Source organism: Actinokineospora pegani (genome assembly GCF_009745975.1).
Lineage (GTDB): Bacteria > Actinomycetota > Actinomycetes > Mycobacteriales > Pseudonocardiaceae > Actinokineospora > Actinokineospora pegani.
The window spans coordinates 55571-111396 of sequence record NZ_WHOL01000122.1; the positions used below are offsets into that span (position 1 = coordinate 55571).

General features: G+C 71.1%; 55 protein-coding genes, 3 tRNA genes and 1 CRISPR repeat array (2 of these 59 running past the window's edge). Of the genes, 32 read left to right on the forward strand and 26 right to left on the reverse strand.

Going from position 1 to position 55826, the window contains the following annotated elements; genetic code table 11:
* Positions 1-295, reverse strand: the 5' portion of a protein-coding gene (locus GCL84_RS27390) for a metallopeptidase family protein (protein ID WP_156758457.1). The gene continues 56 nt to the left of window position 1, outside the view; the window shows 295 of its 351 coding nt (coding positions 1-295); the start codon lies at positions 293-295; its stop codon lies beyond the left edge, outside the window.
* 1 nt (position 296) lies between these two features.
* Entirely contained in the window at positions 297-1196 is a 900-nt protein-coding gene (locus GCL84_RS27395) for a septum formation family protein (protein WP_235926779.1), read from the reverse strand.
* A gap of 194 nt (positions 1197-1390) precedes the next feature.
* Between GCL84_RS27395 and GCL84_RS27400 the strand changes: the two genes are divergently transcribed.
* The 4 genes from GCL84_RS27400 to serS all read left to right on the forward strand — a co-directional run bounded on the left by GCL84_RS27400 (position 1391) and on the right by serS (position 5186).
* Positions 1391-2014 (forward strand): hypothetical protein, encoded by a 624-nt coding sequence (locus GCL84_RS27400; protein ID WP_235926781.1) that lies wholly within the window; start codon positions 1391-1393, stop codon positions 2012-2014.
* 1 nt (position 2015) lies between these two features.
* Positions 2016-3182 (forward strand): glutathionylspermidine synthase family protein, encoded by a 1167-nt coding sequence (locus GCL84_RS27405; RefSeq protein ID WP_156758459.1) that lies wholly within the window; start codon positions 2016-2018, stop codon positions 3180-3182.
* 55 nt (positions 3183-3237) lie between these two features.
* Positions 3238-3738 (forward strand): DUF350 domain-containing protein, encoded by a 501-nt coding sequence (locus GCL84_RS27410; RefSeq protein WP_407924440.1) that lies wholly within the window; start codon positions 3238-3240, stop codon positions 3736-3738.
* A gap of 185 nt (positions 3739-3923) precedes the next feature.
* Positions 3924-5186 (forward strand): serine--tRNA ligase, encoded by a 1263-nt coding sequence (serS, locus tag GCL84_RS27415; protein WP_156758461.1) that lies wholly within the window; start codon positions 3924-3926, stop codon positions 5184-5186.
* Positions 5187-5419: 233 nt separating this feature from the next.
* On the opposite strand, the gene lhgO is transcribed toward serS, so the two are convergent.
* A complete protein-coding gene (lhgO, locus tag GCL84_RS27420) occupies positions 5420-6598 on the reverse strand; it encodes an L-2-hydroxyglutarate oxidase (protein WP_156758462.1) in 1179 nt (392 codons plus the stop codon).
* Positions 6599-6640: 42 nt separating this feature from the next.
* Here lhgO and GCL84_RS27425 point away from each other — a divergent pair, with 42 nt between their 5' ends.
* From GCL84_RS27425 to GCL84_RS27450, 6 genes are all read left to right on the forward strand, one after another.
* The gene (locus GCL84_RS27425; protein ID WP_156758463.1) at positions 6641-7957 is read left to right on the forward strand and encodes a lipopolysaccharide biosynthesis protein; all 1317 of its coding nucleotides are present in this window, start codon (positions 6641-6643) and stop codon (positions 7955-7957) included.
* A 109-nt stretch (positions 7958-8066) separates the two neighbouring features.
* Positions 8067-8714: a class I SAM-dependent methyltransferase gene (locus GCL84_RS27430; RefSeq protein WP_197523541.1), complete on the forward strand. Its 648-nt coding sequence runs from the start codon at positions 8067-8069 to the stop codon at positions 8712-8714.
* Between the two features lie 142 nt (positions 8715-8856).
* Entirely contained in the window at positions 8857-10053 is a 1197-nt protein-coding gene (locus tag GCL84_RS27435; RefSeq protein WP_156758465.1) for a glycosyltransferase family 2 protein, read from the forward strand.
* Positions 10054-10057: 4 nt separating this feature from the next.
* A complete protein-coding gene (locus GCL84_RS27440; RefSeq protein ID WP_156758466.1) occupies positions 10058-11089 on the forward strand; it encodes a glycosyltransferase family 2 protein in 1032 nt (343 codons plus the stop codon).
* A gap of 136 nt (positions 11090-11225) precedes the next feature.
* The gene (locus GCL84_RS27445) at positions 11226-13283 is read left to right on the forward strand and encodes a DUF6541 family protein (RefSeq protein WP_156758467.1); all 2058 of its coding nucleotides are present in this window, start codon (positions 11226-11228) and stop codon (positions 13281-13283) included.
* A gap of 95 nt (positions 13284-13378) precedes the next feature.
* The gene (locus GCL84_RS27450; RefSeq protein ID WP_156758468.1) at positions 13379-15277 is read left to right on the forward strand and encodes a glycosyltransferase; all 1899 of its coding nucleotides are present in this window, start codon (positions 13379-13381) and stop codon (positions 15275-15277) included.
* Positions 15278-15534: 257 nt separating this feature from the next.
* On the opposite strand, the gene GCL84_RS27455 is transcribed toward GCL84_RS27450, so the two are convergent.
* The gene (locus GCL84_RS27455; RefSeq protein WP_156758469.1) at positions 15535-15738 is read right to left on the reverse strand and encodes a cold-shock protein; all 204 of its coding nucleotides are present in this window, start codon (positions 15736-15738) and stop codon (positions 15535-15537) included.
* Between the two features lie 253 nt (positions 15739-15991).
* Here GCL84_RS27455 and GCL84_RS27460 point away from each other — a divergent pair, with 253 nt between their 5' ends.
* The 3 genes from GCL84_RS27460 to GCL84_RS27470 all read left to right on the forward strand — a co-directional run bounded on the left by GCL84_RS27460 (position 15992) and on the right by GCL84_RS27470 (position 17430).
* Positions 15992-16345 (forward strand): hypothetical protein, encoded by a 354-nt coding sequence (locus GCL84_RS27460; protein ID WP_156758470.1) that lies wholly within the window; start codon positions 15992-15994, stop codon positions 16343-16345.
* Entirely contained in the window at positions 16345-17076 is a 732-nt protein-coding gene (locus GCL84_RS27465; RefSeq protein WP_156758471.1) for a lysophospholipid acyltransferase family protein, read from the forward strand. The genes GCL84_RS27460 and GCL84_RS27465 overlap by 1 nt, the downstream gene beginning before the upstream one ends.
* Positions 17077-17169: 93 nt before the next feature.
* Positions 17170-17430 (forward strand): hypothetical protein, encoded by a 261-nt coding sequence (locus GCL84_RS27470; RefSeq protein WP_156758472.1) that lies wholly within the window; start codon positions 17170-17172, stop codon positions 17428-17430.
* On the opposite strand, the gene GCL84_RS27475 is transcribed toward GCL84_RS27470, so the two are convergent.
* Complete coding sequence (locus GCL84_RS27475) at positions 17427-17840, reverse strand: GtrA family protein (RefSeq protein ID WP_156758473.1); 414 nt, start codon at positions 17838-17840, stop codon at positions 17427-17429. The two genes, GCL84_RS27470 and GCL84_RS27475, sit on opposite strands and share 4 nt — an antisense overlap.
* Before the next feature lie 58 nt (positions 17841-17898).
* Here GCL84_RS27475 and GCL84_RS27480 point away from each other — a divergent pair, with 58 nt between their 5' ends.
* Both GCL84_RS27480 and GCL84_RS27485 read left to right on the forward strand, forming a co-directional pair.
* Positions 17899-19263, forward strand: a complete 1365-nt coding sequence (locus tag GCL84_RS27480; RefSeq protein WP_235926782.1) for an FAD-binding oxidoreductase — start codon at positions 17899-17901, stop codon at positions 19261-19263.
* Positions 19260-20015: a decaprenylphospho-beta-D-erythro-pentofuranosid-2-ulose 2-reductase gene (locus tag GCL84_RS27485; protein ID WP_156758475.1), complete on the forward strand. Its 756-nt coding sequence runs from the start codon at positions 19260-19262 to the stop codon at positions 20013-20015. Before GCL84_RS27480 ends, GCL84_RS27485 begins: the two co-directional genes overlap by 4 nt.
* Here GCL84_RS27485 and GCL84_RS27490 read toward each other — a convergent pair.
* The 4 genes from GCL84_RS27490 to GCL84_RS27505 are packed head-to-tail and all read right to left on the reverse strand — an operon-like array spanning position 20012 to position 23788.
* Positions 20012-20959 (reverse strand): decaprenyl-phosphate phosphoribosyltransferase, encoded by a 948-nt coding sequence (locus GCL84_RS27490; protein ID WP_156758476.1) that lies wholly within the window; start codon positions 20957-20959, stop codon positions 20012-20014. The two genes, GCL84_RS27485 and GCL84_RS27490, sit on opposite strands and share 4 nt — an antisense overlap.
* Complete coding sequence (locus tag GCL84_RS27495) at positions 20956-21477, reverse strand: phosphatase PAP2 family protein (RefSeq protein WP_156758477.1); 522 nt, start codon at positions 21475-21477, stop codon at positions 20956-20958. Before GCL84_RS27495 ends, GCL84_RS27490 begins: the two co-directional genes overlap by 4 nt.
* 50 nt (positions 21478-21527) lie before the next feature.
* Positions 21528-22748: a UDP-galactopyranose mutase gene (glf, locus tag GCL84_RS27500; RefSeq protein WP_156758510.1), complete on the reverse strand. Its 1221-nt coding sequence runs from the start codon at positions 22746-22748 to the stop codon at positions 21528-21530.
* 59 nt (positions 22749-22807) lie between these two features.
* Positions 22808-23788: an LLM class flavin-dependent oxidoreductase gene (locus GCL84_RS27505; protein WP_156758478.1), complete on the reverse strand. Its 981-nt coding sequence runs from the start codon at positions 23786-23788 to the stop codon at positions 22808-22810.
* An 89-nt stretch (positions 23789-23877) separates the two neighbouring features.
* Between GCL84_RS27505 and GCL84_RS27510 the strand changes: the two genes are divergently transcribed.
* On the forward strand, positions 23878-24675 hold the full coding sequence (locus GCL84_RS27510) for an HAD family hydrolase (RefSeq protein WP_156758479.1): 798 nt from the start codon (positions 23878-23880) through the stop codon (positions 24673-24675).
* A 99-nt stretch (positions 24676-24774) separates the two neighbouring features.
* A CRISPR array of direct repeats spans positions 24775-26271; the repeat unit is 29 nt; unit sequence GTCTTCCCCGCTCACGCGGGGCTGTTCCC.
* A 94-nt stretch (positions 26272-26365) separates the two neighbouring features.
* Here the strand turns inward: GCL84_RS27510 and glfT1 are convergent.
* The 3 genes from glfT1 to wzm are packed head-to-tail and all read right to left on the reverse strand — an operon-like array spanning position 26366 to position 28988.
* The gene (gene glfT1, locus GCL84_RS27515; RefSeq protein WP_156758480.1) at positions 26366-27265 is read right to left on the reverse strand and encodes a galactofuranosyltransferase GlfT1; all 900 of its coding nucleotides are present in this window, start codon (positions 27263-27265) and stop codon (positions 26366-26368) included.
* Positions 27262-28053, reverse strand: a complete 792-nt coding sequence (gene wzt / locus GCL84_RS27520) for a galactan export ABC transporter ATP-binding subunit Wzt/RfbE (protein ID WP_156758481.1) — start codon at positions 28051-28053, stop codon at positions 27262-27264. The genes glfT1 and wzt overlap by 4 nt, the downstream gene beginning before the upstream one ends.
* A gap of 17 nt (positions 28054-28070) precedes the next feature.
* The gene (gene wzm / locus GCL84_RS27525) at positions 28071-28988 is read right to left on the reverse strand and encodes a galactan export ABC transporter permease subunit Wzm/RfbD (protein ID WP_235926783.1); all 918 of its coding nucleotides are present in this window, start codon (positions 28986-28988) and stop codon (positions 28071-28073) included.
* Positions 28989-29068: 80 nt separating this feature from the next.
* Here wzm and GCL84_RS27530 point away from each other — a divergent pair, with 80 nt between their 5' ends.
* The 4 genes from GCL84_RS27530 (at position 29069) to GCL84_RS27545 (ending at position 32512) form a co-directional block, all read left to right on the forward strand.
* The gene (locus tag GCL84_RS27530) at positions 29069-30268 is read left to right on the forward strand and encodes an acylneuraminate cytidylyltransferase (RefSeq protein WP_197523542.1); all 1200 of its coding nucleotides are present in this window, start codon (positions 29069-29071) and stop codon (positions 30266-30268) included.
* A 10-nt stretch (positions 30269-30278) separates the two neighbouring features.
* Positions 30279-31160, forward strand: a complete 882-nt coding sequence (locus GCL84_RS27535) for an N-acetylneuraminate synthase family protein (protein WP_156758482.1) — start codon at positions 30279-30281, stop codon at positions 31158-31160.
* Positions 31161-31337: 177 nt separating this feature from the next.
* On the forward strand, positions 31338-32015 hold the full coding sequence (locus GCL84_RS27540; RefSeq protein ID WP_235926785.1) for a hypothetical protein: 678 nt from the start codon (positions 31338-31340) through the stop codon (positions 32013-32015).
* Positions 32012-32512 (forward strand): hypothetical protein, encoded by a 501-nt coding sequence (locus GCL84_RS27545; RefSeq protein WP_156758483.1) that lies wholly within the window; start codon positions 32012-32014, stop codon positions 32510-32512. The genes GCL84_RS27540 and GCL84_RS27545 overlap by 4 nt, the downstream gene beginning before the upstream one ends.
* Positions 32513-33286: 774 nt before the next feature.
* Here GCL84_RS27545 and GCL84_RS27550 read toward each other — a convergent pair.
* On the reverse strand, positions 33287-34819 hold the full coding sequence (locus tag GCL84_RS27550) for a M28 family metallopeptidase (protein WP_156758484.1): 1533 nt from the start codon (positions 34817-34819) through the stop codon (positions 33287-33289).
* A 323-nt stretch (positions 34820-35142) separates the two neighbouring features.
* Here GCL84_RS27550 and GCL84_RS27555 point away from each other — a divergent pair, with 323 nt between their 5' ends.
* Positions 35143-36105, forward strand: coding sequence for an NAD(P)H-quinone oxidoreductase (locus GCL84_RS27555; RefSeq protein ID WP_156758485.1), 963 nt, complete (start codon positions 35143-35145; stop codon positions 36103-36105).
* Here GCL84_RS27555 and GCL84_RS27560 read toward each other — a convergent pair.
* A complete protein-coding gene (locus GCL84_RS27560; protein WP_156758486.1) occupies positions 36089-37297 on the reverse strand; it encodes a cysteine desulfurase-like protein in 1209 nt (402 codons plus the stop codon). The genes GCL84_RS27555 and GCL84_RS27560 overlap by 17 nt on opposite strands.
* 47 nt (positions 37298-37344) lie before the next feature.
* Between GCL84_RS27560 and GCL84_RS27565 the strand changes: the two genes are divergently transcribed.
* On the forward strand, positions 37345-37905 hold the full coding sequence (locus tag GCL84_RS27565) for a bacterial proteasome activator family protein (RefSeq protein WP_407924441.1): 561 nt from the start codon (positions 37345-37347) through the stop codon (positions 37903-37905).
* Between the two features lie 189 nt (positions 37906-38094).
* Here the strand turns inward: GCL84_RS27565 and GCL84_RS27570 are convergent.
* Both GCL84_RS27570 and GCL84_RS27575 read right to left on the reverse strand, forming a co-directional pair.
* A tRNA-Ser gene (locus GCL84_RS27570) sits at positions 38095-38182 on the reverse strand.
* A gap of 27 nt (positions 38183-38209) precedes the next feature.
* Positions 38210-38680 carry a MarR family winged helix-turn-helix transcriptional regulator gene (locus GCL84_RS27575; protein WP_235926787.1) on the reverse strand — a complete coding sequence of 157 codons (471 nt, stop codon included), beginning with the start codon at positions 38678-38680 and terminating at the stop codon, positions 38210-38212.
* Positions 38681-38792: 112 nt separating this feature from the next.
* Here GCL84_RS27575 and GCL84_RS27580 point away from each other — a divergent pair, with 112 nt between their 5' ends.
* A complete protein-coding gene (locus GCL84_RS27580; protein WP_156758488.1) occupies positions 38793-40502 on the forward strand; it encodes a bifunctional metallophosphatase/5'-nucleotidase in 1710 nt (569 codons plus the stop codon).
* Between the two features lie 606 nt (positions 40503-41108).
* Complete coding sequence (ypfJ, locus tag GCL84_RS27585) at positions 41109-42032, forward strand: KPN_02809 family neutral zinc metallopeptidase (RefSeq protein ID WP_156758489.1); 924 nt, start codon at positions 41109-41111, stop codon at positions 42030-42032.
* An 8-nt stretch (positions 42033-42040) separates the two neighbouring features.
* Here the strand turns inward: ypfJ and GCL84_RS27590 are convergent, their stop codons facing one another.
* The 5 genes from GCL84_RS27590 to GCL84_RS27610 all read right to left on the reverse strand — a co-directional run bounded on the left by GCL84_RS27590 (position 42041) and on the right by GCL84_RS27610 (position 46527).
* The gene (locus GCL84_RS27590) at positions 42041-43102 is read right to left on the reverse strand and encodes a helix-turn-helix domain-containing protein (RefSeq protein ID WP_156758490.1); all 1062 of its coding nucleotides are present in this window, start codon (positions 43100-43102) and stop codon (positions 42041-42043) included.
* The gene (locus tag GCL84_RS27595; protein ID WP_156758491.1) at positions 43099-43833 is read right to left on the reverse strand and encodes a hypothetical protein; all 735 of its coding nucleotides are present in this window, start codon (positions 43831-43833) and stop codon (positions 43099-43101) included. Before GCL84_RS27595 ends, GCL84_RS27590 begins: the two co-directional genes overlap by 4 nt.
* A gap of 105 nt (positions 43834-43938) precedes the next feature.
* Positions 43939-44439 carry a hypothetical protein gene (locus tag GCL84_RS27600; RefSeq protein WP_156758492.1) on the reverse strand — a complete coding sequence of 167 codons (501 nt, stop codon included), beginning with the start codon at positions 44437-44439 and terminating at the stop codon, positions 43939-43941.
* Positions 44440-44508: 69 nt separating this feature from the next.
* On the reverse strand, positions 44509-45273 hold the full coding sequence (locus tag GCL84_RS27605; RefSeq protein WP_156758493.1) for a putative hydro-lyase: 765 nt from the start codon (positions 45271-45273) through the stop codon (positions 44509-44511).
* A gap of 12 nt (positions 45274-45285) precedes the next feature.
* Complete coding sequence (locus tag GCL84_RS27610) at positions 45286-46527, reverse strand: MFS transporter (RefSeq protein WP_156758494.1); 1242 nt, start codon at positions 46525-46527, stop codon at positions 45286-45288.
* Positions 46528-46630: 103 nt separating this feature from the next.
* On the opposite strand from GCL84_RS27610, the gene GCL84_RS27615 reads away from it, so the two are divergent.
* Entirely contained in the window at positions 46631-47359 is a 729-nt protein-coding gene (locus GCL84_RS27615; RefSeq protein ID WP_235926789.1) for a GntR family transcriptional regulator, read from the forward strand.
* A gap of 31 nt (positions 47360-47390) precedes the next feature.
* Positions 47391-48143, forward strand: coding sequence for a sulfite exporter TauE/SafE family protein (locus GCL84_RS27620; protein WP_156758516.1), 753 nt, complete (start codon positions 47391-47393; stop codon positions 48141-48143).
* On the opposite strand, the gene hisC is transcribed toward GCL84_RS27620, so the two are convergent.
* On the reverse strand, positions 48140-49204 hold the full coding sequence (gene hisC / locus GCL84_RS27625; RefSeq protein WP_156758495.1) for a histidinol-phosphate transaminase: 1065 nt from the start codon (positions 49202-49204) through the stop codon (positions 48140-48142). The genes GCL84_RS27620 and hisC overlap by 4 nt on opposite strands.
* A gap of 174 nt (positions 49205-49378) precedes the next feature.
* Here hisC and GCL84_RS27630 point away from each other — a divergent pair, with 174 nt between their 5' ends.
* The 5 genes from GCL84_RS27630 to GCL84_RS27650 all read left to right on the forward strand — a co-directional run bounded on the left by GCL84_RS27630 (position 49379) and on the right by GCL84_RS27650 (position 51662).
* Positions 49379-50041 carry a dienelactone hydrolase family protein gene (locus GCL84_RS27630; protein ID WP_156758496.1) on the forward strand — a complete coding sequence of 221 codons (663 nt, stop codon included), beginning with the start codon at positions 49379-49381 and terminating at the stop codon, positions 50039-50041.
* Complete coding sequence (locus GCL84_RS27635; protein WP_156758497.1) at positions 50041-50808, forward strand: ESX secretion-associated protein EspG; 768 nt, start codon at positions 50041-50043, stop codon at positions 50806-50808. The genes GCL84_RS27630 and GCL84_RS27635 overlap by 1 nt, the downstream gene beginning before the upstream one ends.
* 111 nt (positions 50809-50919) lie before the next feature.
* Positions 50920-51009 (forward strand) — tRNA-Ser (locus tag GCL84_RS27640).
* A gap of 43 nt (positions 51010-51052) precedes the next feature.
* Positions 51053-51128: transfer RNA gene (locus GCL84_RS27645), tRNA-Arg, on the forward strand.
* 159 nt (positions 51129-51287) lie between these two features.
* A complete protein-coding gene (locus GCL84_RS27650) occupies positions 51288-51662 on the forward strand; it encodes a DUF488 domain-containing protein (RefSeq protein WP_268891428.1) in 375 nt (124 codons plus the stop codon).
* Here GCL84_RS27650 and GCL84_RS27655 read toward each other — a convergent pair.
* Positions 51659-52498, reverse strand: a complete 840-nt coding sequence (locus tag GCL84_RS27655) for a hypothetical protein (RefSeq protein ID WP_197523544.1) — start codon at positions 52496-52498, stop codon at positions 51659-51661. The two genes, GCL84_RS27650 and GCL84_RS27655, sit on opposite strands and share 4 nt — an antisense overlap.
* A 211-nt stretch (positions 52499-52709) precedes the next feature.
* On the opposite strand from GCL84_RS27655, the gene GCL84_RS27660 reads away from it, so the two are divergent.
* A complete protein-coding gene (locus GCL84_RS27660) occupies positions 52710-53711 on the forward strand; it encodes an erythromycin esterase family protein (RefSeq protein WP_156758498.1) in 1002 nt (333 codons plus the stop codon).
* Between the two features lie 179 nt (positions 53712-53890).
* Here GCL84_RS27660 and GCL84_RS27665 read toward each other — a convergent pair whose 3' ends face one another.
* The 3 genes from GCL84_RS27665 to GCL84_RS27675 all read right to left on the reverse strand — a co-directional run.
* Entirely contained in the window at positions 53891-54376 is a 486-nt protein-coding gene (locus GCL84_RS27665) for a hypothetical protein (protein ID WP_156758499.1), read from the reverse strand.
* A gap of 58 nt (positions 54377-54434) precedes the next feature.
* Positions 54435-54611: a hypothetical protein gene (locus GCL84_RS27670; protein WP_156758500.1), complete on the reverse strand. Its 177-nt coding sequence runs from the start codon at positions 54609-54611 to the stop codon at positions 54435-54437.
* Positions 54612-54756: 145 nt separating this feature from the next.
* Positions 54757-55826, reverse strand: the 3' portion of a protein-coding gene (locus tag GCL84_RS27675) for an MFS transporter (protein WP_156758501.1). It continues 139 nt past the right edge of the window; 1070 of the gene's 1209 nt are visible here — the last part of the coding sequence; its start codon lies beyond the right edge, outside the window; it ends in the stop codon at positions 54757-54759.

Sequence of the window (55826 nt, forward strand, 5' to 3'; positions counted from 1 at the left end):
TCTCGTGGACGACCGTGATCGCCACCTCCTCCACCACGTCATCCTCTGTCTCGCAGATATCAAGAATTGCCGAACGGTAAATGAAGATCCGGTCGGGCAGGAAGCCGCCGTAGTCCGACATGCGCTCGGTGAGGGCTATCCCGTGGTAGAGGCCCAGCAGGCTGGGGTCGTGCTCGTCTCGGTCCTCGACCAGGACCACGACGTTGTCCATGGCGGTGGCGAAGGTGCTGGGGATGAGGTCCAGGGCGTCGGCGACGAGTTCTTCGAAGCGCTGCCTGGTCATCTCGATCGGCACGTCAGCCGCCGGGGGTGGAGGCGGGGGGCTGGGTCGGGGTGGTGGTGGCGGGGGTGGCTCGGACGCTGTTGGTGATGGGGGCTAGGCCGCCGCCGCCGGGGAGTTTGGCGCCGACCTTGCAGTCGACCTGGCGGCTGCCCGCGGCCCAGCTCTCCTCCTTGAGGGTGTCGGAGTAGAGGGTGAGCTTCTTGGCCGCCAGGTCGGTCCCGCCGGTGTAGGTGGTGGCGACCGCGGTGCACAGCTCGAGGGCCTTCTCGGTCTGCTGGTCGACGTTGGGGTACTCGGCGGGGAACGCCTCGGCCAGGTCGACGTTGCCGACGATCTCGAAGGCGTGCGGCTGCGTGCAGTCGATCGGGTCGCCGATCTTCTGGCCGTCCAGGGCGAGGCAGGTGCCGGGCTCGTGGATGTTCGATTGGTCCTGTTTGGCCGCTGGGCCCGTCGTCGGCTGCAGCGCGCCCGAGGCGGCCACTGATTGCAGGCCGCACCGCAGCTTTCGGTCACCGTCCGCCCACTGCGCGTCATTGGGCTTGAGCGCGTTGACGCTGTAGCGGCCGAACGGGTCCAGGGTCCCGCCCAGGTAGGTCGTGGCGCCGGGTGTGCACTTGGCCACCGCGATCTCCTGCCACGCGGTCACGTCCGGGGGCGGGGCGTTCTCCGGGTAGTCGGCGGAGATGTCGACCGTGCTGGTGACCTCGAACAGGTGCTCTTCGACGCAGTCCACGACCCGGATGTCCTGGCCGTCCGGGGGAGTCCAGTCCAGGCAGCTCCCGGTCGGGGCCTCGAACGCGGCCTCGCGCTGCTCCTCGGGGGTGGGGGCCATCCCGCCACCGGTCGCGACCGGCCAGGAGAACAGCATGCTGGAGATCAAGAGCAGCATGGAACCGGCGAGGGCGCCTGCCATGAGCAGTCGTGTTCTCGCCGTGCTGTCATCTGGGCGAAACCAATCGCCGGTCGCGAGCATCAGAACCCATGATGCCGTGTTCGAGCGCAGGATGCGGCCGGGACCCCGTCGAGAGGGGAAAACAGGTTGCGATCGGGACAATCATCCCACGTCGGAGCCCGTGACTGGGTACTGTTCGCGCCGGGAGGGGTTACATGACTGACAACGACAAGCCGAACGGCCCCGACCTGCCGCCGGGTGGAGACCCGGACCCGCAGGCGAACCAGGGTGCCACCGGTCGGGACGACGCGGGCAGCAGGCGAGGCAGCGTCAACTTCCAGGACCCGTCCTCGACGACGCCGCGCGAGCCGACGCTCGCCGAGCAGCGCGCGCGCCGCGAGGCCCTGCGCCGCGAGCGCGAGCGCGAGGTCGCCGAGTACGAAGAGGCCGAGCGCAAGCGCAACAAGCGCAAGCGCATCCTCATCGGCGCCGGGGTGACCGTCGGTGTCGTCGCCGTGGTCGCGGTGATCTACGCGTCCGCCACGCCGGACGAAGAGGTCACGGCGCAGTGTGTCGACTCCAACGGCGTCATCGTCGACGACGACTACTGCGACGCCAACTCCAGCTCCCACAACGGGTACTCCAGCGGCGGCTTCATCTACATCGGAGGCAGCTCGTACCGCTACAACTACGGCGGCTCCGGCACCGTGGGCCAGCGGGTCACCGGCGGCAGCTACGCCGCCCCGTCGTCGGGCACGTCCGTGAAGACGCAGTCGGGCAAGACCGTGCAGCGCGGCGGCCTCGGTGTCGGTGGCAGCGGGAAGAGCTCGGGTAGCTGACGTGCGTCGAGAACAGTCCAACCCCCGCCCGGACTGGCGCGAGAAGATCGAGTCGCAGGGCCTGGTCTTCGGCTCCCCCGCCCGCTACGGCGGCGGCGGGCTCCGCCCGTACTGGGACGAGTCGGTCCACTATGTGTTCGACATGGACGAGATCTTGTCCATTGAGGCCGATGTCGAGCTGCTGCACTCGATGTGCCTCGAGGCCGTCGACAACATCGTGCTGACCGAGCGCTACCGCGACTTCGGCATCCCGGAGTGGACCTGGCCCAAGATCGCCGAGTCCTGGAAGCGCAGTGACCCGCACGTCTACGGCCGCTACGACCTGCGCTACGACGGCTCAGGCCCGGCCAAGATGCTCGAGTACAACGCCGACACCCCGACCTCGCTGCTCGAGGCCGCGATCGTGCAGTGGTACTGGAAGACCGACGTGTTCCCCGACGACGACCAGTGGAACTCCATCCACGAGAAGCTCGTCGAGCGCTGGCGCGAGGTCGCCGACAAGCTCCCGTCGGACCAGCTCTACTTCACCTGGTCGCAGTCCGATTCCAGCGGCGAGGACCACATCACCACCGCCTACCTGCAGGAGACCGCGGCCGAGGCGGGCCTGGACACCATCGGCCTGGCCATCGAGGAGATCGGCTGGGACCCGGTGCTCAACCGGTTCGTCGACCTGCGCGAGGCGCCGATGAACGCGGTGATGAAGCTCTACCCGTGGGAGTGGATCGTCGACGAGGAGTTCGGCAAGCGCGTCCTGGACTCCCAGCCCAGCACGCTCTGGATCGAACCCGCCTGGAAGATGCTGCTGTCCAACAAGGCGATCCTGGCGGTGCTGTGGGAGATGTACCCCGGCCACCCCAACCTGCTGCCCGCCTTCATCGACCAGCCGGGCCTGCTCACCGAGTACGTGCGCAAGCCCCGCCTGGGCCGCGAGGGGGCCAACATCCAGATCGTGGCCCCCGGCTACGAGACCGAGACCACCGGCGTCTACGGGCAGGAGGGCTTCGTCTACCAGGCCTTCGACCCGCTGCCGGAGTTCGACGGCTACCGACCCGCCCTCGGTGCCTGGATCGTCGGCGACCACGCCGCGGGCCTGGGCATCCGCGAGACCGCGGGATTGGTCACCGACGATGGCGCGGCGTTCGTGCCGCACCGCATACCAGGGGCATGATGCCGACCAGGCGCCTGCCGGATTTGTCGCATTGGGAATTCCTGTTGGAGGACGAGTGACCACCATCCACCTCGCCGCGGTGACGAACGCCGCCCTGCCAGAAGGCTTCGGCGGGAGCCTCCTCAGAGGCCTCGGCGCGATCGTCCTCTTCGCGATCGTCGGCCTCGTCTTGATGCTGCTCGGCTTCTACGCCATCGACTGGACCACGCCGGGCAAGCTCAGCTCCCTGGTCCGCGAAGGCAAGCCGAACGCCGTCATCGTCACGGCCTCCGGAATGCTGTCGATGGCGTTCATCATCGTGATCGCCATTGTGTTCTCCTCGCGCGACCTGACCGCGGGCCTGATCACCTCGGTCGTCTACGGCCTGGTGGGCATCGTCGCCCAGGTCCTCGCCGTGCGGACCCTGGAGTGGGTGACCAAGCTCGACGTCGGCGCCACCATGGAGACGGACAAGTTCGCCCCGGCCAGCGTCGTCGTGGCCGCGGTGCACCTGGCCCTCGGCATGATCGTCGCCGTGGCGATCTCCGACTTCGGAGCCCTGTTCGCCGCTGTCTGACCCCAGTCACTCGAGAGGCCCCCTGACCCGCGGTCAGGGGGCCTCTCGCGTCCTGCGGGCTCCTGCCGGAACTAGCGGCCCGGCCCAGAACGTTCACCCCGTCTCGACCCGCCGATACACGGCAAACGTTCTGAGCCGAGCCACTAGCGGGCGGCCGGGCGGCGGGCTGGACTACCCTCCTAGGCGTGATTGACCTCAAGGTTCTGCGCGAAGACCCGGAGATCGCGCGCGCCTCGCAGCGGGCGCGCGGGGAGGACGCGGCGGCGGTGGACTCGCTGCTGGCCGTCGACGAGCGGCGGCGGTCCGCGATCTCCCGCGCGGACAACCTGCGGGCCGAGCAGAAGCTGTTCGGCAAGCAGGTCGGCCGCGCCAAGGGCGACGAGCGGGCGGCGCTGCTGGCCAAGGGCAAGGAGATGTCCGCGGAGGTCAAGGCCGCCGAGGCCGAGCAGGGCGAGGCGGAGAAGGAGTTCGACGCCGCCCACCGGCTGCTGCCCAACCTCGTGCACCCGGCCGCGCCCGTCGGCGGCGAAGACGACTACGCGGTGCTGGAGGTCGTCGGGGAGCCGCGCGAGTTCGACTTCGAGCCGCTGGACCACCTCGACCTCGGGCACCGGCTCGGCGCCATCGACATGGAGCGCGGCGCGAAGGTCTCCGGGTCGCGGTTCTACTTCCTGACCGGGATCGGCGCGCAGCTCCAGCTGGCCCTGCTGAACATGGCCGCCGCCCAGGCGACGCGGGCCGGGTTCCAGCTCGTCATCCCGCCCGTGCTGGTCCGCCCGGAGATCATGGCGGGCACCGGCTTCCTGGGCGCGCACGCCGCCGAGGTGTACAAGTTGGACGCCGACGACCTGTTCCTGGTCGGCACCTCCGAGGTGGCGCTGGCCGGCTACCACGCCGACGAGATCATCGACCTGGGCGCGGGCCCGAAGCGCTACGCGGGCTGGTCGACCTGCTTCCGGCGCGAGGCGGGGTCCTACGGCAAGGACACCAGGGGCATCATCCGGGTGCACCAGTTCGACAAGATCGAGATGTTCTCCTACTGCAAGCCGGAGGACGCCGAGGCCGAGCACCAGCGCCTGCTGGACTGGGAGAAGGAGATGCTCGGCAAGATCGAGGTCCCCTACCGGGTCATCGACACCGCCACCGGCGACCTGGGCTCCAGCGCCGCCCGCAAGTTCGACTGCGAGGCCTGGGTGCCCACCCAGAAGGCCTACCGCGAGCTGACCTCGACCTCCAACTGCACCACCTTCCAGGCCCGCCGCCTCTCCGTCCGCTACCGCGACGAGAACGGCAAGCCCCAGGTCGCGGCCACCCTCAACGGCACGCTGGCCACCACCCGCTGGATGGTCGCCATCCTCGAGAACCACCAGAACGCCGACGGCTCGGTCACCGTCCCCGAGGCCCTGCGCCCCTTCCTCGGCCTCGACGTCCTGACCCCCGTCACCTGACACCCGCGGTGGGCAGGCCCNCCTGGGCCTGCCCACCCCTGGGGCCGCCCGCGCACCCTGTGGACAACCCCGCCTGACGAGCCATTTCCGTCAGACCCCCTGGGTAACGTTGAAATCGGGGGTCCCCAGGGTCGGATAACGATGAGATCGGCAAACCCCGGGTCTCGGTCACCTCGGCGCAGGCATCACCGTTCCCGAGACCCCGGGCGCCACCCGCGGAGTGACACCAGACCTCAGAGCCGGGCGGCGATGTGCTTGCCGATCTCCAGCGCGCAGGTCGCCGCGGGCGAGGGGGCGTTGAGCACGTGCACCTGGTTCGGCGCGGTCTCGATCAGGAAGTCCTGCACCAGGGAGCCGTCCGGCAGCAAGGCCTGCGCCCGCACGCCTGAGCCCGCGCGGACGATGTCGTCCTCACCCACCGCGGGCACCAGCTTGGCCAGCGACGCCGCGAACCGCCTGCGCGACAACGACCTCAGCACCTCGTCCACCCCGGTCGGGTAGGCGTACCTCCGGGCCAGCGCCCACGTGCCGGGGAAGGTCGCCGTCTCGGTGAGGTCGCGCAGGGAGGCGTCGCGCCAGCGGTAGCCCTCGCGCTTGAGCGCCAGCACGGCGTTCGGGCCCGCGTGCACGCTGCCGTCCAGCATCCGGGTCAGGTGCACGCCCAGGAAGGGCAGCGTCGCGTCCGGCACCGGGTAGATCAATCCGCGCACCAGGCCCGCGCGCTCGGGGCGGAGCTCGTAGTACTCGCCGCGGAAGGGCACGATCCGCGCCCGGGGGACCACGCCAGCCAGCCGGGCGACCCGGTCGCTGTGCAGGCCGGCGCAGTTGACCAGCGCCGTCGCGCGCAGCACCCCCGACCCGGTCGCCACCTCGACCCCGCCGCCGCGCCCCGGCCGGATGCCCAGCACCGGGGTCGACAGCCGCAGGTCGGCGCCCGCCTCGGTCAGCTCGGCCACCATCGCCGCGCACACCGCCGGGAAGTCGATGATGCCCGTGCTCGACACCCGCAGCGCCGCCACGCACGCCACCTCGGGTTCGTGCTCGCGCGCCTCGGCCTGGCCGATCAGCCGGGCGGGCACGCCGTTGGCCTCCGCCCGGCGCGCCAACTCGTGCAGCGCGGGCAGCTCCGACTCGGCCGTGGCGACGACGAGCTTGCCGCACTGGTCGAAGGGGACGCCGTGCTCACGCGCGTACGCGGCGATCGAGCGGTTGCCCGCGACCGACATGCGCGCCTTGACCGAACCCGGCGCGTAGTACAGCCCGGCGTGCACGACGTTCGAATTGTGTCCGGTTTGGTGCGCGGCCCAGCGCGCTTCCTTCTCCAGCACGGTCACCCGGTGACCTGCCTGGACGGCTTCCCGCGCGGTGGCGAGGCCCAGGATCCCCCCGCCGACGACCAGCACATCTCCCACCCCGGCAGCATAGGCGGGGCCGCGTTCTCCTACGGTTGTCCGGTGAGTGGTGGAGTGCGCGAGCGGTTCGGGTCCGCCTTCGGGATGACGGCGGGCATGGTCGTGGTCGGCCTCGCCGGGTACGGCTTCATCTCGCTGTCGGGTTACACGCTCGCCCCGGACGACGTCGTGGCGTTGACCAGCTTCTACCTGCTGCTCAGCATCGTGGGCCCCGGTGTGTTCGCGGGCCTCGAGCAGGAGACCAGCCGCGCCACCAGCTCCTGGCTCGTCGCGGGCAGGCCGTTCGGCGTCGTCGCCAAGCGCGCCTTGCTGCTGACCGGGGCGCTGACGGCGATCGTGCTGGTGGTGCTGCTCGCCGCGTCGCCGCTGATCACCGATCGGGCGCTGGGCGGGCAGTGGGGCCTGTTCGCCGCGCTGGCCGTCGGCGTGGTCAGCTCAGCCCTGGCCTACCTGGTGCGCGGCCTGCTCGGCGGGCGCCAGCGGTTCTCCGGGTACGCGGCGAGCCTGGGCGGTGAGGGGCTGTCGCGGATCGCGCTGTGCGGGGTCGCCGTGCTGCTCGGCTTCCGCTACTCGGTGGTCTACGGCCTCGTCTTCGCCCTCGGGCTGACCCTCTCCGCGCTGGTCGGGCTGCTCTGGCTGCGCGCGCGGCACGACAAGGACGACAAGCCCCTCGACGCGGTCCCCGACGACCGGGCCGACACGGTCAAGGACATGGCCCGCGGCCTCGGCCTGCTGGTCGGGGCCACCCTGGGCTTCCAGGCCGTCGCCAACATCGCCCCGGTGGTGGTCAACAGCAGGCTGACCGACGACACGAACACCGCGTTCGCGTTCGCCTCCGCGTTCCTGATGGTCCGGGTACCGGTGCTGCTGTTCGCGGCCGTGCAGGCGATGCTCATGCCCGCGCTCACCCAGGCCGTGGCCAGGGGCGACCTCGGCATGGTCCGGTCGACGCTGGCGCGCATCGGCGTCGCACTCGCCGCCATCGGCGTGCCGTCCTTCGTCGGGGCGCTGCTGCTGGGCCCGTGGGTGGTGGAGTTCCTGTTCAACACGAAGGTGCGGCTGCCCGGCATCGTCATCGCGCTGCTCGCCGTCAGCACGGTGCTGCTGATGATCACCCAGGTGCTGCTGCCCGCGCTGGTCGCCATCGGCAGGCACCGGGTGGTCACGATCGGGTGGACCGTGGGCGGGATCGTGCTGCTGGCGTTCGTGCTGCTGCACCCCGACCCGGTGTGGGGCGCTGTCTGGGGGCAGATGGCCTCGTGCAGCCTCGTGGTGGCCGTGATGGGCCTGCGCCTGGCTGCCGGCCTGCGCAGGAGCGGTTCCGCGCCTGCGCCGCCCGCCCCGGTCACCGCGGCCTGATCGACGCCTCGGCGCCGCGCCGACCCCGGTGATCGTCGAGGAAGCCCGGTGTGGTCGGCTACTTGTGTACCGTGTTGTACCCCACATCCGAGGTGACCAAGGAGATCTGGTGGGCATTGGTCCGATTATCCGGCACAGATTGGGCAAGTACGAGATCCCGGCTGCGGAGGCCTACCGCAACCGCTTCATCAACCTCGACGACCTGGCCACCACGCTGGCCAGCCTCCGTCCCGCCAAGCGCATCCTCGAGATCGGCGCGGGCGACGGCTCGTTCGGCCAGCGGCTGTGCGCGGCCTACCCCGACGCCGAGTACGTCGGCATCGACATCTCCGACCAGGTGGGCAGGCTCTTCCGCGGCGACCGCGGCCGCGCCACGTTCCGGCCGATCCGCTCCGACGAGCTGCGCGCCGAGAACCCCCAGCCGTTCGACCTGGTGTGCCTCGTCGACGTCGTGCACCACCTCCCGGAAGAGCTGCGGCTGCCGATCCTCGACGACGCCCGCGCCCTGACCGCGGACGACGGGATGATCGCGGTCAAGGACTGGGAGCGCGGCGCGGGCATCGCCCACGCCATGGCCTTCGCCGCCGACCGCTACGTCACCGGCGACAAGACCGTGCGCTTCCCCAGCCGCGAGGAGCTGCGCGGATACATCGACTCCGCGCTGCCGAACCACGAGGTCATCCTGGAGACCAGGATTCCGCCCCGCCGCAACAACGTGCTGTACGTGCTGAGCCAGTTGGGCCGGAACGGGTCCTGACCCTCCACGGGTGCCGGGTGGCCGCCGCGCTGACCCCGGGGGCCACTACCATGTCCCGGGTCAGCGCGGGCGCGTCCAGTCCGCGCGTGTCGGACGACCGACCAAAGAGCGCCCGTCGCATTCTTCAAAGGAGCCGCAGCGCATGACCACGTCCAAGCCGGTTGCCGAGGTGGCGGCGACCCCGACCTCGGTGGTCGAGCTGTCCATAGTCCTGCCGTGCCTGAACGAGGCAGAGACGCTCGAGGTGTGTGTCCGCAAGGCGAAGAAGTCCCTGGAGGACCTGGGCGTCAACGGCGAGGTCGTCGTCGCCGACAACGGCTCCACCGACGGGTCCCAGGACATCGCCCGGCGCAACGGCGCCCGGGTCGTCGACGTGCCCCGCCGCGGCTACGGCGCCGCGCTCACCGCGGGCATCGAGGCCGCCGAGGGCGTCTACGTGCTCATGGCCGACGCCGACGACAGCTACGCGCTGGAGGACATCGGCGGCTTCCTCGAGGAATTGCGCAACGGCGCGGACCTCGTCATGGGCAACCGCTTCAAGGGCGGCATCGCCGACGGCGCCATGCCCCCGCTGCACCGCTACCTCGGCAACCCGGTCCTGAGCTGGCTGGGCAAGCTGTTCTTCCGCATCCCGGTCGGCGACTTCCACTGCGGAATGCGCGCTTTCCGCCGCGACCGGATGGTCGAGCTGGGCCTGCGCACCTCCGGCATGGAGTTCGCCAGCGAGATGGTCGTGCGCTCGGCGCTGACGCACTTCGACATCCGCGAGGTCCCGACCACCCTGCGCAAGGACGGCCGCAGCCGTCCCCCGCACCTCAACACCTGGCGCGACGGGTGGCGCCACCTGCGCTTCCTGCTCGCGTTCAGCCCGCGGTGGCTGCTGTACTACCCCTCCATGGCGCTGATGGGCCTGGGGCTGCTGGGTCTGCTGTGGCTGTCGTTCGGCCCGCAGCAGGTCGGCTCCATCGGGTTCGGCCTGCACTCCATGCTCGCCTGCGCGACCGGCTTCGTCGTCGGCATGCAGGGTGTCGGCCTGGCGGTCGTGGCCCGCTCGTACGCCGCGCACCTCGGGCTGCTGCCCCCGCCATCGGGTCGCACGATCCTGCGGATCGCCCGCGCGTCGCTGGAGCGGGGTCTGTGGCTGGGCCTGCTCATGATCCTGCTGGGCATCATCAGCTTCATCGTCGCGCTGAGCATGTGGGGCGCGACCGGCTTCGGCGCGCTCGACGTCGTTCAGACCATGCGGGTCCCGATCCTCGGTATGGTCTTGATCGTCGGCGGCTTCCAGCTCATCAGCGTGAGCTTCACGCTGAGCCTGACCAAGATCGGGGAGGACTGATCCAGTGACCGCGGCGGCACTGCCCAGGGTGAGCGCGATCGTGCTCGCCTGGAAGTCCGAGCCTTGGCTGCGCCGCTGCGTGCACGCCCTCCTCGCCTCCGAGAAGGCCGACGTCGACGTGGTGCTGGTCGACAACGGCTGCACCGATGACGACGTGCGGTTCCTGGGTGAACTCGACGGCGTGACCGTGGTCAGCCCCGGTCGCAACCTCGGCTACTCCGGCGGCAACAACGCCGGGGCCGAGGTGGCGACCGGGGAGTACCTGGCCCTGATCAACGGTGACGCCGTGGTGGAGCCCGGCACCGTGGCCCGCCTCGTCGAGGAGCTCACCACCCGTCCCGAGGTGGGCATCGCCTGCGCCGCGGTCCGCCTCGCGGAGACCCCCGAGCTGCTCAACTCCAGCGGCAACATGATCCACGTCCTGGGCATCAGCTGGGTCGGCGGACTCGGCGAGCCGGAGACCCGCACCGCCCCCACCGAGGTGGCGGGCGCCATGGGCGCGGGCTTAGTCCTGCGCAAGGAGCACTGGGACCGCCTCGGCGGCTTCTTCGACAGCTACTTCGCCTACCACGAGGACGCCGACCTCTCCATCCGCACGTGGCGGCTGGGCCTCAAGGTCGTCAACGTCCCGGACGCGGTGGTGCTGCACCGCTATGAGTTCTCCCGCAACACCAACAAGTTCTACCTGGTCGAGCGCAACCGGCTCATCTTCGTGAGCACCCTGTGGAGCACCAGGGCGCTGCTGCTGCTGTCCCCGGCGCTGCTCGGCCTGGAACTGGCCATGGTGGCGCTGGCCATCAAGGAGGGCTGGATCCGCGACAAGGTGCGCGGCTGGCAGTGGCTCTGGGCCCACCGCGCCGACCTGCGCGCCCGCCGCAAGCTGGTGCGCGCCGAGCAATCCGTGTCGGACAAGCAGTGGATGCGGGTGCTCACCCACCAGCTCAACACCCCGCTCATCCAGGTCCCCCCGATCGTGCTCCGCCCCCTCAACGCCGTGATGGGCCTGTACTGGCGGGTCGTCCGCGCGCTCGTCTGACCGCGGTCCACTTCGGCGCCGATCAGCGGTCTCGGCGCTGTCGTGGCCGCCACACCGGGCGCGCTGGTGGTCTGGCAAGATGCGGCACCATGTCGACCGCCCCGTCGTGCCAGTCCGAGTCCCCGGGTAGCGCGGAATGACCCTCGCGGCGATCCCCGGAGTGCTGCTCGCGCTGGTGGTGGTCCTGCTCCCCGGCGCCGCGCTGCTGCTGGCGCTGGGGGTGCGCAAACCGCTCTGGTTCATCGCCATCGGCCCCGCCGCCTCCATCGGGGTGGCATCGCTGACCGCCATCGCGTGCGGGCTGATCGGCGTCCGCTTCGGACCGCTGAGCCTGGGGATCGTCGTCTTCCTGCTGCTGGGGCTCGGGGTCTTCTGGTGGCTGCGCGACCGGCCCGCGCGCCCGTTCTGGCGGGTCCCCCGCTCGCAGGCCGTGGGGATCGCCGTCGGCGGGCTGCTCGCCATCGCCGCCGTCGGCTACGTCCTGCACACCTGGCTGCTGGGCCTCGGCGCGCTGAGCACGCTCCCGCAGGAGCACGACACCATCCAGCACTCCGAGCTGATCGCCTACATCCAGCGGTCCGGGCGCGGTGCCCCGTGGGAGCTGCTGCCGGTCGACGTGCTCACCGGCGAGCCCACCTCGTACTACCCGTCCGGGCTGCACCTGCTGGGCGCGGTGATCGGCTCGATCGCGGGCAACCCGATCATCGGGCTCAACGCGGTCTCGGTCGCCGTGCTCGGCGTCGGGCTGGTCATGAGCCTGGGCGCGCTGGCCCACGTCGCCGCGCGCCAGGCCGGGCTGGGCCGCGGCGCGGCGGTGGCCGCGGGCGGGGTCGCCGCCGTCGTGGCCGCCGGGGTCAACCCGCTGGTCATCCCGCTCATGGAGCAGGGCGGCATCCTCGCCAACGCGGCCGCGATCGCGCTGACCCCCGGCGTGGTCGCCGCGCTGCTGACCCTGCGCGGGCGCGACTGGAAGGCGGCCGCGGCCGCCGGTGTCGCCAGCGGCGGCCTGGTCGCCGCGCACCCGACCGGCGCGGTCGGCGTCGCCGTCGTCCTCCTGGCCTGGTGGGTCGGCACCGCGTTCACCCGCGGCGGCCTGCGGGCCCTCGGCCGCCAGGTCTCCGCGCTGCTCGTCGCGGGCGTCGTCGCGGCCGTCGTGGCCGTGGCGTACCTGCTCGCGGCCGCGTCCGGCGGCGAGCTGACGGGCACGGTCACCGGCTGGCCGCCGGACTTCCCCAAGCTGGCGTGGTCGGAGGCGTTCGGGCGCACCTTCGGGCTGCCCTACCTCACCTTCCGCGCCGAGTACGAGGGGCTGGCCCAGATCGCCGCGCTCCTGCTCGCCATGGCGGGCGTCCTGGCGGTGTTCTGGGTGCGCAAGGGCTTCGGCCCGGTCGCCGCCTACGCCGTGTGGTCGCTGATCGTCCTGGGCGCGTGGACCTCGCCCGCCGCCGGGTTCGAGTCCACCATCACCGGCTTCTTCTACAACGCCATGCTGCGGCTGCGGGCCAACCAGTCGCTGATGATCCCGGTGCTCGCCGGGCTCGGCGTCGTGCTCGTCGCCAGGGGCGCCGCCGCGTGGCTCGCCCGGCGCCGCCCGCTGCGCGACAAGCCGCGCGCCCAGCGCCCGCTCCTGCTCAACTCGGTGACCGCTGGCGTGGTCGCGCTGATCATGCTGGGGTACCTGGTCGGGCCCGCGCAGGGCTACGGCCGGGCCAACGCCGACTCGCTGACGATCAGGTACGCCCAGCCGAACCTGTTCCGCATCACCGAGGAGGACCAGGCCGCCTTCGACTTCCTCGACGGCAAGGTCGGCCCGGGGGAGCGGGTGATGAACTCGGCCAACGACGGGTCGTCGTTCATGTACGTCGAGAAGGGCATCCCGGTGGTCAACATGAGCACCGTCGGCGTCGCGGGCGCGCCGTGGACCTACGGCCTGCTGGACCGGTTCAACACCTACCCGACCGACCCCCAGGTCCGGAAGTGGATCATGGACCTGAACATCACCTGGGTCTACGTCGACTACAGCGCGCCCAGGATCGGCTCCGTCGTCACCCCGGAGAGCTGGGCGGACAAGGGCGGCTTGACCGTCCCGCCCGGCCTCGAGGACCTGGACGGCCTGCCCGGCCTCACCGAGGAGTTCCAGCGCGGGCCGGTGCACGTCTACCGGGTGGACCAGGAGCTGATCCGGGGCATGTGAACGGCGTTTGCCCAGATCCAGCCACACGAGGTGGACATGAGCTGCCGGCGTAAGCTGCGCAGAGCCACCAGCGAGCGTCTCGGAGACCCCCACACATGCCTTCCACCCCCCGACCCGACGCAGGAGCACGACCCGCGGGCACGGTGCTGCAACGCGTGATCATGCCGCGGGACGCGGACCCGATCGACGTGCGCGCGCTGTACCTGGACGAGCCGGAGAAGGTCCACAGCGAGGTGACCTCCCGGTTCGAGGTGACCGTGCCGACCTCGGCCGCGGTGTCGTTCGCGACCTACTTCAACGCCTTCCCGGCCAGCTACTGGAAGCGCTGGACCAAGGTGCGCGACGTCGTGCTGCGGCTGCGGGTGCGCGGCAACGGGCGCATCGACGTCTACCGCTCGAAGGCCAACGGCGACCAGGTCCACTGGCACGGCGAGGTGGTGCAGACCGAGGGCGAGTGGCGCACCTTCGAGTTCGACGTCAGCACCGCGCCGTTCGAGGACGGCGGCTGGATCTGGTTCGACGTGACCACCCACTCCTCGGTGCTCGACATCGCCGACGCGGCCTGGGTGACGCCGCTGGACCTGCCCGCGGCGAAGCTCGCGATCGGCTCGACCACCTTCAACCGGGTCGACGACTGCGTGGCCTCGCTGCTGGCGCTGGGCGAGGACCCGGCGGTGCTCGAGGTGGTCAGCAAGGTCTACGTCGCCGACCAGGGCACGAAGAAGATCTCCGGGCACCCGCGCTTCGCCGAGGCGGCCAAGCTGCTCGGCGACCGGCTCGAGGTCATCGAGCAGGACAACATGGGCGGCTCCGGCGGGTTCAGCCGGGCGATGTACGAGACGATGGAGCACTCCGACGTCGACCAGCTCATGCTCATGGACGACGACATCATGCTCGAGCCGGACAGCATCCTGCGGGCCAGCGCGTTCAGCCGCGCCGCCGTGCAGCCGCTGATCCTGGGCTCGCAGATGCTCAACCTCCAGGCCAGGGCCCGGCTGCACAGCATGGGCGAGGTCGTCGACATGGGCTCCTACGTGTGGCGCCCCGCCCCCGGCGCGGTCACCGACCACGACTTCAGCAAGAAGACGCTGCGCAAGACGGTCAAGCTGCACCGCAGGATCGACTCCACCTACAACGGCTGGTGGATGTGCCTGTTCCCGCGCGAGGTCATCGAGAAGACCGGGCTGCCGCTGCCGCTGTTCATCAAGTGGGACGACACCGAGTACTCGATCCGCGCGCTGGCCAACGGCATCCCCACGGTCACCCTGCCCGGCTCCGGCGTGTGGCACATGCCGTGGACGGACAAGAACGACCACTCCGACTGGACGGCCTACTTCCACCTGCGCAACCGGCTCGTGGTCGCGGCGCTGCACAGCCCGCACGACATGCGCAAGACGCTGTTCAAGCAGGGCCTGCGCGCCACCATCCGCAGGCTGCTGTCGATGGAGTACTCCACGGTCGCCATCGAGCTCAAGGCCATCGAGGACTTCCTCGCGGGCCCCGACCGGCTGGCCGACTCGCTGCGCACCGCCCTGCCCGAGGTGCAGAAGATCCGCTCCGGCTACGCCGACGCCCAGATCCTGCAGTCGGCGAGCGAGTTCCCGCCGCCCACCCTGGACACCGTCCGCGCCGAGGGCATGCTCAAGCCGCCGGTGAACCCGGTCTCCATCGCCGCCCAGGCGTCCAAGGCGCTGCTGCACAACCTGCGCGCCCCGGACCCCACGGCCGTGGACCGCCCGCAGGTGAACGTGCCCGCGGGCAGCGCGCTGTGGTTCCTGCTGGGCAACCTGGACAGCGCCACGGTGTCGAACTCCGACGGCAACGGCGTGGCCTTCCGCAGGCGCGACGCGCACGTGTTCCGCGAGCTGTCGAAGCAGGCCGCGGCCAGCTACCGCCAGCTCATCGCCGAGTGGCCGCGGATGCAGAAGGTGTACCGCGACGCGCTGCCGGAGCTGTCCTCCGCGGAGTCGTGGCGCAAGATCTTCGAGGCCTGAGCCGCCCGCCCCGCTCCCGGCCGCCGGGGGCGGGGCGACCCGCTGGCGCCGCGCGGTGTTCTCGGGCTTCGACAGGCCCGGTGTGCGGCGCTTCGTTCGTACGACGGGCAAGCGCGCTCGCAGCGCGGCGGGTTGCTTGTCCCGCAAGCAGAGGCTGGCTGGGCAACGTGAAGAGGGCCCGCCCCCAGGTCGCCCGGGGACAGGCCCTCTCACAAGGTCTAGCCGGTGAGCCGGTCCCAGCTCAGCACGGTGCTAGATCAGACAGCGCGCACGCCGGTGGCCTGCGGGCCCTTCTGGCCCTGGCCGATCTCGAACTCGACGCGCTGGTTCTCCTCAAGGGTGCGGAAGCCGTTACCCGTGATCTCCGAGTAGTGGACGAAGACATCGCTGCCGCCGCCGTCGGGCTGGATGAAGCCGAAGCCCTTCTCGGAGTTGAACCACTTGACTGTGCCCTGTGCCACGTAAATCTCCTCAACAGGTACCGCTGAGGACCCCGGCGGTCGCCTAGGCCCTGGTCGGTTTCAGACGGCGACTTCTCCGGCTTGACCTGGAGGAAAACCGCGCGCCCGCACGATCTCTTGCGAGCGTGATCTAACACGTACTCAAGAAAAGTCACGACCGGTGACAGTCAACCACACACGCCCGCGGGCCCGCACGTGTGAGGTCACACCCCGTCCGGGGGTTGCGGGCGGTCCGGGCCTCGTGGACCCTGGCATGGTGAGCGAGCTCGCCAGTGACAAGACGATCGCACTCGACCTCGACGAAGCCGGAGTCTCCGTCGACCTCCCCCGGCCCCCCCACGCGGGTGATCAGGTCCAGGGCGTGCCATACCGCCCGGTCGAGTTCCGCGACGACGACCTCCCCACCGCCCTCGAACGCGCCGCGACCTGGCTGCGCAGCACCCAGGACTGGCTGGGTGAGCCGGTGGACGTGATCGCCATCCATCTGGACTACGACGACGGCGAAGGCAACCCGTACTACGACGTCAAGCTGCTGTGCAACGAGGAGGACCTCGCCGGGGCCCCGATCGCGATGCGCGAGCAGTCCACGAAGCCAGTGGACGACTAGTGGCCGAGGTCGTCTACCCGCCGGTCATCGGTCTGTGCAAAACACTCTTCCGGGTGATGGACTACCGGCTGGACGTGCAGGGGACCGAGCACATCCCGCGCACCGGCGGCGCCGTCCTGGCGTCCAACCACATCAGCTACCTCGACTTCATCTTCGCCGGTCTGGGCGCCGTCGAGTCCAAGCGCCTGGTCCGCTTCATGGCCAAGGAGTCGATCTTCCGCAACGCCGTCGCCGGCCCGCTGATGCGGGGCATGCACCACATCTCGGTCGACCGGTCGGCGGGCCAGGCCTCGTACCAGGTGGCGCTGGAGAAGCTGCGCGCGGGCGAGGTCGTCGGGGTGTTCCCCGAGGCCACGATCAGCCGCTCCTTCACCGTCAAGGAGCTCAAGACCGGCTCCGCCCGGCTGGCCGCCGAGGCGGGTGTCCCGCTCATCCCGATGGCCCTGTGGGGCACCCAGCGGCTGTGGACCAAGGGCAAGCCGCGCGACCTCGGCCAGCGGCACGTCCCGCTCTCCATCCTGGTGGGCGCCCCGATGACCGTGACCGCGGACGACGACCTCGACGTGGTCACCGCGGAACTGCGCGTCCGGATGGCCGACCTGCTCGAGCAGGTGCAGAAGGCCTACCCCGACCACACCCCCGGCGCCTGGTGGCAGCCCGCCCACCTCGGCGGCACCGCGCCCACGCTGCGGGAAGCGGCCGAGCTGGACGCCAACAAGCCCGAGAGCTGAGGTCCCAACAGGACCGCCGGGTGTCCGCCCTGAGCTGATCCGCCCGTGGCGTAACCGGTTGTCCCGGGAACGTCGCGGGTGGTCGGCTGGGGCATGGCAGAAACCCGGAAAGCCCTCATCCTGCACCTGACCGCGGGCGGCGAACCCCTCGTGTTCGCCGTCAAGGACACCGACGGCCTCGCCACCGCGCTGCCCGGCCTGCTCGGCACGGGCAGCGTGGAGACCCTTGTCCTGCAGGACGGCACCAGCGCGGTGGTCAACTTCAGCCACGTCGTCACCGCCCACGTCGACGTGCTGCCCGCGCACGTGACGGTCTACGGCACCCCGCGGCGCGGCCCCGGCTTCGGCGGCTAGCGGCCTGCGCGGAACACGACGGTCCGCAGCAGCACGAAGTTGATCGTCGTCGCCAGACCCTGGGCGATCACCCAAGCGGTCGCCACCCGCCAGGGGGACTCGGGCAGCAGGTGCAGCATCAACGCGTTCGCGCCCACGTTGACGAAGAACGTAACCGTGTACAGCACGGCGAAGCCGCCCGCCTGCGCCGCGCCCCGGTCCGCGGCGTCGGCGAAGGTGAAGCGCTTGTTGAGGAAGTAGGCCGTCGTCGTGCCCGCGATGAAGCTGAGGGCCTTGGCGGCGTGCTCCCACAGGCCCGCCTGCAGCAGCAGCCAGTAGAGCCCGAAGTCGACCAGGGCGCAGAAGCCGCCGACGAGCGCGAAGCGGACGAGCTGGCGCACCACGTCGGGTGCGGGGCGGACGTCGGTCACCGCGGGACCTCCGGTATCGGTAGCGGCGCCAGTGTAGGGCGCGGCTACCCTGGGCCCGGTGGAGGACTTCGAGAAGCGGGCGCTGAGCGGGTGGGGGCGGACCGCTCCGACGGTGTCCCGGGTCGCCGCGCCGAAGACGGCCGAGGACGTGGTCGACGCGCTGCGGCGGGTCGACGAGCGCGGCGTGATCGCGCGCGGGCTCGGTCGCTCCTACGGCGACCCGGCGCAGAACGCGGGCGGGCTCGTCATCGACATGACCGGCGTCGACCGCATCCACTCCGTCGACGCCGACAGCGGCCTCGCCGTCGTCGACGCCGGGGTGAGCCTCGACCGGCTGATGCGCGCCGCGCTGCCGTTCGGGCTGTGGGTGCCCGTGCTGCCCGGCACCCGGCAGGTCACCGTGGGTGGCGCCATCGGGTCCGACATCCACGGCAAGAACCACCACTCGGCGGGCAGCTTCGGCAACCACGTGCGGTCGATGGAGCTGCTGCTGGCCGACGGCAGCGTGCGCACCCTGACCCCGGACGGCCCCGAGTCCGACCTGTTCTGGGCCACCGTCGGCGGCATGGGTCTCACCGGGATCGTGCTGCGCGCGACGTTGGCGCTCAAGCACACCGAGTCCGCCTACTTCGTCGTCGACACCGACCGCACGGCCGACTTCGACGAGACCCTCGCGCTGTTCTCCAACGGCTCGGACGCGGGCTACGACTACTCGATGGCCTGGTTCGACTCGATCAACACCGACGGCAGGCTGGGCCGCGCGGTGTTCTCCCGCGGCTCGCTGGCCCGCTACGACGAGCTGCCGAAGAAGTACCGCAAGGCCCCGCTCAAGTTCGACGCGCCGCAGTTGCTCACCCTGCCCGACGTGTTCCCCAACGGGCTGGCCAACAAGCTGACCTTCCGGATGCTCGGTGAGGCGTGGTTCCGCAAGGCCCCCAAGCAGGCGCGCGGGCAGGTGCAGAACCTCACCGGCTTCTACCACCCGCTGGACATGTTCGGGGAGTGGAACCGGGCCTACGGGACCAACGGCTTCCTGCAATACCAGTTCCTCATCCCGTTCGACCGCCAAGACGAGCTGCGCTCCATGGTCCGGCAGATGGCCGCGGCCGGGCACGTGTCGTTCCTCAACGTCTTCAAGCGCATGGGCGAGGGCAACCGCGCGCCGCTGTCGTTCCCGCGGCCCGGCTGGACGATCACCGTCGACTTCCCGATCGTGCCGGGCCTCGACGCGTTCTGCGCCGACCTCGACCGCCAGGTGCTCGACGCGGGCGGCCGCCTCTACCTGGCCAAGGACTCCCGCACCGCGCCGGAGGTGTTCCGGCGGATGTACCCGGGGCTCGACGAGTGGCGCAAGGTGCGCCACTCGGTCGACCCGGACGGCCTGTTCAGCTCGGACCAATCGCGAAGGCTCGGACTCCTGTGATCAACGCTGTCGGCACCCCCCAGTCCCTGCTGCTGCTCGGCGGCACCTCGGAGATCGGCCTGGCCATCGCCGAGCGCTACGCCGGGCGCGGCCCCCTGTCGGTCACCCTCGCGGCCCGCCCATCGGCCCGCCTGGACACCGCCGCGGACCACCTGCGCTCCCTCGGCGCCACCGTCCGCACCCTCCCGTTCGACGCCCTCGACCTCGACAGCCACCCCAAGCTCATCGCCGAGGCCTTCGCCGACGGCGACGTCGACCTCACCGTCGTCGCCTTCGGCCTCCTCGGCGACGCCGAGCAGCTCTGGCAGGACCACGCCGCGGGCGTCGAGATCGCCCAGGTCAACTACACCGCCCCGGTCTCCCTCGGCATCGCCCTGGCCGACCGCCTGCGCGCCCAGGGCCACGGCTCCGTCGTCGCCCTGTCGTCGGTGGCAGGCGAGCGCGTCCGCCGCTCCAACTTCGTCTACGGCTCCACCAAGGCGGGCTTCGACGGCTTCTACCTCGGCCTCGGCGAGGCCCTGCGCCCCCACGGCGTCCACGTCACAGTCGTCCGCCCCGGATTCGTCAAGACCAAGATGACCGAGGGCCTCAAACCCGCCCCCCTCGCCACGACGCCGCAGAAGGTCGCCGAGGTCGTCGAGAGCGCCGTCCGCTCCCGCAAGGACCTCGTCTGGGCCCCCGCCCCCTGGCGCCTGGTCATGTCGGCGCTGCGCCACGTCCCGCGCCCGATCTTCCGCAAGCTGCCCATCTAGAGGTAGACGGACAGGGCCAGGGTGACGATCCAGCTCAACCCGAGCACCTGCAGCACCCGGTCCTTCAACGCGATGTCCTCGGGCTCGCCCGCGTGCCCGCCGTCGACGTCCACCGCGTACCGCAGCACGGCGATGACGAACGGGACGATGGAGATGACGGCCCAGATCGAGTTGCTGGCGCTGTCGCTGCGGATCTCGAAGGCCCACAGCGAGTAGGTGGTGATCATGATGGCGGCGGCGGTCGCCCAGACGAAGCGCAGGTAGCTGGCGGAGTACTTGGCCAGCGAGGAGCGGATCTTGGCGCCGGTCTGCTCGAAGAGGATGATCTCGGCGTAGCGCTTGCCGGAGACCATGAACAGCGAGCCGAAGGCCGTGACCAGCAGGAACCACTGGGACAGGGCGATGCCCGCCGCCACGCCGCCCGCGATCGAGCGGAGCAGGAAGCCGGAGGCGACCACGCACAGGTCGATGACGGTCTGGTGCTTGAGGCCGAGGCAGTAGGCCAACTGCACCGCCGCGTAGACGACCAGGACGATCAGCAGTTGCCAGTTGGCGAGCGCGCCGACGCCGAGGGAGGCCAGGAACAGCAGCAGCGACGTCGCGTAGGCGGCCTTCACCGGGACGATGCCCGCGGCGATGGGCCGGTTGCGCTTGGTCGGGTGCGCGCGGTCGGCCTCGACGTCGATGGCGTCGTTGACCAGGTAGACCGCCGAGGACACCAGGCAGAACGCCACGAAGGCGATCGCGGCGTCCGCCAGCACGGCGCCCTCGAAGATCCGCTGGCCCGCGAACGGCGCCGCCAGGACCAGCACGTTCTTGACCCACTGGCGCGGCCGGGCGGTGCGCACCAGCCCGCGCAGCAGCGCGGCCGTGCCCTGCTTGGACCCGGCCTCGGCGGACGCCTCCTCCGGCCTCTCCTCGGCGGGCTTGGCGGTGCGCGTCATGATCGGCCCGCCTTCTGGAACCGGCGGCGGACCAACGCGCCCAGCACCCCGCCCAGCACCGACCCGGCCAGCACGTCGGTCGGGTAGTGCACCCCGAGGACCAGCCGGGACAGCAGCATCGGCGGCACCAGGACCGGCACCAGCGGCTTGCCGGTGAGCCCGGAGAACACCACCGCCGCGGCCGTGGTCGAGGTGGCGTGCGAGGAGGGGAAGCTGAGCTTGCTCGGCGTCCCCACCAGCACCTTCACCGACGGGTCGGTGGGCCGGGGGCGGCGGACCACGCGCTTGACCGCGATCGACGCGGCGTGCGCGGCCACTACCCCCGCCGAGGCCAGCAGCCAGTCCTTGCGGCGGCTGCGGTCGAGCGCGGCCCCGAGCAGGCCGAGCCCGAACCACCCCGCGCTGTGCTCACCGAACAGCGACAGACCGCGCGCCGCGGCGACTACGGCGGGTGTGCCGATGGCGCCCTGCACGCGGCTCAGCGCGGCCGTCTCGGCCGAGCCGGTTTTGCGGTCCATCCCTGTTCCTCCCAGCGGTCGTTCCCCGCACAGCATCGGGGTGCCGCAGGCTAGCCGTCCAGCGATCCGTCCAAAGGCGTGCCATCGGTCAGGTGCGGACCGACCTTGTTGTCGAAAACGGACAACGCCGAGCCGATCGCCATGTGCATGTCGAGGTACTGGTAGGTGCCCAGCCGACCACCGAACACGATGTTGTGCGAGGCGGCCTCGGCCTTGGCCAGCTCGCGGTAGCGGGCCAGCTTCTCCCGGTCCTCGGGGGTGTTGATGGGGTAGTACGGCTCGTCGCCGGATTCGGCGAACCGGGAGTACTCCCGGACGATGACCGTCTTGTCCTTGGGGTAGGTCGTGCGCTCCGGGTGGAAGTGCCGGAACTCGTGGATGCGGGTGTACGGGACGTCCGCGTCGTTGTAGTTCATGACGGAGGTGCCCTGGTAGTCCCCGACCGGCACGACCTCGGTCTCGAAGTCCAGCGTGCGCCAGCCCAGCTCGCCCTCGGCGTAGTCGAAGTAGCGGTCGACCGGTCCGGTGTAGACCGTCGGCGTGCCCTGCGGGATCTGGCCGCGCACGTCGAAGTAGTCGGTGTCGAGGCGGACGTCGATCAGCTCGTGCTCGGCCATCTTCGTCAGCCACGCGGTGTAGCCGTCGACCGGCAGGCCCTCGTAGGTGTCGTTGAAGTACCGGTTGTCGAAGTTGTAGCGCACCGGCAGGCGGTTGATGATCGACGCACCCAGTTGCGTGGGGTCGGTCTGCCACTGCTTGGCGGTGTAGGCCTTGATGAACGCCTCGTAGAGCGGGCGCCCGATCAGCGAGATCGCCTTCTCCTCGAGGTTCTGCGCCTCGTCGGTCTGGAACTCCGAGGACTGCTTGGCGATCAGCTCGCGCGCCTCGTCCGGGGTGTGCGACTTGCCGAAGAAGTGGTTGATCAGCCCCAGGTTCATCGGCAGCGGGTACACCTGCCCCTGGTACTTGCCGTACACGTGGTGCTGGTAGCCGGTGAACTCGGTGAACTGGTTCACGTAGTCCCACACCCGCTTGTTCGAGGTGTGGAACAGGTGCGCGCCGTACTTGTGGATCTCGATGCCGGTCTCGGGCTCCGGCTCGGAGTAGGCGTTGCCACCGATGTGCGCGCGCCGCTCCAGCACCAGCACGCGCTTGCCGAGTTGGGAGGCGGTGCGCTCGGCGATGGTCAGGCCGAAGAAGCCTGAGCCGACGACGATCAGGTCGTAGCCTGCGTAGTCGGGGTTGACTGGGGTGTCTTGAGGATCTGCCAGCGGGCTCACGGGAACTCAGGCTACCCGCGTGACGCGCTGTGCCCGCAGGCGCGTGCGGCTCATCCTTGCGCTGAGCGACCCTGCTGCGACCAGTCCGTCACCGTCGGGCCACCCCGCTCCTGCTCACCGCGCCCAGCCGGGCCCGCGGCGCGTCCGCCCAGGCCCGGCAGCAGGTCGGCGGCGACGTGCTCCAGCGTGGTCTCCCGCCCGGCGTACGGGGTGTCCGGTCGCGGCCAGTGCACGACCAGGTCGGTGAACCCGGCCGCCGCGGCGCGCCCGGCGTGCTCCTCGAACGCCCCGACGCTGCTCAGCGAGAACACCGGGGAGGCGTCGACGGAGATGTAGCGGTCCACCGTCGCGCGGTCGCGGCCGTGCTGGTCGAGCACGTCGTCGAACCGCTCGGCCAGCTCGGTGACGCCCCGCCACCACTGCTCGAGGTCCTCCGCGTCCGGCTTGCCGGTGGTCACCCAGCCCTGGCCGTGCCTGGCCGCGGTGCCCATCGCCTTCGGGCCGTTCGCGGCGACGAGGAAGGGCACCCTCGGGCGCTGCACGCAGCCGGGCGCACTGCGCGCCTCAGCGGCCTCGAACCAGCGGCCCGAGTGGGTGGTGCGGGGCTGGCGCAGCAGCTTGTCGGTCAGCGCGACGAACTCCTCGAACCGCTCCGCGACCTGGCCCGGGGTGATGTCGGCGCCGCCGAAGACCTTGCCGTCGTAGTTGGCCGGACCACTGGACCCGGAGCCGACGCCGAGCAGGAACCGGCCGTCGGAGATGTCGTCGAGGGCCAGCACCGAGCGGGCCAGCGGCACCGGGTGCCGGAAGTTGGGGGTGGTGACGAACGTGCCGAGGCGGATCGAGGAGGTCACCATCGCCGCGGCGGTCAGCGTGGGAACCGAGTCGAACCACGGGCCGTCGACCAACGTCCGCCAACCGAGGTGGTCGTAGGTCCAGGCGTGGTCGAAGCCGTACTCGTCCGCGGCGCGCCACCGCGGTTCGGCGGCCCACCACCGGTGCTCGGGGAGGATCACGATGCCAACTCGCACCCGTAGAAGCTACCGGTTGGTAGAGACCTTTCCGCGCAGGGTAACCAAGCCCACCCCGGACCGGCCCGCCGGTGTTGCAGGATGGCGGGGTGGACACCCCCCGCCTGGTCGCCTCCGACATCGACGGCACCCTGCTCGACCCGATGGACCGCGTCACCCCCCGCACCCTGGCCGTGCTGGCCAGACTGCAGGCAGCCGGCGCCGTCTTCGCCCTGGTCAGCGGCCGCCCCCCACGCTGGATCCCGCCCGTCGCCCAGGCCGCCGACCTCACCGGCCTAGCCGTCTGCGCCAACGGCGCGATCATCTACGACATCGCCGCCGAGAAGATCGTCTCCCACCGCAGCCTCGACCCCCTCCTCCTGGGCGACACCGTCCACGCCCTGGAGAAGGTCCTCCCCGGCATCCACGTGGCCACCGAACGCGCCACCATCGAAGACCACCCCTTCGCCACCGAACCCGACTTCCGCAACCCCTGGGGCGACGAACCGAGCAACGTCCAACCCCGCGCGGAGGTCCTGGGCCACCCGGCCACCAAGCTCCTGGTCCGCCACCAGGGCATGACCAGCGCCGAGATGGCCCTGGCCGCCACCGAACTCCTGGGCACCGCCATCGACGTCACCTACTCCACCAACCGGGGCCTCATCGAGATCTCCGCCCCCGGCGTCACCAAGGCCTCCGGCCTCAACGAGGTGGCCACCCTCAGCGGAGTGCCCACCACCGCCACCATCGCCTTCGGCGACATGCCCAACGACATCGAGATGCTGCGGTGGGCCACGCACGGGGTGGCGATGTCGAACGCGCAGGCGGAGGTGAAGGAGGTGGCCGATGAGGTCACGGCGTCTAACGCGGAGGATGGGGTGGCGGTGGTGTTGGAGCGGTGGTTCTGAGGGTTGCTGTGGGTAGTTGAGTGGTTACAGGAGGGCGGTTGGGTGCGGGAAGTGATGCTAAAATCGCTCCGACCTCCGCAAAGCCGCAGGTCAAGAAGTGTCTTCCCCGCTCACGCGGGGCTGTTCCGCAGGTCAGCAGCCCGGTCGCGAGCGCTCGTCGTGTCTTCCCCGCTCACGCGGGGCTGTTCCCGAACGGGCAAGCGACGAGGTCCGCGCAGTGGAGTCTTCCCCGCTCACGCGGGGCTGTTCCCAACGTCTTGAACTCGGCGTCGGTCACCCCCGCCGTCTTCCCCGCTCACGCGGGGCTGTTCCCTTGTGAATGTGAAAGCACCCCGATGTCGGGGGTCTTCCCCGCTCACGCGGGGCTGTTCCCACCTGGTCCGCTTTCGCGTGCTCGGCGCGCGTGTCTTCCCCGCTCACGCGGGGCTGTTCCCGGCGCCCACACCCCGGCCTGCCCGCTGAACCCGTCTTCCCCGCTCACGCGGGGCTGTTCCCGGGATCGTCCAGTCCTCGCCGAACTCATCGAGGTCTTCCCCGCTCACGCGGGGCTGTTCCCTCGGCGCCGGGGAGTCCCCGCGCTACACCGACGTCTTCCCCGCTCACGCGGGGCTGTTCCGGCCAGCTTGCGGCGGGCTCGGTGGGCCTGCTCGTCTTCCCCGCTCACGCGGGGCTGTTCCCCAGATCCGGACACCGACAACCTCAGTCGGACCGTCTTCCCCGCTCACGCGGGGCTGTTCCCGCGCACCGAGGGGAGAGCTTCCCTGAGCACTGCGTCTTCCCCGCTCACGCGGGGCTGTTCCCAGACGATGACGGATCACGCCCATACCGAACTGGTCTTCCCCTCTCACGCGGGGCTGTTCCCGCGGCCGAGCTGTTGAGCGGTTTCGGGACGCCGTCTTCCCCGCTCACGCGGGGCTGTTCCCAACCGCTGACATCATGACCCACCCCCGGGCACCGTCTTCCCCGCTCACGCGGGGCTGTTCCGTTCGACCTGAATGCGGCGGAGCTGCTGTCGGGGTCTTCCCCGCTCACGCGGGGCTGTTCCCGCGGCCAGGTTGACCCGCTTCTGCTCGAGCAGGTCTTCCCCGCTCACGCGGGGCTGTTCCGTGGGCCACCTCGCCGGGCAGCAGCAGGTGGGCGTCTTCCCCGCTCACGCGGGGCTGTTCCCCCCAGCCGGGTCAGCGTCTCGTAGACGTTGCCGTCTTCCCCGCTCACGCGGGGCTGTTCCCGCCGAGAGGTTCTGGTTCGTCCCGTCCGCGCGGGTCTTCCCCGCTCACGCGGGGCTGTTCCCAGCGGGCACCCACGCGGGAACCGCGACGCGCGGTCTTCCCCGCTCACGCGGGGCTGTTCCCATCGGCGGCCGGACGTAGAGCTGCCCGGACTCGTCTTCCCCGCTCACGCGGGGCTGTTCCGGGTGTCCCGTTCGGACGGACGCTGCGCGGCACGTCTTCCCCGCTCACGCGGGGCTGTTCCCGCGGCCGCCCCGTCAACGACAAAGACGACCTCGTCTTCCCCGCTCACGCGGGGCTGTTCCCCAGGCTCCCGAGTTGCCGGACGATCCGGAGTAGTCTTCCCCGCTCACGTGGGGCTGTTCCTGGCCGAGTTACCGCAAACAACTGTTTGCCGTAATTTCTCCGCTCACGTGAGGCTCTTCTCCCTCACCCAACCACCCCGGCCCCCAAACCACCCCTCAATGCCGAAAAAACTTCTCCTGCCGCCCCTTGGACACCAACCGCAACCACTGCAAAAACGCCTTCGGATCCCGCTTAGTCCCCAAAAAGTACAACCCGAACCGAAAAACCTCCAACAACCCCAATTTACGCATCCCCGGCTGCGCCAGCAGATACCCCCGGTTCCGGTACGTGTAATACCGCTTGATCTCGTTCTCCGGGTCCTGCGCGTGCAGCCGCCCCCCCAACATCGGCTTGAACTCGTCCGACCCATCCGGGTGCAGGTACGCAACCGACAGGCACGTGCCGAAGGGCAGCCCGGAACGCACCAGCCGCCGGTGGATCTCGACCTCGTCGCCGCGGAAGAACAGGCGGTAGTCGGGGACGCCGATGACGTCGAGGGTGGAGGCGCGGAAGAGGGCGCCGTTGAAGAGAGAGGCGATGCCGGGCAGGAAGTCGGTGCCCAGGGCGGAGGTGTCGCGCTTCCAGGTCAGGCCGCGGCGGAGGGGGAAGGCCAGTTTGTCCGGGGAGTCGATGTTGGTGACGACCGGGGAGACCTCGGCGAGGCCGCGCTTCTCGGCCACGTCGAGCAGGACGGCGAGGACGTTCTCGTCGGCGGGGCGGCCGTCGTCGTCGGCCAGCCAGAGCCAGGTGGCGCCCATGGACAGGGCGTGCAGCATGCCCAGGGCGAAGCCGCCCGCGCCGCCGAGGTTGCGGTGTGACGACAGGTAGGTCGTCGGCAGCGGGCAGGCGGCCACGAGGTCGTCGACCGGCTGGTCGGGGCCGTTGTCGACCACGATGAGGTGGTCCGGGGGCCTGGTCTGGGCCGCGAGCACCTTGAGGGACTCCTCGAGCAGTGCTCGGCGGTGCCGGGTGACGACGACCGCGACGACGGAGTCGGCGGGCAGGGGGGTGGTCATGCCTTCTCGCCGAGCCTCTCGAGGATCTCCGGGCCCAGGTGCTCGAACGGGTCCTTGCCCTTGTAGGCGGTGAGCACCTCGCGCAGGGTCCCGTGCATGCGGACCCGGCCCTCGTCCATCCAGATGGCGGTGTTGCACAGCTCGAACAGCAGCTCGTCCGAGTGCGAGGCGAAGACCAGCATCCCGGAACGGTTGACCAGGTCGACCAGGCGGTCCTTGGCCTTGGTCATGAACGCCGCGTCGACGGCGCCGATGCCCTCGTCGAGCAGCAGGATCTCCGGGTCGATGGAGGTGACCACGCCCAGGGCCAGGCGCACGCGCATGCCGGTGGAGTAGGTGCGCAGCGGCAGGTGCAGGTAGTCGCCGAGCTCGGTGAAGTTCGAGATGTCCTCGACCCTGGCCTCGATCTGCTTGCGCGTCATGCCCAGGAACAGGCCCCGGATCATGATGTTCTCGATGCCGGAGATCTCCGGGTCCATGCCGACCCCGAGGTCGAACACGGGCGCGATCTTGCCGTTGATGTCGGCCGTGCCCGTCGTGGGCTCGTAGATGCCCGACAACAGGCGCAGCAGGGTGGACTTGCCCGCCCCGTTGTGCCCGACCAGGGCGACCCGGTCGCCCTCCTTGAGCGAGAGGTTGATGTCGTGCAGGGCCTCGATGATCGGGACCTTGGCCTCGGTGCCGATCTTGCCCCCGACCTTGCCCAGGACGGCCTTCTTCAGCGACCTCGTCTTGGCGTCGAAGATGGGGAAGTCGACGGAGGCGTTGCGGACCTCGATGCTGACCATGTGTCTTGGTCCCTTGCTCAGACCCAGTAGGAGATACGGGAACGGTAGTTGCGCATCGCGACCAAAGCCAGGGACCAGCCGATGACGGTCACGACCCCGCAGAACACCCAGTGGTGCCAGCTCTGGACGTTGCCCAGCAGCGGCGCGCGCAGGATCTGGATGAAGTGGTAGGCCGGGTTCGCCTCGGCGACGTACTTGACCCAGCCGCCGTCCTCGCCGAACCGCTTGGCGAGGATGTCGGTGGACCAGACGATCGGGGTGACGAAGAAGACCAGGTTGGTCAGCGCGGCGACGACCTGCGGGATGTCGCGGTACCGGGTGCTGATGATGCCGAACAGCAGCGCCGCCCAGGCCCCGTTGATGGCGATCAGCGCGATCGCCGGGATGGCCCAGAGCACCGACCAGTCCAGGCCGGGCTGCGCGGTGCCGCCCGCGGTGATCGTGTAGCCCTCCGTGCTCAGCGGCCCGAAGAAGATCGCCAGCACGATGAAGTAGACGACCAGGTTGTGCAGGAACATCAGCGTCAGGCGCCAGACCGTGCGCAGCGCGTACACCGTCAGCGGCGCGGGGAGCTGCTTGATCAGGCCCTCGTTGTGGATGAACGAGTCCGAGCCCTCGGTCAGGCAGCCCAGGATGAACTGCCAGATGATGAACCCGACCGTCAGGTAGGGCAGGAACGTGGCGATCTCGCCCTCGAAGAGCTGCGAGTACAGCAGGCCCAGGCCGGTCGCGGTGATGCCCATGCTGAGCGTGATCCACAGCGGGCCGATGACCGAGCGCCGGTAGCGCTGCTTGATGTCCTGCCAGCCGAGGTGGGCCCAGAGCTCACGAGCCGCCAGGCCCGCGCGGATGTCCTGGAAGGCCCGTCCCCAGGTGCGGCCCGCGTGCACCACGGGCTGTTCTGGGGCGGAATCGATCGCACCGATTGCTGACACGATTGTTGAGCCTACCGGCGAGCTTTCCCGGGCCAACCAGGGGCGGTGGCCGGAGTCGGGTGCGTGGCAGAGTGTCCGCCGTGACTGATTCACCGCCTTCGCCCGCCCCCGGTCGGGTGAACCGGGTGGTCGCCGTGGTGCCCGCCCGCGGTGGCTCCAAGGGCGTCCCCGGCAAGAACCTGGCCAGGGTGGGTGGCGTGCCGCTGGTCACCAGGGCAGTGGCCGCCGTGCTCGGCTCCGGCGCGGTCGACGAGGTCGTGGTCAGCACCGACGACGCCGCGATCGCCGCCGAGGCCGCCGCGGCCGGGGCGACCGCCGTCGAGCGGCCCGCCGAGCTGTCCGGGGACACGGCCTCGTCCGAGTCGGCCGTGCTGCACGCCCTCGACGTCCTCGCCGAGCGCGACGGGGCCGACCCGGCGGTGGTGCTGCTGGTCCAGTGCACCTCGCCGTTCATCGCCCCCGGGACCGTCGCCGAGGTGGTCGGTCGGGTGCGCGACGGCGGCGCGGACAGCGCGTTCACCGCCGTCCGGGTGCACGAGTTCCTCTGGCTGGTCCGCGCCGACGGCACGGCCGAGGGGGTCAACCACGACAAGTCCACCCGGCCGCGCAGGCAGGACCGGGAGCCGGAGTTCCGCGAGACCGGCGCGGTCTACGCGATGCGCGTCGACGGTTTCCGCGAGCGCCGCCACCGCTTCTTCGGTCGGGTCGAACTGGTCGAGGTGCCCGCCGCCGACGCGCTGGAGATCGACACCGCCGACGAGCTCGACCTGGCCAGGCGGCTGGCCGGGGGGCGCGTCACGGCGGCGGAGCTGCCGGTCGACGCCCTGGTCACCGACTTCGACGGCGTGCACACCGACGACCGGGCGCTGGTCCTGCAGGACGGCACCGAGGCGGTCATGGTCAGCCGGTCCGACGGCGCCGGGGTGGCGCTGCTGCGCGCGACGGGCATCCCGCTGATGATCCTGTCCGTCGAGCTCAACCCGGTCGTCGCCGCCCGCGCCCGCAAGCTCGGTGTCGAGGTCGCGCACGGGGTGGCCGACAAGGCGGCCCGGCTGCGGCAGTGGCTGCGGGACAACGACCTGGACCCCGCGCGGGTCGCCTACGTCGGCAACGACCTGCGCGACATCCCGTGCATGGAGATCGTCGGCTGGCCCGTGGCGGTGGCCGACGCCCGACCCGAGGTCCTCGCGGTGGCTAGGGTCGTGTTGCACAACAGCGGCGGCGCCGGAGCCGTCCGGGAGGTCGCTGACCTGATCCTCGCCGCGCGGAACTCGAGCTAGGAGCCTGTCGATGAGCACCCCAGCACCGACCACCGCCATTGGCGGCCGCCTGGTCGGCGCAGGCCACCCCGCCTACGTCATCGCCGAGGCGGGCATCAACCACAACGGGGACGTGGAGCTGGCCAAGCGCCTGGTCGACGTCGCCGCCGACGCGGGCGCGGACGCGGTGAAGTTCCAGAAGCGCACCCCGGAGATCGCCACCCCGCCGAGCATGCGTGACACTCGGCGCGAGACGCCGTGGGGCGAGATGAGCTACCTCGACTACCGGTACCGGGTGGAGTTCGGCGAGGAGCAGTACGCCGACATCGCCCGGCACTGCGACAAGCGCGGCATCGCCTGGTTCGCCTCGCCGTGGGACGTGCCCAGCGTGGAGTTCCTCGAGCGCTTCAACGTGCCCACGCACAAGGTCGCCTCGGCGTCGCTGACCGACATCCCGCTGCTGGAGGCGCTGCGCGACACCGGCAAGCCGATCATCTGCTCCACCGGCATGTCGACGATGGAGGAGGTCGACGCGGCGGTGGCCGTGCTGGGCACCGAGCGCCTGGTGCTGCTGCACGCCACCTCGACCTACCCGTGCCCGCCGGAGGAGTCGAACCTGCGCACGATCGGCACGCTGCGCGAGCGCTTCCCGGACGTGCCGGTCGGCTACTCCGGGCACGAGCGCGGCCTGCAGGTGTCGGTGGCCGCCGTGGCGCTGGGCGCCTGCGTGGTCGAGCGGCACGTCACCCTGGACCGGGCGATGTGGGGCTCGGACCACGCGGCGTCGCTGGAGCCCGACGGCCTGCGCAAGCTCGTGCGCGACATCCGCGTCGTGGAGACCGCGCTCGGCGACGGCGTCAAGCGGGTCTTCCCCGGCGAGGAGAAGCCCCGCGCCCGCCTGCGCCTGCACTAGGCCGGGTTTCGGAAGCCTGGACGTGCCGGACTTCCGAAACGTGACCTGGACCGACCGAAAGACCCCCGTTCGGGTTAAGGGCCCACGAACGGGGGCGGGTTGTAGTGTTCATCACCCCGGCCACGCGCGGCCGGGGTGATGCTGCCCCATCTAGTCCCCGCGAGGCACCTGAACCCGATGATCTCCGTTGACTCGGGCCCGCGCCCGAACACCGGGCTGCGCTCCGACCTGGCCGCCCTGCTGACGGCCTACGCCCGGCACGACCCACCCCGCTCGATCGCGATCGTGGGCAACGCGCCGGTCGCGCCCGACCCGGCCCGCGCCGCCGCCATCGACGACTCCGACCTGGTCATCCGGATGACCAGCTTCGCCGTCGACGAGCCGGGCGCGACCCCCGCCCTGGGCGCGCGCACCGACGTGGTGGTCTTCCACCGCGGCGTCGTGGCCAGCCCCAACCTGTTCGCCGACTACACCGCCCGCCTCTACCTGCTCGTCGAGCCGGGGCGGCTGCACTGGGAGCCGGAGCGGCTGCCGGACTGGTGGCCCGCGGACCTGGGCTTCCAGAACGTGCCGAACCGGGAGTTCACCGTCCCGCTCAACGCCCTGCTCGGGTTCGACCCGGAGGTCGCGGAGTGGTCGACCACGGGCACCCTCACCGCGTACGTGATGACCGAGCTGTTCCCGGCCGCGAAGGTCCGGATGACCGGCATGTCCATCATCGAACGCCCAGATCAGACCACCTTCGCCCACGCCTGGGGCGAGTCGGTCCAGGTCACCGCCGAACACCGCCTGCACGCCGAATCCGCGCTCCTGCGCACCTGGATGGACACCGGAAGGATCGAGGTACTCCCATGACCGGCCTCCCCGAGCGCCTGCGCACCACCGCCCGCCAGGCGGGCCGCCCGCTCTGGATGAAGTTCCGCGGCCGCGTCGAGGCCCTGATCTCCGAACGCATCACCGAGGCCTCCCACGACTGGCGCGGCCGCGACGACGCCCTGCGCGAGCGCATCGACGAGCAGCAGGAGCAGATCCGCATCCTCAGCACCGACCTCGCCACCGCCGTGGCCGACGCCGACCGCAGGCTGCACGAGGTCGCCGCGAGCGTGGACTGGCTCGACCACGAGCACCGCCGCATGAGCCCCCAGATCGCCGCAGCCGAGGCCAGGCTGGCCGAGCTGGAACGCCGCGCCGCCCGCCCCGACCTCGCCGCCGCCGAACAGGCCGACCCGGCCCTGGCCGCACTGGTCGAGGAACTGCGCGCCGAGCACGCCAAGATCCGCGCCCGCCTGGGCACGGTCAGCCGCTACGAGGAGCGCTTGGCCCGCCTCGAGGAGAAGACCCCCTCGGTCTGAGCAACAAGCGGCGGTGGCCCCACGGACCAAACGGAACCAGGGCTACCGCCCACCCAAAACGACCCCACCCAAGCCCGCCGCGCCACCACCCCTCGCGCGCGGCACCAAACCCCACCGCTCCACTGGGGGCGGCCCACGGCCCAGTCTACCGGCGGAACCCCACCCGCACCCCCAAAGTGGATCTTGCCTGTGGACAACTCCACGGTGAACTCCCGAACACCCCCGCGCACGCCGCCCGCGCCACCACGCCCGGCCCGACCACCCCGCGTCAAGCCGCCCCGTGCGACACCAAACCCCACCTTCCTCCGGGGCGATGCCACTTACTTAGTCCGGCGTGTGGGCTGTGGGGGTCGTGCGTGGTGATGGTGGCCGCGGAGATCGGGGCGTGGAAGCGTTCTGACGGCGAGGACACCGCACGACCGTGCCTGTCGAACACCCCCTGGTTCGGGTCCTGGAGTACGAGGTCCTGAGCAGGGGCGGCAGAACCGAGCCCATCCGGTTGCTCACCCATCAACCCCCGTGCGCGAGGCGACCGAGCAAGCCGACACCGACCGGACCCCCTTCACCCGAACCCTCCACCACCACACCCGCCCAACCAGGAAAAGCACTAAGTAAGTGGCATTGCTTCCGGGGGCACCCCTCAGCCCGTTCTACCGGCGGAACCCCGTCCGCACCCCAAAGTGGATCTTGCCTGTGGACAACTCCCCAGTCGCTGCCCGAACAGCGGAAGGGCCCCGCAGCCAGTGACTGCGGGGCCCTCACACCATCAGTCCGTCAGCCGGCAACGGCCCCGTCGTGCGCAGCGACAACGGAACGAGCCACCGTCTTCGACTTGGCGGCCTTGGCGGCCGCGGCGCGCGCGGCGCGCGGCGGAACGCCGTTGATCTCCTCGGTGCTGATCGCGTAGGAGGCGGTCACCCAGGCGATGGCGTCGGAGTTGCGGTCCAGGGCGACGCGGTCGACGTTGCCCAGGTTGTCGCACTTGGCGTGGTAGCACTTGTCGTAGGCCACGCCTGCCTGGCCGCCCCACTTGTCGGCCTGGGCGGCGGTCTTGACGCCCTCGGCGCCGGTGAACAGGCCACCGGCCGGGATGCCCTGGGCGATGAACTCGCCGTAGTCCGAGCGGCCGGAGAAGTCGGTGCCCTCGGTGGGCACGCCGGTCGCGTTGAGGAAGTTCGCGAAGGCCGCCTCGATCTGGCCCGAGCCGTAGGGGCCCGCACCGGAGCCGACACCGTCGGAGTCGTCGCCGTCGTAGACGAAGTAGGCCGCGTTCGGCGAGGCGATCATGTCGAAGTTCAGGTACAGCGCGATGTCGAGCTGCTGCTCGAAGGACAGCGACTGCACGTACTTCGTCGAGCCGACCAGGCCGAACTCCTCGGCGCTCCACCAGGCGAAGCGGACCGCGTTGTTCACCTTGGGCGAGCCGCCGAGCTTCAGGGCGGTCTCCAGCAGGCCCGCGCTGCCCGAGCCGTTGTCGTTGATGCCGGGGCCCTCGTGCACCGAGTCCAGGTGCGCGCCCGCCATCACGACGTTGCTCTTCTTGCCGGTCTTGGTCTGCGCGATGACGTTGAAGGTCTCGCGCTCCTCCTGCAGAACGCGCAGCTCCAGGGTCACCGTGGCGCCCGGGGTGGCGGCCAGCGCCTGGCCCGCGGCCTGGGTGATGCCGCCGGTGGGCACGCGCACGACCGACGGGTCCGCGCCGAGGGTGCCGTTGAGGTCGCCCTCGGTGTTGTTGTAGACGATCGCGCCGACCGCGCCCGCGTCGCCCGCGACGCGCTGCTTGTCGGCGAACGAGCACGCGCCGCGCGAGATCAGGGCGATCTTGCCGACCACGTCGAGCCCGGCGTAGTCCGCGGCCTCGCAGCCCGGCGTCTCGTCGTTGGGGACCACGGCCAGCGGCGCGGTGATGCCGCCGGTGGGCGTGGACGGGCTCAGCGTCATGGCGAAGATCGGCACCTCGCCCGAGGGCGTGGTCAGCTTCTCGGCCTGCGCCTCGGTGTAGGTGAAGGTGAACGGCTGGCGGGTCACGTCGTAGCCGGCCTCGATCAGCTTCGACTCGAAGTACTGCGCCGACTGGTTGTAGCCGGGGGAGCCCGCGACCCGGTTGCCGCCGTTGCGGTCGGCGATGCGCTGCAGGGCGATCAGGTGCCGGTTGACCCCCTCGCCGGTGACCTTCTTGACGAGGTTCCTGGCCAGGGCGGGCCCGTCGGGCAGTGTCGCGGCCGACGCGGGCAGCGCCATGAGCGACATCGCGACCGCCGAGGCGGCCACGGCCGCGCCCGTGCGCAAACTCTTGCTGGTGGACATGCAGATCCCCTTGCTCCGGGACGGAATCCAACCGAGTCCGGCCTGGCCCCCGACCAGGCCCGACCTTTCGGCGAGTGTCACCCTCACCTGATCGGGAGTCGCGGGTCAAGAGCTGTGCGTTACCGCCTGATCACCGGCATTTCCCGGATAAGCAGGCGCAATAGTGGGAAAGGCCCGTTATAACGTCTTGGACATCCGGTTCGGTTTGGGCCGAATGGTCGAGGAGATCCACCCCTTCGCTGCGCGGGCGAACGCCGCGGCGAGAGCGCAAACGCGGCGCGGTCGTTCTGCGCGGGGCCGTCGCGGGCGGATACCGTCTGGTCATGCACGCGATCACACAGCGCGAACCCGGCGGACCCGAGGTCTTGGCGTGGACCGAGGTCCCCGACCCCGAGCCCGGCCCGGGCGAGGTCCTGATCGACGTCGCCGCGACGGCGGTGAACCGGGCAGACCTGTTGCAGCGCAAGGGGTTCTACCCGCCGCCCGCCGGTGGCAGCGAGATCATCGGACTGGAGTGCTCCGGCACCGTGGCCGCCCTGGGCGCGGGCGTGGCCGGCTGGCAGGTCGGCGACCAGGTGTGCGCGCTGCTCGCGGGCGGCGGGTACGCGGAGAAGGTCGCCGTTCCCGCCGGGCAGGTCCTGCCGCTGCCCCCCGGCGTCGACCTCGTCACCGCGGCCGGGCTGCCCGAGGTCGCGGCCACGGTGTGGTCCAACATCGTTCGCACCGCGGGGCTCAGCGCGGGGGAGACGCTGCTGGTCCACGGCGGCGCGGGTGGCATCGGCACGCACGCCATCCAGGTCGGCAAGGCGCTCGGCGCGACCGTCGCGGTGACGGCGGGTTCGGCCGAACGGCTCGAGCGCTGTGCTGAACTGGGCGCGGACATCCTCTTGAACTACAAAGAGGTCGCGTTCGAGGACGAGGTGAAGGCCGACGTCATCCTGGACAACATGGGCGCGAAGTACCTCGGTCGCAACGTCGCGGCGCTCAACCGGCTCGGCCGCCTGGTCGTCATCGGCATGCAGGGCGGGGTCACCGGCGAGCTGAACCTCGGCGCGCTGCTGTCCAAGAGCGCCTCGGTCACCGCCACCAGCCTGCGCTACCGGCCCACGCCGGAGAAGGCGGAGATCGTCGCCGACGTCCTGGAGCGGCTGTGGCCGCTGGTCGCCGGGGGCGCGGTCAAGCCGATCACCCACGGGGTGCTGCCGATCCAGCGCGCGGGCGACGCGCACCGGCTGCTCGACGAGGGCGGCGTCTTCGGCAAGATCGTGCTCAGCGTGCGTCCCTGAGCTCGGCCAGCGCCGCCACCAGCCGGTCCACTTCGGCCCCGGTCGTGTAGTGGGCGAGGCCGATCCGCACGGCCCCGCCCACCTCGCCGACCCCGAGCGCGGAGAACACGCCGCCGGGGGTGTCGTCGGCGAAGGTGCAGATGCCCCGCTCGGCCAGCGCGGTCGCGGTCTCGGCCGCGGTTTGGCCCGCGACGGTGAACGACAGCGCCGGGATGCGGCGTATGGCGTCGCCGATCACCACCACGTGCGGCAGCGCCCGCAGCTCGCTGATCAGCCGCGACAGCAACCCGGCCTGGTAGCCCTCGGCCGAGCCCAGCGAGGTGAGCAGCCGGTCCCGGCGCGAGCCCGCGGCCGCGTCGTCGAGGTCGGCGAGGTAGTCGACCGAGGCGACCAGCCCGGCCAGCAGCGGGTGCGCGTGCTGCCCCAGCTCCAACCGGGCCGGACCACCGGCGCGCGGGTCCAGGTTGGTCGCGGGCAGCCGGTCGAGCACGCCGGGATCGGCGAAGGCCAGCGCGGCCACCGCGGGCCCGCCCCACGCCCCGCTCGAGACGGCGACCACGTCGGCCCCGGTGTCGTGGATGTCGAGCGGCATGAACGGCGCCGAGCTGGACGCGTCGACCACGGTGAACGCCCCGTGCGCGCGCCCGGCGGCCACGATCCGGCTCAGGTCGGGCCGGGTGCCCACGGACCCGGACCCGGCGGTCACCGCGAGCGCCCTGGTGCGCGGCGTGACCAGGGTCTCGTACTGCCAAGCGGGCAGCTCGCAGGTCTCGATGTCGATCTCCGCCCAGCGCACGGCCGCCCCGGCCCGCTGGGCCACCCGCAGCCAGGGCGCGGTGTTGGCCTGGTGGTCCAGCCGGGAGAGCACGACCTCGTCGCCGATCAGCCAGCCGTCGCCGAGCGCCTCGGCCAGCCGCGCCAGCAGCACGGCGGTGTTGGGCCCGAGCACCACGCCCTCGGCGGCGCAGCCGACCAGGTCGGCCACCGCGCGGCGGGCGGCGTCGACGATGGCCCCGGCCCGCTGCGACGCCGGGAAGACCCCGCCCGGCCCGGACACCGGGGCGCGCAGCGCGGTGGACACCGCCGTCGCCACCTGCTCGGGAACCTGCATGCCCGCCGGGGAGTCCAGGTGCACCCAGCCGTCCCCCAGCGCGGGGAACAGCCCGCGGACCCGAGCGACGTCGAAGGCCATGACGACACGGTACGGCTACCCTCGACCGAGCAGGCATTCGGCGAAGGATGGAGCAGATGAGCCACCCCACCCCCGACCACGAGGACCAGGCCCACCACGTCATGGTGGTGGGCCCCGACGGCTCCCCCCTGGGCACCGCCCGAATCCCGGAAGGAGCCGAGGGCCCCGGCGGCGAGTCCGTCGGAGACATGGTCGAGCAGCCTGCCAAGGTCATGCGCATCGGCACCATGATCAAGCAGCTGCTCGAGGAGGTCCGCGCCGCGCCGCTCGACGAGGCCAGTCGCGCCCGCCTCCGCGAGATCCACATGAAATCGATCGCCGAACTGGAGGACGGGCTCGCCCCCGAGCTCCGCGACGAGCTGACCCGCTTGTCGCTGCCCTTCACCGACGACAGCACCCCGTCCGACGCGGAGCTGCGGATCGCCCAGGCCCAGCTCGTCGGCTGGCTCGAGGGCCTCTTCCACGGCATCCAGACCGCCCTGTTCGCCCAGCAGATGGCCGCCCGCGTCCAACTGGAGCAAATGCGCCGCGGCCTCCCCCCGGGCGTCGGAGCCACCCCGGACAAGGACGCCCCGCCGCACATCCGCGGCACCGGCCAGTACCTCTGACCACGTCCCCGGCGCCGAGGCCCCAGCCTCGGCGCCGGTTTGTCCGACGTTCTCCAGGGATTCCGGCCACCGTGCCCCAGTGCGACGGCTCCGCCGCACCCCACCAGGAGCCCGCTTCGCCTTCACCAGGCCCGAGGCCAGGTGCTGAAAGACACGCCCTGACCAGCGGTTCTGCTGGTCAGGGCGTGCTGGCGGAGGCGGAGGGATTTGAACCCCCGGACGGTTGCCCGTCTTCCGCTTTCAAGGCGGACGCATTCGGCCGCTCTGCCACGCCTCCCGGTCGGGCAAGCCTATCCCCGGCCGCTCACCCCTGGTCCAGGTGGGCGAGCACGCGCTCGAAGACCGCGGCGACCACCTGCTGCTCCTGCGGGGTCATCAGGTCGACCAGGTGTGCCCGGACACCCTCGACGTGTGTGGGGGCCGCGGTGGCCAGGGTCTCGGTGCCCTGTTCGGTGATCTCCGCGACGACGCCCCTGGCGTCGTCGCGGCACTCGACGCGGCGGACCAGGCCGGACTTCTCCAGGCGGGAGATCTGGTGCGAGAGCCTGCTCTTGGAGGAGGCGACCTGGCTCGCCAGGACGCTCATGCGCATCTGACCGCCGTCGCACTCCGACAAGCGGACCAGCACCTCGTAGTCGGCGAGGGCGAGGCCGTGCTTGTCCTGCAGCTCGCGGTTGAGCTGCTGGCGCAGTAGTTCGCTGCCGATGACGTACGCCCGCCAGGCGCGCATCTCCTCCGGGGCCAGCCACCGGGGTTCGGTCCGCACTGTCGTCACGTGCCCAGGCTACGGCGTTCACCTCCCGGGCCTGTTTTTTGCCATGTTCGCCAGGCAGACTGCGCGCACTTGCGCCCGTCGGGGAGTGGCGGAGCGCTCGGACGGAGGACTGATGAAGGTTTCCACTCGGCTGGCGGCCCTCGCCGCGGCCGCCCTCGCCGCGGCGACGCTGGGGGCCACCTCGGCCCAGGCGGCGCCCGCGCCCAAGACGGCCGACCTGCGGCTGATCTCGTTCAACGACCTCCACGGCACCCTGTCCCCGCCCGCGGGCTCGTCGGGGCGGGTCACCCTCGCCGACGGCAGCACCGTCGACGCGGGCGGCGCCGCTTACCTGGCCACCCACGCCAAGCAGCTCAAGGCGCAGGTGAAGAACTCGCTGCTGCTCTCGGCGGGCGACAACATCGGCGCCTCGCCGCTGAACTCGGCGCTGTTCCACGACGAGCCGACCATCGAGCTGCTCAACTCGATGGGCCTGCAGGCCAGCGTGCTCGGCAACCACGAGTTCGACGAGGGCTACCAGGAGTTGCTGCGCATGCAGTTCGGCGGGTGCCACCCGACCGACGGCTGCCAGTTCCGCCCCCGGTTCACCGGCGCGAAGTTCCCGCACCTCGCCGCGAACGTGACCTTCACCAACGGCCTGCCCGCCCTGCTGCCGTTCACCCTCAAGCACGTCGAGGGCGTCCCGGTGGCCATCATCGGCGTCACGCTCAAGGACCTGCCCGCGCTCGTGCTGCCCAGCGCGGTGGCGGACTTCAAGTTCCACGACGAGGTCCAGACGCTGAACAAGACCTCGAAGCTGCTCGACCGGCTCGGCGTGAAGACCCAGGTCGTGCTGATGCACCAGGGCGACAACAGCGAGAGCGGCGCCACCGGGCCGGACGCCTGCCAGACCGTGCCCGGCCCGGCCCGCGCGATCGCCACCGCCGCCTCGGCCTCGATCGACGTGTTCTTCACCGGGCACAGCCACCAGCAGTACAACTGCCAGGTCACCGACCCGGCGGGCAACCCGCGCACGATGATCCAGGGCCTGTCCTTCGGCAGGCTGCTCTCCGTCGTCGACCTCAAGATCGACAAGCGCTCCCGCGACGTGGTCCGCTCGGCCACCGTCGCGCACAACGAGGTCGTCACCCGCACCGTGACCCCGGACCCCGTCGCGCAGCGGCTCGTCGACGAGGCCTCGGCCAAGGCGGCCCCGATCGCCAACCGCCCGATCGGCACCATCAGCGCCGACCTGGTCCGCGCCGCGGGGGCCGCGGGTCAGAGCCCGCTCGGCAGCGTGATCGCCGACGCGCAGCTCGCCGCCACCAGCGGCAACGACGCCGTCATCGCCATGACCAACTCCGGCGGGGTCCGCGCCGACCTGACCTTCGCCTCCTCGCCCGCGGGCGAGGGCGACGGCGTGGTGACCTACGGCGAGGCGTTCACGGTGCAGCCCTTCGCCAACATCATGCAGACGATCACGCTGACCGGCGCGGACCTCAAGGCCGTGCTGGAGCAGCAGTGGCAGCCGCAGCCCGACGGCTCGGTCACCACGCGGTTCCTGCAGGTCTCCAGCGCGCTGCACTACACCTGGTCGCAGTCGGGGACCCAGGGCGGCCGCGTCTCCGCCATCACCATCGGCGGCACGCCGGTCGACCCGGCCGCGAGCTACCGGGTGTCGGTGAACAACTTCCTCGCGGGCGGTGGGGACGGCTTCACCGAGCTGACCAAGGGCACCGACCTGGCCGGTGGCCCGATCGACCTGGACGCGCTCACCGCGTACCTGACCGCGAACCCGGGCCTGGCGCCGCCCGCGCTCGACCGGGTCACCGTCATCCCGTAGGCCGCACCGGTCCACAACGCGAGCCCGCGTCGCCCGCCCGGCGGCGCGGGCTCGCGCTTTGTGCTGCACGGCAAGGAAAGCAAGATCGTCCGCTGAGGACAGTCACCGGTTCGAGCGATTGTCAACGAACGTGTTCTGGGTCACTATTGGTGTATCGGCGGGCCTCGGGGGCCCGGGACGCGACACCTCCGCCGCGTCCGGTCCCCAAGGCCAGTCGGGAAAGGGTAGGTGGTGCGGTGATCGGGCACTATTCCCGCAGTGGTGGTCCGCGGACTGCGCCCCCGCCCCCGAGCCGATCGCTTCGGACCGGGTGTGGACGAGGGCAGTGAACCGCCGGACATCGACCGGTGCGCGGGTGCTTGAATCGCGCCCTGTTCGCACCACGACGCTGTTGAGCCCTGATCGGCGACCTCTCCCGGCTCGGCCACAGGGGCTCCACGCCGGTCCGGCGCGGCGTCGGGACCACTACGGAACTGGGCAGCGCTCGGGGCGGACAGCCCCGGGCGCTGTCCCCTGTTCGGCGTCTCCTCCGATCCCGCCCCCCGCGTCGACTGCTCTATCGTTGCGGCGAACGAGTCGATCCGGTGCCGACGTGGGGTGGCCTAGGTGGAGTTCAACGACGACGTAGCCCTCGACACCTCGCAGGTCCAGGACCAGCGGGGTTCCGGCGGGGGCGGCATCGGCGGTCGCGTCGCGGTCGGCGGCGGTGGCATCGGTGTGGTGGGCGCGATCATCTACTTCGTGCTCTCCCAGCTCGGCGGTCTGCCCACCGGCGGCGGCGGTGCCCCGCTCGGGCTCAGCCAGGTCGGCTCCGGCCAGTCGGTCGCCAGCACCGACCTGGCCAGGACCTGCCGCACGGGCGCGGACGCGAACAACAACCACGACTGCGCCCTGGTCGCCGTGATCAACTCCATCCAGGGCTACTGGTCCGACCAGTTCGCCCGCTCCGGCACCCCGTACCAGGTCTCGACCACCACGTTCTTCAACGGCGGCGTCGGCACCTCCTGCGGCAGCGCCACCTCCGACGTCGGCCCGTTCTACTGCCCCGCCGACTCCCGGGTGTACATCGACCTGGGCTTCTTCAAGCAGCTCCAGACCCAGTTCGGCGCCCAGGGCGGCACCTTCGCCGAGGCCTACGTCCTGGCCCACGAGTACGGCCACCACGTCCAGAACCTCCTGGGGACCTCCGCCCGCGTCCGCGAGGGCGCAGGCCCCACCTCCGACGGCGTCCGCCTGGAACTGCAAGCCGACTGCTACGCGGGCGTGTGGGCCAACCACGCCACCACCACCCCCACCGCCAACGGCAAACCCCTCATCAAGACCATCACCCAGCAGGACATCGCCTCCGCCCTGGACGTGGCCGCCCGAATCGGCGACGACTTCATCCAGGAGAAGCTCGGCGGCGGCCACGTCGACGAGAGCCAGTTCACCCACGGCTCATCGGCCCAGCGCGAGAAGTGGTTCACCACCGGCGTCCAAACCGGAAACCCCACCGCCTGCGACACCTTCAACACCAACGACCTCGGCTAGCGGACCCGTCAGTCCACGGGGGTCCTCGAGGTGATGACCGACAGCAGGTGCGCGGGCAGTCGGGACTGCTCGGCCAGGGCTTGGGGGGAGACCAAACCCACCGCCCTGGGCAGCATCGACGGCTGTTCCACCGCCACCACTTCCCCCGGTTCCCGCCTGCGCCACCCCCGCGTCGAGATCGTCGCCATCGCATTGCGGTAGGTCACGTCCCGCATGATGCCCAGTTGCCGCGACCGGTAGAGCAGAGCCTGCAAGCTGACCCCCCAGGTCTCCTTCAGCTTGGCCAACAGCGCCCAATCCGCCCGCGCGGGCAACCGGGGGGAGATCTGCTCGGCAGGCATCAGGAACTCGGCGGCGAAGCGGTTGGCCTGGTTCTCGATGATGTTGTTGCCCGGCTCCTCGTCGCCGTGCATGACGAGGTGGCCCAGTTCGTGGGCGACGTCGAAGCGCTGGCGGTAGTAGTCGTCCTTGGCCGGGTTGAGCAGGATCAGGGGGCGGTCGGGGCGGGCGACCGAATAGGCGTCGACCGAGGCTGACTGGGGCGGGGTGAAGACCACCAGGACGCCGTTGTTCTCGGCCAGGCGGATGGTGTGGGCGACCGGGCCGGTGGGGACCGCCCAGGCGGCGCGCAGGGCCGCGGCGGCGCGTTCGGGGGAGTCGTCGGCGCAGTCGGGGGGGACCGGCAGGGCGGGGACGTGGACGGGGGGGAAGTCCACGTGGCGTTCGAGGGCGCGGTGGACCTCGGCGACAACGCGGACGTAGGCCTCGGCCTGGTCGCGGGCGAGTTGGGTGGTGGAGCGCAACGAGCGGAAGTGGGCGGACGCCGTGCTGTCCGGGACGCCGTCGGGCAGGAAGAAGGCGGGCTCGACGCCGAGGACGAGGGCGAGCTTGGCGACGGTGGCCGCGGACGGCCTCTTGGTGCCCGACTCGTAGAAGCTGATGGCGGCGGGGGTCAGCTCGATCGCACCGGCGAGGGCGTTCTTGCGCAGCCCGGCCAGCTTCCGGCCGAGGGCGAGGCGGGAGCCGTCGAACAGCGCCGCCACGTCGGCGAGGTGGTTGCCTGTCGTCATTCCCCTGTTCCCACGGCCCGCTTGAGCTGGACGTCGGCGTCGGTCACCCCCTGCTCGGGCAGTTGGTCGCCGACGGCTGGCCAGACACTACCGCCGGTCGTCGCGGCGGGTGGCGGGCCCAGGCGCAGGCGCCAGTGCCAGGGGCGGCCGCCGTGCTCGGTGGAGCGCGGGCTGCCCAGGTAGGCCTCGCGGTCGGTGGCGTCGGAGTTGATGGCGTGCGCGATGAACAGCGTGGAGTCGGTGATGGCGCTGTTCGGCAGCGGGAACAGGCCCTCCTCCTGGGAGCCGAGCCGGGCCGCCGCGCGCTGCTTGGTCGGTGTCTTGGACTGCCAGGAGATCTTGTCGATGCTCTCGAAGCCGAACGAGGTCACCAGCCAGCGCCACTCGCCGAAGCGCCAGCCGGGGGAGCTGTGGTCGTCCGCGCGCACCACCGACCCGGGCCGCAGCGACGGCATGGCGTCCAGCTCGCCGGAGAGCAGCCCCTTGCCGAGCACGTCCCGGCCGACGTTCTCGCCGCCCGGCGGCACCGCGTAGTCGCGGCAGTGGAAGACGCGGTCCAGGCGGTTGCAGAACAGCTTGTGCGCGGTCAGGCCCTGCCAGACCTGGTCGTGGCCGGTGTCGGGGTCGTAGTCCTTGGCCGTGCGCTGGAACGCCGACTCCCACGCCCAGGTGATCGCGTCGACCACGCCCGCGCCGCCCAGGACCGCCAGCACCCGCTCCTGCTCGCTCATGCCCCGGATCGTACCGATCGCAGTAATCGATGCGTGAAACTTAACCAGCGTGTCGTGGGAGGGGTGTGGTCGGGCGTGCCCCTCGCCCGACCACACCCGGCTGTGTCAGTCGGATTCGCAACCGGTTCCGTTGCGGTCGCGGTCCAACCGGTGTCGATCGGGGCGGGTGACCGGGAAGTCGCGGGCGTCGAGGTCCGCGCAGTCCACGTCCACCGCGCCGAGCTGGATGCAGATGGTCGGGTAGGACGAGTCGCAGGTGCGGTCGCGGCTCGTCGAGGTGGTCGGGGGCGTCGTCGGCGCGGCGGGCTCGGGGGCGCTCGTCGCCACCGGGGGCGGCGTGGTCGTGGTGGTGGTGACTCGCGCGGGCTCCTCGACCACCCGCTCGGGCGTGGCGCGGGGGGTCGAGGGGCGGACGGTGACCGTCCTGACCGAGGTGACTGTTGTCTTCGGCGGGGCGGTCGTCGTGATGGTGGGGGCGGGGGAGGACGTGGGGGCAGCGGAAGCGGGCTCGGTGGCGGGGCGTTGGCTCAGCGCGCCGCCTGCCGCGGCGACGGTGAGCGCCACGGCCAACACCGGCCAGGTCGGCAGGAAGCGGATCTTGCGCACGTGTGTTTCTATCTGACGCGGACCCGATGTGGTTACCTGCCGCGACCTGATCGTGACGCAACCGCCGCCTCAAGCGACCCGGTAGGTCGATTCGGGCACGTCGGTGACGAACATGTGCCCCGGGGCGTGGGTGATCGCGAACGGGATGCCCGACCCGGCCAGCGCCGCCTGCGGGGTCACCCCGCACGCCCAGAACACCGGCACCTCGCCCGGCCGGACCTCGGCCGGGTCGCCGTAGTCGGGCTTGGCCAGGTCGACGCCCAGCGCCTCCGGCGACCCGATGTGCACCGGCGCCCCGTGCACCGCGGGCACCGCCGCCGTGACCCGCACGGCGTCGGCGACCAGGTGCGCGGGCACCGGCCGCATCGTCACCACCACCGGGCCGGACAGCGCCCCGGCCGGGCGGCACGCGCGGTTGGTCCGGAACATCGGCACCGTCGTGCCCTGCTCGACGTGGCGCAGCCCGATCCCGGCCGCCACCAGCGCCGCCTCGAAGGTGAAGCTGCACCCGAACAGGAACGCCACCAGGTCGTCGCGCCACAGCTCCAGCACCGAGGTCGGCTCGCCGACCAGCTTCCCGCCGCGCCAGACGCGGTAGCGGGGCAGGTCGGTGCGCAGGTCCGCGTAGGCCAGCTCGGTCGTCCACGCGCCCGGCTCGGTGACGTCGAGCAGCGGGCACGGCTTGGGGTTGCGCTGGGCGAACAACAGCATGTCGTAGGCGTGCGCCCGGGGCACCGCGACCAGGTTGGCCTGCGCGTACCCGTCGGCGACGCCGGAGGTCGAGGTGGCCAGGCCCGCGCGGAACGCGGCCCGCGCCTCCATCGGAGTCTTCATCGGACACTCCTTCTAGGACAGTTCCCAGTCCTTCGTCTCGGGCAGCCCCAGCAGGGCCAGGAAGGCCAGCACGTACGCGCCCGCGGCGAAGCTCATCGCCCCGCCGACGCCGAACGAGGTGGCCATGAAACCGACGGTCGCGGGGAAGACGGCGCCCACGCCGCGGCCGAAGTTGTAGGTGAACCCGGTGCCGATGCCGCGCACCCGCGCCGGGTACAGCTCGGACAGGAACGCGCCGAAGCCGCTGAAGATGGCCGAGTAGCCGAAGCCCAGCGGCAGGCCCAGCACCATCACCCAGGCGTTCGCGCTCGTCGGGAGCTGCGTGTAGAGCACCACCAGCACCGCGTCGACGACGGCGAACGCCGCGATGGTCCGCTTGCGCCCCAACCGATCGGTGAACCAGCCGCCGCACAGGTAGCCCAGGAACGCGCCCGGGATCAGGAACACCAGGAACCACCCGGTGTTCCCGACGCTGAGCCCGCGCGACTCGCGCAGGAACGTCGGCAGCCAGATCGCGAGCGTGTAGTAGCCGCCCTGCACGCCGGTGGTCAGCAGCGAGGCGAACAGCGTCGTGCGCAGCAGCGGCCCGCGGAACAGCTCCGGGAACGAGCCGCGCACGGCGGGCCCGTCGTCGCGGGTGGGGGCGTCCTCGACCCCGCGCCGCAGGTAGAGCACGAGCAGCGCGGGCAGCGCGCCGGTGAACAGCACGACCCGCCAGGCGATGTCCTCGTCGAGAACGCTGAGCAGGACCGTCGCCACGACCGCGGCCGCCGCCCACCCGACGGCCCAGGCGCTCTGCACCACGGCGAGGGTGCGGCCCCGGTGTCGCGCGGCGGTGTACTCCGCCACCAGGACCGCACCCGTCGCCCACTCCCCGCCGAAGCCGATCCCCTGCAGGGTCCGGAAGACCAGCAGCGTCTCGTAGTTCGACGCCAGCCCGCACAGCGCCGTGAACAGGGCGAACGCCAGCACGGTCAGCACCAGCGTGCGCACCCGCCCGATGCGGTCGCACAGCACCCCCGCGATCACCCCTCCGATCGCGGAGCTGACCAGCATCGCCGAGCTGAGCACGCCCGTCTGCCCCGTGCTGAGGGCGAACGCGGCGGTGATCGCGGGCAGGATCAGGGGCAGGATGTTGAAGTCGTAGGAGTCGAGGCCGTAGCCGAGGAACGAGCTGGTGAACGCTCTCCGGCCCTGGGCGGGCAGTGCCCGGTACCAGGCCATCCGTCCGTCTGGTGTGCTGGTTGTCGCCATGACCACCTCGCTCGTGTCGCGGTTCTCGCGTCGATCTCGGGTCGTGCGCCAGTCTGTGACTAGATTGTCGGATTGTGGGACAATCTGACAATAGTCAGATCGGGTGACTAGGCTGGCGGGCGCAGCGGAGCGTGGTTCGGAGGCGGTGTTGGACTTCAAGGACCGGCTGGGCGAGCTGGTCGGCGCGCGCAAGCGCGACCGCAGCAGCGCGGCCGAGAACGTGGCGGCGGTGCTGCGCGACCTGGTCCTGGAGGGCGGGCTCACCCCGGGCCAACAGGTCGTCGAGAACGACCTGATGCCCCATCTCGAGGTCTCCCGGAACACCCTGCGTGAGGCGTTCCGCCTGCTCACGCACGAGAAGCTGCTCGAGCACAAGCTCAACCGGGGCGTGTTCGTCCGCGTGCTGACCGCCGCCGACGTCGTCGACCTGTTCACCGTCCGGCGCATGGTCGAGGTGGCCAGCCTCGACCTGGCCGACGAGGCGGGTATCGGCCGGATGGCCGTGGCCGTCGAGTACGGCGAGGCCGCGGCGGAGGACGGCCGCTGGGTCGACGTCGGCACCGCCAACCTGCGTTTCCACCAGGCCATCGCCGCGCTGTCGGGCAGCGACCGGATCGACGAGCTGATGCGCCACGTGGCCGCCGAGCTGCGCCTGGGCTTCCACGAGATGGGCGAGCCGCGCGCCTTCCACGAGAGCTACCTGCGCCGCAACCGCGAGATCGTCGACACCCTCGCCGCGGGCGACACCGCCACCGCCCAGGTCCAGTTGCGCTCCTACCTCGACGACGCCGAGGCTGAGATGCTGGCCGCTTTCACCGAGATCGGCCGCTGAACCGGCGCTAGGGTCGGTCCCCATGTCGGGGCTGACGGTGTGGGAGGCGGTCGCGGTCGGCGCCGCGGGCGTGTTCGCCGGCGGGATCAACGCGGTCGTCGGATCGGGGACCCTGGTGACGTTCCCGGTGCTGCTGGCCGTGGGCTACCCGCCGCTGGTGGCCAACGTGTCCAACACCGTCGGTCTGGTCCCGGGCACGGTCACCGGCGCCTTCGGCTACCGCGAGCTGCTCACCGGCCAGAAGAGCCGCCTGCTGCGCCTGGGGGCCGCCTCGCTCGTGGGCGCGGTGATCGGCGCGATCCTCCTGTTGCGACTGCCCGCGGCGGCCTTCGAGACGATCGTCCCGGTGCTCATCGTCGTCGCCCTGGTCCTGGTCCTGTTGCAGCCCAAGCTGTCCAAGCTGGTGGCCGCCCGCAGGGGCGAGGGCGGGCAGGACGGTCCGCTGGTCTGGCTCGCCGTCCTGTTCACCGGCGTCTACGGCGGCTACTTCGGCGCGGCGCAGGGGATCATCCTCATGGGACTGATGGGCATTCTGGTCGCCGAACACCTCCAGCGCCTCAACGCCATCAAGAACGTCTGCGCCTCCATCGTCAACGGCGTCTCCGGCCTGATCTTCGTCTTCGTCGCCCCGGTCGCCTGGCTCCCGGTCGTCCTGATCATGGTCGGCTCCACCGTCGGCGGCTACCTCGGGGCCAGGGTCGGCAAGAAGTTCTCGCCGACCCTGCTCCGCGGCATCATCGTCGTCGTCGGCCTGGTGGCCGTCGGCAAGATGCTCCTGGACTAAGGAAAGGTCCGCGCTGCCTCGAGGAACTGGTCGTTCTCCGCAGGCGTGCCGATGGTCACGCGAGCCCCGTCGCCGACGAAGGCGCGGACGATCACCTTGTGCGCCATGCAGTGCTCGTTGAACGCCGCCGTGCGCTCGCCCAGCGGCAGCCAGACGAAGTTGGCCTGGCTGTCGGGGACCTCGTGGCCCAGCTCGAGCAGGGCGGCGCGGACCCGGGCGCGCTCGGCGACGATGTCGCGGCAGCGGGCCAGCAGTTCGTCCTCGGCGGCCAGCGAGGCCAGCGCGGCGGCCTGGGCGAGGGCGTTGACGCCGAACGGGACGAAGACCTTGCCCACCACCTCGGTCACCGCCGCCGGGGCCACCAGGTAGCCCACGCGCAGCCCGGCCAGGCCGTAGGCCTTGGAGAACGTGCGCAGCACCGCGACGTTGTCCCGGCCCGCGGCCCACGCGGCTTTGGCGACCTCGACGCCGTCGGGGACCGCCGGGTCGTCGACGAACTCGCGGTAGGCCTCGTCGATGACGACGAGGGTGTCGCGGGGGACCGAGGTGATGAGGCGGTCCAGCTCGGCCGCGGTGAGCGCGGTCCCGGTCGGGTTGTTCGGCGTGCACACGAACACCAGCCGGGTGGTGTCGGTGACCGCGCCGATCAGCGCGTCGACGTCGAGGGCGTGCTCGGCGGTGAGCGGCACGCGGGTCTGCTGGGCGCCCACGACCTGGGTGATGATCGGGTAGGCCTCGAACGACCGCCACGGGAACACGACCCCGTCCTCGGCCGAGCAGGTCGCCTGCACGAGCTGCTGGCACAGCGTCACCGACCCGCAGCCGACCGAGACCTGCGCCTCGGCGACGCCGAGCTTGGCCGCCAGCGCCGCCACGAGCTGCCCCGCGCCGCTGTCCGGGTACCGGTTGACCCGAGCCGCGGCCTCGGCGATCGCGCTCACCACGCTGGGCAGCGGGCCCAGGGACACCTCGTTGCTCGCCAACTTCACCGCGCCGGGCACGGTCCGCCCCGGCACGTAGCCGGGCAGCGCGGCGAGATCGGGCCGAGTCCGCACACTCATCGCAACTCCTCGTCGGGTCGGATCACCCGCAACCTATCCCGGTATGCGCGAAATCGGGACACCCCGGCGGGCCCCAACGAGCGAAACCCGTCCGGTGGGCAGGAACACGTGCCGCGGACGGGTGAGCGACCGATCACGTTGACTCGCGTTCACCCCGTCGTGGTTGGGTATGTCATGGCCCTGACCCGCACTGAGAAAATCAAGATCGACGACACCCGCGCAGTGCGCCTGACCTGCGCCGAGCCCGATGGTGTCGTGCGCGGTGGGCTGGTCGTGCTCCCCGAGTCCCGCGGGGTCACCGAGGCCGTGCGCGGGGTCGTCGCAGGCCTGGCCGCCGAGGGCTGGCTGGTCGCGGTGCCGCACCTGCACGAGGGGGAGCACTTCGAGCTCGACCACGACAGCGCCAACGACGCCGTCAGCGCCCTGTCGGCCGACGCCGTGCTGGCCGCCCACGACGCCGCCGTGTCCTGGCTGACCGGTCACGGCGCCGACACCGACCGGGTCGGCGTGATCGGCTTCGAGCTCGGCGGCGCCATCGCCCTGGTCGTGGCCACCCAGCGCGACCTCGGAGCCGCCGTGACCGTTGCGGGCGGCGGTATCCTCGACCCGCTCTCCGACGGGCTCCCCCCGCTCGTCGAGATCGCGGGCGGCCTGCGGTGCCCGTGGCTGGGGCTCTACCGCGAGGAGGGTGACGACATCACCGTCGAACAGGTCGACAAGCTGCGCGACGCCGCGGCCACCGCGACCGTGGCCACCGACGTGGTCCGCTTCGCCTTCGACTCGACCTACGAGGCGTGGCAGCGCGCCCTGAACTGGTTCGACGCCCACCTGCGCTGATGGTCGCCACCCTCACCGACGTCGAGTTCGACCTCACCTGGGAGGCGCTGGGCCTCGGCGAGCGCCCGTACCCCATCGAGTTCCCCAGCTTCGGCGAGACCGACGACGCCCGCGCCCAGCTCCGCGCCGAGGTCGTCGCCGCGCTGACCGCCAAGGGCCTGCACGACGGCCACGAGCTCGCCCCGGCACTCGAGGACGACCTGCTCATGCTGGCGCGCAACGACTACAGCGTCGACGCCCTGATCGCCGTCGGCGTCCCGCTGCGCGTCCTCGGCGTCGCCCGGGGAGCCAAGTCCGTCCTCGCCGTGCAGTCCGGCCCGGAGATCCGCGTCGGCGCCCCCGGCCCCGGCGGCATCGCCGTGGAGCTGGCCGGAATGCTCCCCGAGGCCCCACCAGGCCCCGGCAACCCGGTCACCCTCCCCAAGCAGCTCTTCCACGACGCCATCGACGCCTACGCCGCAGGCGGCTTCGCCCACCTCGAACACGCCCTCAACCGCGGCGGCGTCGCAGGCCGCGACCTGCGCACCGTCACCACCCTGGTGGAGAGCGCCCGCTCCGGCGGCGGCCAGATCGCCGCCAACGCCCTCGACCGGGTCGGCCGCCGCACCCGCACCCCAGTCCTCAACTGGTTCGACACCACCCACGGCCGCTACGCCGTCCTCACCGCCCCCCAACCGGACGGCTCGTCGTGGCTCACCATCACCCCCGCCGACGCCCGGACCCTGACCGACCACATCCGCAGGCTCGTGGCCGACGTCCGGGCCTGAAAGATGCCTCTCACCAGCACATCTACATGTCTCGACCCCGTTAGTGGGGGGTGTTTCGCAGGGCGCCCGACCCCTTGTGTAGTCTCTTCTCTCGAGCGGCCTGGGGCCCCGGGAGGCTTCGCCTAGTCTGGTCTATGGCGCCGCACTGCTAATGCGGTTGGGGTTAACTGCCCCTCCCGGGTTCAAATCCCGGAGCCTCCGCTGTACTCCCGGCCCGCCGGGTGGACAATTGAAAACGGTACAAGCACCCGTAGCTCAACGGATAGAGCATCTGACTACGGATCAGAAGGTTAGGGGTTCGAATCCCTTCGGGTGCACCAGATCGCCAGAGGGACCTGTCCTTGTGACAGGTCCCTCTGGCGTTTGCGGCACCGGAGGTCGCGCCTGCGGTGGGTGTGTGACAGGGTGCCGGGGTGGCTGGTGCGTTGAGGCGGGGCGAGGTCGTGGGAGTCGGGTACGAGGGGCGTGCCGTCGACGAGGTGTTGGGTGATCTGGTGGGGCGGGGGGTCCGCACTCTGGTTGACGTGCGGTTGACCCCGGTGTCACGGAAGCGGGGGTTCAGCAAGCGGGCACTCGCCGAGGCCGCCGCGTCGGTCGGGATCGACTACGTGCACCTGCGGGGCCTGGGCAATCCAAAGGAGAACCGGCCGGGTTTTGCCGGTGACGCCGAGGCACTGGCCGCTGCCAGGGCTAGCTACCGCGACCTGATCACCGCCGAGACCGCCGCGGGTGATCTGGCCAGCATCGCCGAACTCGCCGCCGCGGGGCCGGTTGCGCTGCTGTGCTTCGAAGCCGACGAGAAGCGCTGCCACCGGCATGTGCTGCTCGACCTCGTCGGTGCCAAGTGCTGCTAGCGAGGGGCGGTGTACACACCTAGCACGCTGAACGTCTGCTCCCACTTGACCTGGTTGCCCACGTAGAACGCGGTGTCCAGCCCGGGGCGCACCTTCTCCGCGAGGAACTTCCGCTGGATCGCCCTTGTCACCTCCGCGTCGGTTGAGTTCCTCAGCCTGTGCTGCAACGCAACGAGCTCCCAGTCCAACATCCCCTGCTGATGTCCGGGGCATGTCCGGTGGGTGCACCGGTAGGCGTACCTAGCCGTGAACCGCGGTGCCACGAGCGGCGTTCCGGAGACCCCGAACAGGTCTTCTGCGGCAACGGCGCGATCGATGGCCCGTTGCTGTTCCGGTCTCCAGCCCGGGTTCGGGCTCACCCGCAGGTCGCTGATCTCCGCTGGGCGGATCACGGCGAGGGACCGACCGGGCGGCTGCGACCGGACGTCGGCTAACAATTCGCACATCGAGTGCCTGATGTGGTGGTCGATCAGGCTGCGGCGTTGCTTGCCCGGGGAGATCGGCTCCCCGCGGCTAACGCTGCCGAGATCCGGCCGCCAGCTCTCGAGCCTGCGGTCATTGCGCGCGGGCTTGGCCCGCAGCCGCACGATCTCGTACTTGCGGAAGCGGTGCACGGCGTCTTGGGCGCGAAAGTTGATCGGGTACAGCCGCACCCAGGACTCCAGGCCGAGCCCCTGCCTGATTCCCGCGACGCAGACCGTCTCCCCGTAGGTGCTGGAGGGGGTCGGAGCTGCCTTCACGGTGATCAGCACTCGCATGTCCACCCAGCCGTCACCTGCGGGTTTGGGGTCGGGATCGGGTTCCGGGTCGAACATCGATGGCTGCACGGTCGACACCCCCAGCACTCCACGTGACTCATGGATAGCAGAGAGGAGTCGGCCCGTGGTGCCGCCGATCGAGGGGTCTTGGCTGCTGGCGGAGGTCTGGCGCCGATCATCGGGGTGGCTTGCTGCCACCCCGCCTGGAGGGAACCGAGCAAGTCCCCGACGCAGCCGCTTTGCCGTTTGAACTTGACCTCCAGTGTGGTTGAGGTCGCACGATCGGGTCATGGACATCGACCCCAAGACCCTCGCGACCGCGGCGGAGCTCGACACGGCCGCCGTGGTCGGGCTCGGCACGAGCACCAGGGAGGCCAGCGAGTTGGTCCAGTTGGTGGCGGCCACGACTCGGCTGCTGGTCGACCGCGGCTTTCGGTTGATCGCCATCCAGGACAGCCAGCGCGTCGGCGACCTGCTCGACCGCTATCTGCTCGGTGGGCCCATTGACCTCGGTGTCGTGTTGTCGCAGGCTTGGGGGCCGTGGCGGACCGCGGAGACACGTGAGGCGTTGGTTGGTTTGCGCGCTCGCAACGAGGCCCACCCCGATGATCCGGTGCGCGTCATGGGCTTGGGTCCCGCGCGGGTCCTTCCCGCCGACTATGACCGTGTTGTGGAGCTGACCGGTCCGCACGTGATCGCGGCGCTCGCTCCTCTGCGCGAGAGCCACCAGCACGGCGAGCACGTGATGCGCGCCAGGGGTGTGCATCCCGGCCGTCCGTTCGTCGAGGTGGCGGCCGAGGTCCGTGCCACCGTGACCGACCCCGAGGCCTCCCGGTTGATGGACGCGATCGTCGAGCACCACGCCAACGCCATCGGTGCGGGCCACGACGCCGCCCGCGAGGAGCGCGCTGCCGACCGCCTCTTGGCGCGCGCCGCCGAGCGCGTTGTCATCTGGGACGGCACCTTGCATGTCGCGGCGCACCGGACCGGCATGGTGGGCCAGCATCTCTCAGCGGCTCTCGGCACTGCCTACCGCGCCGTCCACCTCACCTTCGCGACCGGCCGCATCCGCGACTTCGACGTCCCCGTCCCCGCCCCGGACTCCCTGGAGGCCACCCTTCCGACAGGCGTCACGAAGACGACTGGGCTCGGTGAGAGCCGCACCCGCCTGATCTCCGGTGTGTACGACCCGTCCCGGGACGAGGACCACTACTACTCGCTGCCCTCCCTGTCAGAGGCCTTCGCCGCTGTCGCGCTGCTCCCCGAGATCTCTCCGACTACTTCGCTCTGACCGTCGCTTCGCGCCCCACGACCGCGTTGAGTCCTGAGTCGCGGTAGACACCCCGTTCGGGCGGCAGGGTGTCCACCGCGTCGTCGGTGCAGCGGCTTGATCGGGCACATAGGACAGTCGGGTTTGGACGGTGTCATTCGCGGGCCGACGGCGGGACTTCTACGCGGGCAGGGGTGTGGTCATGGTCCGCCGGCTACCGCGTCGCGGCCCAACAGGCTTGCTGTCGACTCGGTGAGTAGGCGGCCGGTGACGTCGGGGTCGCAGCCCAGGCGGGGTAGGCGGGCGCGGATGGCGGCGGGGGAGCGCTGGTGCGCGGTGGCCAGTGCCCGGATGACCTCGACCGCCGGTGTCGCTGGGTCGTGGGCGAGCCAGGCCTCGCGCAGGGTCGCGTCCGCGTCGGCGGTCCAGCGCTGGTTGGCGTTGCCCACCGAACGGCGGACCCGGCGGCCCTCGAAGGCGGCGATGGCCGTGAGCGACTGGTGCAGCAGGCGCGCGGCCTCGGTGGCCCCGCCGGGTGGGAGTGCGAGGGTGCCCTCCGCGACCGTGGACCCGGCGGGGTCGTCGCCGCGCAGGTCGATCTCCAGGGCGCCGTCGGCGTCGGCGGTGACCGTCAGGGTGTAGGTGGTGTCGCGGGCGGTGCTGGTGTACTCCATGGTGAAAGTCATGGCCAGCACGGTAGGGCGGATCGCGCGATGGCGTGGGAAGTTGTCCACAGGCCCCTGGTCAGAGGTCTGGGCCCCGGCGCCCGACCTCGTGCGGGGCGTCCTCGCCGTCCAGTTCGGGTTCCCGTTCGCGTTCCTCGCGCAGGATGGTGTCGAGCTTCCTGGTGGCGCGGTGCAGCCGCCAGACCACCAAGGCCAGTGCGATGACCGCGATGGCCAGCCACAGCGCCGTGGACATCGGATCACCGCCTCTGGGGTGGGGCCGGTCCCGCCCGCTTCTTCCCAGGTTCCCATTACTGCTTGGCGGGCGCACCAGGTGCCAGTGTGGGAATCGCCGGATGGTGCGGATTCCGCCCATTCGGGGCAATCGGTTCTACTGTGGGTTACGGAGTTCGGACCAAGGTCTCCCGGGCGAGCCCCCAGCCCAGCGCCCCGACCAGCAGCAACCCGCCGGTGACGGTGAACGCCACGCCGTACGAGAACTGGTCGGCCAGCACCCCGGCGGCCAGCGGCCCGACGATCGCCCCGACGTCGACCGCCATCTGCGACACCGCCAGCACCTGCCCGCCGCGCGCCCGTCCGACCACGTCGGCGACGGCGGCCTGCTGCGGCGGCGTCAGCAGCCCCGTCCCCAGACCCGCCACCACAGTGGCCACCAGGAACTCCGGGACGCCGTCCGCCCACCCCGTCCAGATCGTCGCCAGGCCCGACACCACCAGTCCCACCAGCAGCAGCGGCCTGCGCCCGATCCGGTCCGACAGCCGCCCGGACACCAGCAGCATCACCACGTTGCTCGCGGCGAACACCGACAGCGCCGTCCCCGCGAACACCCCGTCCTGCCGCAACGCCTCCACCACGAACAGCGGCAGCAGTGACATCCGCACGCCGAACACCGCCCACCCGTTGGCGAACGACGACACCAGCGCGGCCCGGTACCCGCTGATCCGCAGCGCCGCCCGCAGCGGCAGCGCGGGGGCCGCGTCCACGTCGAGGACCACCGCCGACGGCGACCGGCGCAGCAGCACCCAGACCAGCGCCGTCGCCGCGACCAGGGCGACCGCGTAGACCAGGAACGGCGCCCGCACCGAGATCTCGAGCAGCCCGCCGCCCAGCGCGGGCCCGGTCACGCTGCCCAGCAGGAACGACGCCGCCCACAGACCCGACGCGCGTCCGCGCAGCCCGTCCGGGGTCAGCCGGACGAGGAGCGCGATGGCCGACACGGTGAACATCGCCGACCCGATCCCCGCCGCCGCCCGCAGCGCCACCAGGTGCCAGTAGGAGGTCGCGAACGCGCAGGCCCCGGTGCCCAGGGCGACGATGAGCAGCCCGTAGAGGTACACCCCGCGTTCACCCAGACGTGTAACCAGTCGACCCGCCACGGGTGCGCAGAGCAACCGCGTCACCGCGAAGGCGCTGATCACCACCGACGCCGCCGTGACGCTGATGTCGAAGC

What these genes read in the sequence shown, in the direction of transcription:
- GCL84_RS27395 (WP_235926779.1), bottom strand. Translation starts at nt 1,196, where the DNA reads ATGGCAGGCGCCCTCGCCGGTTCCATGCTGCTCTTGATCTCCAGCATG.
- GCL84_RS27400 (WP_235926781.1), top strand. Translation starts at nt 1,391, where the DNA reads ATGACTGACAACGACAAGCCGAACGGCCCCGACCTGCCGCCGGGTGGA.
- GCL84_RS27435 (WP_156758465.1), top strand. Translation starts at nt 8,857, where the DNA reads ATGACCACGTCCAAGCCGGTTGCCGAGGTGGCGGCGACCCCGACCTCG.
- GCL84_RS27445 (WP_156758467.1), top strand. Translation starts at nt 11,226, where the DNA reads ATGACCCTCGCGGCGATCCCCGGAGTGCTGCTCGCGCTGGTGGTGGTC.
- GCL84_RS27450 (WP_156758468.1), top strand. Translation starts at nt 13,379, where the DNA reads ATGCCTTCCACCCCCCGACCCGACGCAGGAGCACGACCCGCGGGCACG.
- GCL84_RS27460 (WP_156758470.1), top strand. Translation starts at nt 15,992, where the DNA reads ATGGTGAGCGAGCTCGCCAGTGACAAGACGATCGCACTCGACCTCGAC.
- GCL84_RS27470 (WP_156758472.1), top strand. Translation starts at nt 17,170, where the DNA reads ATGGCAGAAACCCGGAAAGCCCTCATCCTGCACCTGACCGCGGGCGGC.
- GCL84_RS27490 (WP_156758476.1), bottom strand. Translation starts at nt 20,959, where the DNA reads ATGACGCGCACCGCCAAGCCCGCCGAGGAGAGGCCGGAGGAGGCGTCC.
- GCL84_RS27495 (WP_156758477.1), bottom strand. Translation starts at nt 21,477, where the DNA reads ATGGACCGCAAAACCGGCTCGGCCGAGACGGCCGCGCTGAGCCGCGTG.
- glfT1 (WP_156758480.1), bottom strand. Translation starts at nt 27,265, where the DNA reads ATGACCACCCCCCTGCCCGCCGACTCCGTCGTCGCGGTCGTCGTCACC.
- wzt (WP_156758481.1), bottom strand. Translation starts at nt 28,053, where the DNA reads ATGGTCAGCATCGAGGTCCGCAACGCCTCCGTCGACTTCCCCATCTTC.
- GCL84_RS27535 (WP_156758482.1), top strand. Translation starts at nt 30,279, where the DNA reads ATGAGCACCCCAGCACCGACCACCGCCATTGGCGGCCGCCTGGTCGGC.
- GCL84_RS27540 (WP_235926785.1), top strand. Translation starts at nt 31,338, where the DNA reads ATGATCTCCGTTGACTCGGGCCCGCGCCCGAACACCGGGCTGCGCTCC.
- GCL84_RS27545 (WP_156758483.1), top strand. Translation starts at nt 32,012, where the DNA reads ATGACCGGCCTCCCCGAGCGCCTGCGCACCACCGCCCGCCAGGCGGGC.
- GCL84_RS27550 (WP_156758484.1), bottom strand. Translation starts at nt 34,819, where the DNA reads ATGTCCACCAGCAAGAGTTTGCGCACGGGCGCGGCCGTGGCCGCCTCG.
- GCL84_RS27555 (WP_156758485.1), top strand. Translation starts at nt 35,143, where the DNA reads ATGCACGCGATCACACAGCGCGAACCCGGCGGACCCGAGGTCTTGGCG.
- GCL84_RS27560 (WP_156758486.1), bottom strand. Translation starts at nt 37,297, where the DNA reads ATGGCCTTCGACGTCGCTCGGGTCCGCGGGCTGTTCCCCGCGCTGGGG.
- GCL84_RS27565 (WP_407924441.1), top strand. Translation starts at nt 37,345, where the DNA reads ATGGAGCAGATGAGCCACCCCACCCCCGACCACGAGGACCAGGCCCAC.
- GCL84_RS27580 (WP_156758488.1), top strand. Translation starts at nt 38,793, where the DNA reads ATGAAGGTTTCCACTCGGCTGGCGGCCCTCGCCGCGGCCGCCCTCGCC.
- GCL84_RS27590 (WP_156758490.1), bottom strand. Translation starts at nt 43,102, where the DNA reads ATGACGACAGGCAACCACCTCGCCGACGTGGCGGCGCTGTTCGACGGC.
- GCL84_RS27595 (WP_156758491.1), bottom strand. Translation starts at nt 43,833, where the DNA reads ATGAGCGAGCAGGAGCGGGTGCTGGCGGTCCTGGGCGGCGCGGGCGTG.
- GCL84_RS27605 (WP_156758493.1), bottom strand. Translation starts at nt 45,273, where the DNA reads ATGAAGACTCCGATGGAGGCGCGGGCCGCGTTCCGCGCGGGCCTGGCC.
- GCL84_RS27610 (WP_156758494.1), bottom strand. Translation starts at nt 46,527, where the DNA reads ATGGCGACAACCAGCACACCAGACGGACGGATGGCCTGGTACCGGGCA.
- hisC (WP_156758495.1), bottom strand. Translation starts at nt 49,204, where the DNA reads ATGAGTGTGCGGACTCGGCCCGATCTCGCCGCGCTGCCCGGCTACGTG.
- GCL84_RS27630 (WP_156758496.1), top strand. Translation starts at nt 49,379, where the DNA reads ATGGCCCTGACCCGCACTGAGAAAATCAAGATCGACGACACCCGCGCA.
- GCL84_RS27635 (WP_156758497.1), top strand. Translation starts at nt 50,041, where the DNA reads ATGGTCGCCACCCTCACCGACGTCGAGTTCGACCTCACCTGGGAGGCG.
- GCL84_RS27660 (WP_156758498.1), top strand. Translation starts at nt 52,710, where the DNA reads ATGGACATCGACCCCAAGACCCTCGCGACCGCGGCGGAGCTCGACACG.
- GCL84_RS27665 (WP_156758499.1), bottom strand. Translation starts at nt 54,376, where the DNA reads ATGACTTTCACCATGGAGTACACCAGCACCGCCCGCGACACCACCTAC.
- GCL84_RS27670 (WP_156758500.1), bottom strand. Translation starts at nt 54,611, where the DNA reads ATGTCCACGGCGCTGTGGCTGGCCATCGCGGTCATCGCACTGGCCTTG.